At 71.5% G+C, this 56,780-nt stretch carries 52 protein-coding genes (2 of these 52 only partly in view); 26 read left to right on the top strand and 26 right to left on the bottom strand.

From position 1 onward, the window contains the following. A protein-coding gene (locus ICC28_RS14280; protein WP_188288905.1) for a tellurite resistance TerB family protein crosses the window boundary here: on the top strand, nt 1-218 show its final stretch. 238 nt of this gene lie to the left of the window's left edge; 218 of the gene's 456 nt are visible here — the last part of the coding sequence; its start codon lies off the left edge, out of view; it ends in the stop codon at nt 216-218. A 21-nt stretch (nt 219-239) separates the two neighbouring features. On the opposite strand, the gene ICC28_RS14275 is transcribed toward ICC28_RS14280, so the two are convergent. Further along, a complete protein-coding gene (locus ICC28_RS14275; protein WP_188288904.1) occupies nt 240-1,172 on the bottom strand; it encodes a M56 family metallopeptidase in 933 nt (310 codons plus the stop codon). Nucleotides 1,173-1,178: 6 nt separating this feature from the next. Next, nucleotides 1,179-1,601: a BlaI/MecI/CopY family transcriptional regulator gene (locus ICC28_RS14270; protein ID WP_188288903.1), complete on the bottom strand. Its 423-nt coding sequence runs from the start codon at nt 1,599-1,601 to the stop codon at nt 1,179-1,181. Between the two features lie 177 nt (nt 1,602-1,778). On the opposite strand from ICC28_RS14270, the gene ICC28_RS14265 reads away from it, so the two are divergent. Then, entirely contained in the window at nt 1,779-2,354 is a 576-nt protein-coding gene (locus ICC28_RS14265) for a TerD family protein (protein WP_188288902.1), read from the top strand. Between the two features lie 86 nt (nt 2,355-2,440). On the opposite strand, the gene ICC28_RS14260 is transcribed toward ICC28_RS14265, so the two are convergent. The 3 genes from ICC28_RS14260 to ICC28_RS14250 all read right to left on the bottom strand — a co-directional run bounded on the left by ICC28_RS14260 (nt 2,441) and on the right by ICC28_RS14250 (nt 6,693). Beyond that, on the bottom strand, nt 2,441-2,605 hold the full coding sequence (locus ICC28_RS14260; RefSeq protein ID WP_188288901.1) for a twin-arginine translocase TatA/TatE family subunit: 165 nt from the start codon (nt 2,603-2,605) through the stop codon (nt 2,441-2,443). 137 nt (nt 2,606-2,742) lie between these two features. Continuing rightward, nucleotides 2,743-3,726 carry an acetylxylan esterase gene (locus ICC28_RS14255; protein WP_188288900.1) on the bottom strand — a complete coding sequence of 328 codons (984 nt, stop codon included), beginning with the start codon at nt 3,724-3,726 and terminating at the stop codon, nt 2,743-2,745. A gap of 117 nt (nt 3,727-3,843) precedes the next feature. Continuing rightward, a complete protein-coding gene (locus tag ICC28_RS14250) occupies nt 3,844-6,693 on the bottom strand; it encodes a glycoside hydrolase family 3 C-terminal domain-containing protein (protein WP_317454014.1) in 2,850 nt (949 codons plus the stop codon). Between the two features lie 261 nt (nt 6,694-6,954). Here ICC28_RS14250 and ICC28_RS14245 point away from each other — a divergent pair, with 261 nt between their 5' ends. Both ICC28_RS14245 and ICC28_RS14240 read left to right on the top strand, forming a co-directional pair. Further along, nucleotides 6,955-9,081: a beta-galactosidase gene (locus ICC28_RS14245; protein WP_188288898.1), complete on the top strand. Its 2,127-nt coding sequence runs from the start codon at nt 6,955-6,957 to the stop codon at nt 9,079-9,081. Nucleotides 9,082-9,219: 138 nt separating this feature from the next. Beyond that, entirely contained in the window at nt 9,220-10,716 is a 1,497-nt protein-coding gene (locus ICC28_RS14240) for a glycoside hydrolase family 43 protein (RefSeq protein ID WP_188288897.1), read from the top strand. 21 nt (nt 10,717-10,737) lie between these two features. Here ICC28_RS14240 and ICC28_RS14235 read toward each other — a convergent pair whose 3' ends face one another. The 3 genes from ICC28_RS14235 to ICC28_RS14225 form a co-directional block, all read right to left on the bottom strand. Continuing rightward, nucleotides 10,738-11,718: a LacI family DNA-binding transcriptional regulator gene (locus ICC28_RS14235; protein ID WP_317454013.1), complete on the bottom strand. Its 981-nt coding sequence runs from the start codon at nt 11,716-11,718 to the stop codon at nt 10,738-10,740. 187 nt (nt 11,719-11,905) lie between these two features. After that, a complete protein-coding gene (locus ICC28_RS14230) occupies nt 11,906-12,181 on the bottom strand; it encodes a hypothetical protein (RefSeq protein ID WP_188288895.1) in 276 nt (91 codons plus the stop codon). After that, complete coding sequence (locus ICC28_RS14225; protein WP_188288894.1) at nt 12,178-12,996, bottom strand: phytanoyl-CoA dioxygenase family protein; 819 nt, start codon at nt 12,994-12,996, stop codon at nt 12,178-12,180. The genes ICC28_RS14230 and ICC28_RS14225 overlap by 4 nt, the downstream gene beginning before the upstream one ends. Nucleotides 12,997-13,069: 73 nt before the next feature. Between ICC28_RS14225 and ICC28_RS14220 the strand changes: the two genes are divergently transcribed. Further along, on the top strand, nt 13,070-13,864 hold the full coding sequence (locus tag ICC28_RS14220; protein ID WP_188288893.1) for a helix-turn-helix domain-containing protein: 795 nt from the start codon (nt 13,070-13,072) through the stop codon (nt 13,862-13,864). A gap of 317 nt (nt 13,865-14,181) precedes the next feature. Here ICC28_RS14220 and ICC28_RS14215 read toward each other — a convergent pair whose 3' ends face one another. The 4 genes from ICC28_RS14215 to ICC28_RS14200 form a co-directional block, all read right to left on the bottom strand. Beyond that, nucleotides 14,182-14,853: a class I SAM-dependent methyltransferase gene (locus ICC28_RS14215; RefSeq protein ID WP_188288892.1), complete on the bottom strand. Its 672-nt coding sequence runs from the start codon at nt 14,851-14,853 to the stop codon at nt 14,182-14,184. A 305-nt stretch (nt 14,854-15,158) separates the two neighbouring features. Then, a complete protein-coding gene (locus ICC28_RS14210) occupies nt 15,159-16,100 on the bottom strand; it encodes an ABC transporter permease (RefSeq protein ID WP_223188824.1) in 942 nt (313 codons plus the stop codon). A gap of 149 nt (nt 16,101-16,249) precedes the next feature. Continuing rightward, the gene (locus ICC28_RS14205; protein WP_188288989.1) at nt 16,250-17,182 is read right to left on the bottom strand and encodes an ABC transporter ATP-binding protein; all 933 of its coding nucleotides are present in this window, start codon (nt 17,180-17,182) and stop codon (nt 16,250-16,252) included. 4 nt (nt 17,183-17,186) lie between these two features. Continuing rightward, a complete protein-coding gene (locus ICC28_RS14200) occupies nt 17,187-17,624 on the bottom strand; it encodes a GntR family transcriptional regulator (protein WP_188288890.1) in 438 nt (145 codons plus the stop codon). 197 nt (nt 17,625-17,821) lie between these two features. Here ICC28_RS14200 and ICC28_RS14195 point away from each other — a divergent pair, with 197 nt between their 5' ends. The 3 genes from ICC28_RS14195 to ICC28_RS14185 all read left to right on the top strand — a co-directional run bounded on the left by ICC28_RS14195 (nt 17,822) and on the right by ICC28_RS14185 (nt 20,044). Further along, complete coding sequence (locus ICC28_RS14195; RefSeq protein WP_188288889.1) at nt 17,822-18,400, top strand: GNAT family N-acetyltransferase; 579 nt, start codon at nt 17,822-17,824, stop codon at nt 18,398-18,400. 219 nt (nt 18,401-18,619) lie between these two features. After that, nucleotides 18,620-18,847, top strand: coding sequence for a GNAT family N-acetyltransferase (locus ICC28_RS14190; RefSeq protein WP_223188823.1), 228 nt, complete (start codon nt 18,620-18,622; stop codon nt 18,845-18,847). 429 nt (nt 18,848-19,276) lie between these two features. Then, nucleotides 19,277-20,044 carry a hypothetical protein gene (locus ICC28_RS14185; RefSeq protein ID WP_188288888.1) on the top strand — a complete coding sequence of 256 codons (768 nt, stop codon included), beginning with the start codon at nt 19,277-19,279 and terminating at the stop codon, nt 20,042-20,044. 375 nt (nt 20,045-20,419) lie between these two features. On the opposite strand, the gene ICC28_RS14180 is transcribed toward ICC28_RS14185, so the two are convergent. Beyond that, nucleotides 20,420-21,811, bottom strand: a complete 1,392-nt coding sequence (locus tag ICC28_RS14180) for a glycoside hydrolase family 43 protein (RefSeq protein ID WP_188288887.1) — start codon at nt 21,809-21,811, stop codon at nt 20,420-20,422. A gap of 210 nt (nt 21,812-22,021) precedes the next feature. Between ICC28_RS14180 and ICC28_RS14175 the strand changes: the two genes are divergently transcribed. Continuing rightward, complete coding sequence (locus ICC28_RS14175; protein WP_188288886.1) at nt 22,022-23,464, top strand: amidase; 1,443 nt, start codon at nt 22,022-22,024, stop codon at nt 23,462-23,464. 194 nt (nt 23,465-23,658) lie between these two features. Further along, nucleotides 23,659-24,105, top strand: coding sequence for a type II toxin-antitoxin system PemK/MazF family toxin (locus ICC28_RS14170; RefSeq protein ID WP_188288885.1), 447 nt, complete (start codon nt 23,659-23,661; stop codon nt 24,103-24,105). Between the two features lie 61 nt (nt 24,106-24,166). On the opposite strand, the gene ICC28_RS14165 is transcribed toward ICC28_RS14170, so the two are convergent. The 4 genes from ICC28_RS14165 to ICC28_RS14150 form a co-directional block, all read right to left on the bottom strand. After that, complete coding sequence (locus ICC28_RS14165) at nt 24,167-25,180, bottom strand: PP2C family protein-serine/threonine phosphatase (protein WP_188288884.1); 1,014 nt, start codon at nt 25,178-25,180, stop codon at nt 24,167-24,169. A gap of 141 nt (nt 25,181-25,321) precedes the next feature. Beyond that, entirely contained in the window at nt 25,322-26,008 is a 687-nt protein-coding gene (locus ICC28_RS14160; protein ID WP_188288883.1) for a cation transporter, read from the bottom strand. Then, nucleotides 26,008-26,343 carry an ArsR/SmtB family transcription factor gene (locus ICC28_RS14155; protein WP_188288882.1) on the bottom strand — a complete coding sequence of 112 codons (336 nt, stop codon included), beginning with the start codon at nt 26,341-26,343 and terminating at the stop codon, nt 26,008-26,010. Before ICC28_RS14155 ends, ICC28_RS14160 begins: the two co-directional genes overlap by 1 nt. 76 nt (nt 26,344-26,419) lie before the next feature. Further along, a complete protein-coding gene (locus ICC28_RS14150) occupies nt 26,420-27,226 on the bottom strand; it encodes a TIGR02452 family protein (RefSeq protein WP_188288881.1) in 807 nt (268 codons plus the stop codon). A 292-nt stretch (nt 27,227-27,518) separates the two neighbouring features. Here ICC28_RS14150 and egtA point away from each other — a divergent pair, with 292 nt between their 5' ends. From egtA to ICC28_RS14125, 5 genes are all read left to right on the top strand, one after another. Next, complete coding sequence (egtA, locus tag ICC28_RS14145; RefSeq protein WP_188288880.1) at nt 27,519-28,820, top strand: ergothioneine biosynthesis glutamate--cysteine ligase EgtA; 1,302 nt, start codon at nt 27,519-27,521, stop codon at nt 28,818-28,820. Then, on the top strand, nt 28,817-30,121 hold the full coding sequence (gene egtB / locus ICC28_RS14140) for an ergothioneine biosynthesis protein EgtB (protein ID WP_188288879.1): 1,305 nt from the start codon (nt 28,817-28,819) through the stop codon (nt 30,119-30,121). Before egtA ends, egtB begins: the two co-directional genes overlap by 4 nt. Next, nucleotides 30,121-30,900, top strand: a complete 780-nt coding sequence (gene egtC, locus ICC28_RS14135) for an ergothioneine biosynthesis protein EgtC (protein ID WP_188288878.1) — start codon at nt 30,121-30,123, stop codon at nt 30,898-30,900. The genes egtB and egtC overlap by 1 nt, the downstream gene beginning before the upstream one ends. Further along, nucleotides 30,897-31,859, top strand: coding sequence for an L-histidine N(alpha)-methyltransferase (gene egtD, locus ICC28_RS14130; RefSeq protein WP_188288877.1), 963 nt, complete (start codon nt 30,897-30,899; stop codon nt 31,857-31,859). Before egtC ends, egtD begins: the two co-directional genes overlap by 4 nt. A 130-nt stretch (nt 31,860-31,989) precedes the next feature. Then, entirely contained in the window at nt 31,990-32,205 is a 216-nt protein-coding gene (locus ICC28_RS14125) for a dodecin (protein WP_188288876.1), read from the top strand. Nucleotides 32,206-32,380: 175 nt separating this feature from the next. On the opposite strand, the gene ICC28_RS14120 is transcribed toward ICC28_RS14125, so the two are convergent. Next, complete coding sequence (locus tag ICC28_RS14120; RefSeq protein ID WP_188288875.1) at nt 32,381-32,872, bottom strand: HAD family acid phosphatase; 492 nt, start codon at nt 32,870-32,872, stop codon at nt 32,381-32,383. Nucleotides 32,873-33,061: 189 nt separating this feature from the next. Here ICC28_RS14120 and ICC28_RS14115 point away from each other — a divergent pair, with 189 nt between their 5' ends. The 3 genes from ICC28_RS14115 to ICC28_RS14105 all read left to right on the top strand — a co-directional run bounded on the left by ICC28_RS14115 (nt 33,062) and on the right by ICC28_RS14105 (nt 34,894). Further along, nucleotides 33,062-33,472, top strand: coding sequence for a (2Fe-2S) ferredoxin domain-containing protein (locus tag ICC28_RS14115; protein ID WP_188288874.1), 411 nt, complete (start codon nt 33,062-33,064; stop codon nt 33,470-33,472). A gap of 77 nt (nt 33,473-33,549) precedes the next feature. Then, the gene (gene rpmF, locus ICC28_RS14110; protein ID WP_186283563.1) at nt 33,550-33,720 is read left to right on the top strand and encodes a 50S ribosomal protein L32; all 171 of its coding nucleotides are present in this window, start codon (nt 33,550-33,552) and stop codon (nt 33,718-33,720) included. Between the two features lie 4 nt (nt 33,721-33,724). Continuing rightward, on the top strand, nt 33,725-34,894 hold the full coding sequence (locus ICC28_RS14105; RefSeq protein ID WP_188288873.1) for a GTP-binding protein: 1,170 nt from the start codon (nt 33,725-33,727) through the stop codon (nt 34,892-34,894). Nucleotides 34,895-34,969: 75 nt separating this feature from the next. On the opposite strand, the gene ICC28_RS14100 is transcribed toward ICC28_RS14105, so the two are convergent. From ICC28_RS14100 to ICC28_RS14085, 4 genes are all read right to left on the bottom strand, one after another. Further along, nucleotides 34,970-35,407 carry a tetratricopeptide repeat protein gene (locus ICC28_RS14100; protein ID WP_188288988.1) on the bottom strand — a complete coding sequence of 146 codons (438 nt, stop codon included), beginning with the start codon at nt 35,405-35,407 and terminating at the stop codon, nt 34,970-34,972. An 81-nt stretch (nt 35,408-35,488) separates the two neighbouring features. Next, a complete protein-coding gene (locus ICC28_RS14095) occupies nt 35,489-35,953 on the bottom strand; it encodes a MarR family winged helix-turn-helix transcriptional regulator (protein WP_188288872.1) in 465 nt (154 codons plus the stop codon). 100 nt (nt 35,954-36,053) lie between these two features. Beyond that, nucleotides 36,054-37,259: a 4-hydroxyphenylpyruvate dioxygenase gene (gene hppD / locus ICC28_RS14090; protein ID WP_188288871.1), complete on the bottom strand. Its 1,206-nt coding sequence runs from the start codon at nt 37,257-37,259 to the stop codon at nt 36,054-36,056. 171 nt (nt 37,260-37,430) lie between these two features. Further along, nucleotides 37,431-38,102: an IclR family transcriptional regulator gene (locus ICC28_RS14085; RefSeq protein ID WP_188288870.1), complete on the bottom strand. Its 672-nt coding sequence runs from the start codon at nt 38,100-38,102 to the stop codon at nt 37,431-37,433. Nucleotides 38,103-38,280: 178 nt separating this feature from the next. Between ICC28_RS14085 and ICC28_RS14080 the strand changes: the two genes are divergently transcribed. The 8 genes from ICC28_RS14080 to ICC28_RS14045 all read left to right on the top strand — a co-directional run bounded on the left by ICC28_RS14080 (nt 38,281) and on the right by ICC28_RS14045 (nt 51,711). Beyond that, a complete protein-coding gene (locus tag ICC28_RS14080; protein ID WP_188288869.1) occupies nt 38,281-39,462 on the top strand; it encodes a homogentisate 1,2-dioxygenase in 1,182 nt (393 codons plus the stop codon). Next, nucleotides 39,459-40,337 carry a hypothetical protein gene (locus ICC28_RS14075; RefSeq protein ID WP_188288868.1) on the top strand — a complete coding sequence of 293 codons (879 nt, stop codon included), beginning with the start codon at nt 39,459-39,461 and terminating at the stop codon, nt 40,335-40,337. Before ICC28_RS14080 ends, ICC28_RS14075 begins: the two co-directional genes overlap by 4 nt. Continuing rightward, complete coding sequence (fahA, locus tag ICC28_RS14070) at nt 40,334-41,527, top strand: fumarylacetoacetase (protein ID WP_188288867.1); 1,194 nt, start codon at nt 40,334-40,336, stop codon at nt 41,525-41,527. The genes ICC28_RS14075 and fahA overlap by 4 nt, the downstream gene beginning before the upstream one ends. A gap of 381 nt (nt 41,528-41,908) precedes the next feature. Continuing rightward, complete coding sequence (locus ICC28_RS14065; protein WP_188288866.1) at nt 41,909-42,958, top strand: LLM class flavin-dependent oxidoreductase; 1,050 nt, start codon at nt 41,909-41,911, stop codon at nt 42,956-42,958. 43 nt (nt 42,959-43,001) lie between these two features. After that, nucleotides 43,002-45,338, top strand: a complete 2,337-nt coding sequence (locus ICC28_RS14060) for an ATP-binding cassette domain-containing protein (protein WP_188288865.1) — start codon at nt 43,002-43,004, stop codon at nt 45,336-45,338. Nucleotides 45,339-45,567: 229 nt separating this feature from the next. Beyond that, entirely contained in the window at nt 45,568-48,402 is a 2,835-nt protein-coding gene (locus ICC28_RS14055) for a glycoside hydrolase family 2 TIM barrel-domain containing protein (RefSeq protein ID WP_262928469.1), read from the top strand. 166 nt (nt 48,403-48,568) lie between these two features. Then, nucleotides 48,569-49,978 carry a non-reducing end alpha-L-arabinofuranosidase family hydrolase gene (locus tag ICC28_RS14050; RefSeq protein ID WP_188288864.1) on the top strand — a complete coding sequence of 470 codons (1,410 nt, stop codon included), beginning with the start codon at nt 48,569-48,571 and terminating at the stop codon, nt 49,976-49,978. Between the two features lie 86 nt (nt 49,979-50,064). Then, complete coding sequence (locus tag ICC28_RS14045) at nt 50,065-51,711, top strand: glycoside hydrolase family 27 protein (RefSeq protein ID WP_188288863.1); 1,647 nt, start codon at nt 50,065-50,067, stop codon at nt 51,709-51,711. 62 nt (nt 51,712-51,773) lie between these two features. On the opposite strand, the gene ICC28_RS14040 is transcribed toward ICC28_RS14045, so the two are convergent. From ICC28_RS14040 to ICC28_RS14025, 4 genes are all read right to left on the bottom strand, one after another. After that, a complete protein-coding gene (locus ICC28_RS14040; protein ID WP_188288862.1) occupies nt 51,774-54,107 on the bottom strand; it encodes a sialidase family protein in 2,334 nt (777 codons plus the stop codon). A gap of 87 nt (nt 54,108-54,194) precedes the next feature. After that, nucleotides 54,195-55,301 (bottom strand): ricin-type beta-trefoil lectin domain protein, encoded by a 1,107-nt coding sequence (locus ICC28_RS14035; protein ID WP_188288861.1) that lies wholly within the window; start codon nt 55,299-55,301, stop codon nt 54,195-54,197. Between the two features lie 56 nt (nt 55,302-55,357). After that, nucleotides 55,358-56,284: a carbohydrate ABC transporter permease gene (locus ICC28_RS14030; protein WP_188288860.1), complete on the bottom strand. Its 927-nt coding sequence runs from the start codon at nt 56,282-56,284 to the stop codon at nt 55,358-55,360. Further along, nucleotides 56,281-56,780 carry the 3' end of an ABC transporter permease gene (locus ICC28_RS14025; RefSeq protein ID WP_188288859.1) on the bottom strand. The gene runs 541 nt beyond the window's last position, so the window shows 500 of its 1,041 coding nt (coding positions 542-1,041); its start codon lies off the right edge, out of view — the gene reads right to left on this strand; the stop codon is at nt 56,281-56,283. The genes ICC28_RS14030 and ICC28_RS14025 overlap by 4 nt, the downstream gene beginning before the upstream one ends.

Below are 56,780 nucleotides of genomic sequence, written 5' to 3'. Positions count from 1 at the left end.
AAAACCTCGACAAGCTGACCACCGACTTCGCCTTCGGCAAGGTCAGCGTGCTCCAGGAGATCGCCAAGGCGAAGAAGAAGCCCGCCGAGGCGCGGGCGGTCATCCAGATCGGCATCGTCATCGGCGGCGCCGACGGCGACTTCGACAAGACCGAGCAGGCCGTCGTCCGCGAGGCGTGCTTCACCCTCGACCTGCCGCCGCACGAGTTCGACCTCTGAGCCGGTGCCCGGCGACGCCCTCTACAGGGGCGTCGCCGCGTGCAGCAGCACGGCCAGCGTCAGGGCGGAGTTCGCCGACGACATGGCCGAGACGGCCGTACCGGCGGCCGCCGTCCACGCGGCCATGCCCACGGCCGTGAACACCGACGGCCAGGAGCGCGCGGCGGGGGCCGGGGCGAGCAGGGCGGCCACCCGGCGCGGCACCGGGCCCGGCGCGGCCAGCCCCGCCAGGGTGGCCACCGGAGTGCCGCGGGAGACCAGGGCCGCCTTGCCGATCGCGCGGGCCACGGTGCGGCGGCTGCCGACCGCGGCGGCCGCCTCCTCGTCCGCCCAGCGCTCCGCCGTGTAGGCCACCGCCGTACGCAGTGGGTGGACGAACGGGTTGGCCTGGGCGGCCAGGCGCACGGCGAGCAGGTAGCGGTGGTGCCGGGCGGCGAGGTGCGCGCGTTCGTGGGCGAACAGGGCGCGGCGTTCGGCCGGTTCGAGGCAGGCCAGCAGGGCCGTGGTCACCACGACCCGGTCCCGCGCCCCGCCGGGCAGGGCGTACGCGTAGGGCTCCGCGTCGGCCACGACCGCCACCTCGGTCGGCGGCAGACCGGCCAGCGCCCGGTGGGCCCGTCGGCGCACCCGCCGGTGGCGCCAGAGAGTCCTTCCGCAGGCGGCGACCACGATGAGGAGCAGGGGCACGGCGGCGCGGCCGGCGATCTCGTCGTAGGGCACCGCCGCGCGCACCTCGGGGTCCGACCAGCCGTCGGGCAGCGGGTTGCCGGGCAGTTGGGCGGTGCCCACCACCATCAGCAGTCCCAGGGATACCGAGCTGCAGATCGCCATGGCCCCGGCGAGGCCCGTCAGCAGCCTGGTGGCCGTGCGCGGGTGCAGATGCTGTTCGGCCAGCCGGGCGACCGGCCATGCCGTCAGTGGAAGGACCAGCGGAAGAAAGATGAACACCCCCATGCGGCTTCAGTCTTCTCCTTCGGCCGTCGCCCGGCTCAGCAGTTCCCGCAGGAGCCGTTCGTCGCCCGGTCCGAGCGAGGTGACGAAGCTGGCGAGCACCGCCTCACGGTCGCTCTCGCCGTCCAGCAGCTTGCGCATCTTGTGCGCGGCGAGCCCCGCCTGGTCGGCCACCGGCGTCCACGCGAAGGACCGGCCCGCGCGTTCCCGGGTCACCGCCCCCTTGGCGAGCAGCCGCGTGAGAATCGTGATCACCGTGGTGTAGGCGAGATCACCGCCGAGCCGCTCCTGCACCCAGCCCGCGGTCGCCGGGCCGTCCGCCTCGCCCAGGACCGACAGGACCAGCCCCTCCAACTCGCCCTGCCCCCGGCGCCGGGGACGCTGCCGCTGGTTCGTCACACCTTCTCTCCCTTCCGCTGCACCGCAGTTCATGAGCGGTACATCGTAGAGATCCCCGGCACCGCTTCACCGCCGGCGAGCGGCACCCGCTTCTCTCCACGCTACTCGGAACCCCCCGACCAGCAATTTCTACACTGTTGTAGTGTTTCAGGGCGGGCTCGCTCCGGCGGATCCGCGTCCCGGCCGGTGTCCAACAAGAAGGAGAGCAGCGTGGGAGTTTCCCTGTCCAAAGGCGGCAACGTCTCGCTCAGCAAGGAGGCGCCGGGCCTGACCGCGGTGCTGGTCGGTCTCGGCTGGGACGTCCGCACCACCACGGGCACCGACTACGACCTCGACGCCTCCGCGCTGCTGCTGGACGCGTCGGGCAAGGTCCTGTCCGACCGGCACTTCGTCTTCTACAACAACCTGACCAGCCCGGACGGCTCGGTGGAGCACACCGGCGACAACCTCACCGGTGAGGGCGAGGGCGACGACGAGGCGATCAAGGTGAACCTCGCCGCCGTACCGGCCGAGGTCGACCGGATCACGTTCCCGGTCTCCATCCACGACGCCGAGAACCGCGGCCAGAGCTTCGGCCAGGTCCGCAACGCCTTCATCCGGATCGTGAACCAGGCGGGCGGTGCGGAGATAGCCCGCTACGACCTGTCCGAGGACGCCTCCACGGAGACGGCGATGGTCTTCGGCGAGTTGTACCGGCACGGCGAGGAGTGGAAGTTCCGCGCGGTCGGCCAGGGGTACGCCTCCGGCCTGGCCGGCATCGCCGCCGACTTCGGCGTGAACGTCTGAGGCCTCGTCCCCTCCGCCGGGCCCCGCGCCCCTGCCGTCCGCGCGATCACTCGATCCTCTGCGGACAGCAGGGGCGCGGGGCCCGTTCAGGAGCGCGCGGGCGGTTCGTCCTGCTCCTTCAGCGCCTTGGTCTCGCTCTTGAAGATCCGGGCCGCCTTGCCCGCCGACCGCGTCAGCTCGGGCAGTTTCTTGATGCCGAGGATCACCACGACGACGAGAAGGATCAGGGCCAGTTCACTCATGCCGAACATCAGGTCTGCTCTCTCGCGGTGGTGGACGGCCGCCGGTACGGCGTACCGACGGCGGGCGGCGAACTACAGTGCTGTAGAAGTCTCTCCTGAAAAGAGATCGCACAACAAGCCCGCCCGTCCTGCGAAGGACACGCCGCTCAGACCTCCGGTGCCAGGCCGCGCCGGTGCAGCCAGGCCAGTTGCGCGGGCGGGTTGGAGCCGCAGCCGCCGCCGTGGTCGGCGAACGGCCACACCGTCATGGTGCGGTCCTGGCCCGCGTAGTGGTTGAAGGCGGCGTAGACAGTGGAGGGCGGGCAGACCGGGTCCATCAGGCCGACGCTGAACAGGGCCGGAGCGGTGGCCCGTTGGGCGAAGTGGACGCCGTCGAAGTAGTCGAGGGTGGTGAAGGTCTCCGCCACCCGGTGGCGGCTGTGCCACCGCAGGTACTCGGCGATCTCCGGGTACGGGCCCTCGCCGCTGATCTGCACGGCCCGCCGGAAGTGGCACAGGAACGGGACGTCCGCCAGTACGGCGGCCACCCGGTCCCCGGTGAGGCCCGCGACGGCGAGTGCCAGGCCGCCTCCCTGGCTGCCGCCGGCCAGCACGATCCGCTGCGGGTCGAGTCCGGGCAACTGCGCCACGGCGTCCACGGCGCGCACGCAGTCGGTCATCAGGCGCCGGTAGTAGTAGTGGTCGGGCGACTCGATGCCGCGGGTCATGAAGCCCTTGACCCACTGGGTGCCGTCGCCCTCGCCCCGGTCCGGGGTGTCGTGCCCCTGGCCGCGGCTGTCGACGACGAGCTGGGCGTAGCCGGCGGCGGGCCAGAACAGGTGGTCGGTGGGCAGTGAGCGTCCGCCGCTGTAGCCGTTGTAGGTGATGACGACCGGCAGCGGTCCGGCAGCGTCGCGCGGACGCACCAGCCAGGCGGCCACCGGTTCACCGCGCCAGCCCGGGAAGCGTACGTCGTCGATGTCGACGGTGCGCAGCAGGTGCTGGGAGGTGACCCGCTCGGTCTTCGCCGTCTCGTCGTGCGACCGGGCCTCTGCGAGGGTGCGCTGCCAGAAGGCGTCGAAGTCCTTCGGGGCGGGCGACTCGGGCCGGTAGCGGGTGAGTTCGTCCAGACCGAAGTCCGTGAGCGGCATGGGGTTTCCTCCGGGTGAGGCGGTGTCGGGTGGTGGGGCGGTGCGGCGCCGGACGGGACGGGTGGCGGCCCGCCCGGGCTCGGGCGGGCCGCTGGTCGCGCGGTGGCGGGCGGGGGGTCAGTCGGACGGGGCGAAGGTGAAGGCGGTCAGCCGGAAGGCGCCGTGCAGCGTCAGCGTGAGGTCGTGGACGCCGTCGAGCGGGGCGGCGAACTCGGCCGCGGTGGTGGCCCAGGCGTACCGGTCGCCGGTGACCGGAATGTCGAGTGCGACCAACAACCGGTCCCCGGCCCGCAGTTCCAGCCGGGCCTGCCCCGACCCCGCGTCCTCGCGGGCGATTTCGGCCTCCACCTGGGCGGCACCGGTGAGGTCGACGCCGCGGAAGAGCAGCGTCGCGGGCCGGTCCGGGTGGGCCGTGGTGACGGCGTCACCGTCGGCGCGGGTGGCGTCGACGATCTCGATGTCCGTGTGATCGTCGAAGTCGACGGCGAGGGTGCGCCGTTGGAGGAGCGGGCGGGGCGCGGGGGCCGGTCCGGTCACGGTGAGCGGCGCGGTCAGGAACGGGTGCTCGGCGGAGCGGGCGACGGTGATCTCGTAGTCGCCGGGGTCGACGGTGAAGGCGCCGGTGCCGACGTCCCAGTGGGCGAGCCGTTCGGCCGGCAGCCGGAAGGACAACTCCCGGCTCTCGCCCGGCTCCAGGCGGATCTTGCGGAAGTCGGCGAGGCGCTGCCGGGGTGCCTCGTAGCGGGCGTCGAGGGCGCGGACGTAGAGCTGGACCAGTTCGCTGCCGGGCCGTGCGCCGGTGTTGGTCACCGTCACCGTGATCGCGGCCTCGCCGTCCTGGGCGATCGAGGAGTGGGACAGGCGCAGGTCGCTGTGGGCGAAGTCGGTGTAGGACAGGCCGTGGCCGAAGGGGTAGAGCGGTGCGGCCCGGTGGTACTGGTAGGTCCAGCCGGCCTTGATGATGTCGTAGTCCAGCGGTTCCGGCAGCGGGTCGTCGCCCCGATACCAGGTCTGCGGCAGGCGGCCGGCGGGTTCGGCGTCGCCGAGGAGTACGGCTGCCAGCGCGTGACCTGTTTCCTGCCCGCCGTGGGACGTCCACACCACGGCGGGCAGGTGTTCGTCGGCCCAGTCGACGGCGTACGGGTAGCTGCTCATCACCACGAGCGCCGTCTGCGGGCGGACCCCGAAGACCGTGCGCAGCAGCGCCTCCTGCCCCTCCGGCAGGGCGGTGTCGGCGCGGTCCTCGGTCTCGCGGCCGTTGATCAACGGGTGGTTGCCGAGGACGACGACGGCGGTGTCGGCCTGTTCGGCGGCGGCACGGGCCTCGGCGAAGCCGTCGCGCACCAGCTCGCGGCGCCAGCGTTCGGCGGTCTCGGGGCCGTCGGCGGTCATCGTCACCCGGCCGTCGGCGGGGTCGACGACGGCGTAGCGGCCGGTGTGGCGGTTGCGCAGGAGGACGGTGTCCGGCTCGCCGCCGGGCTCCAGCGCGAAGGTCTCGCGCACGAACCAGTTCTTGATGCGTTCCTGGTCCGCTACGAGCGTGTCGTCGTCCTTGAGGCTGAGGTAGCGGCCGGTGCCGGCGTCCCGGAGGGTGAGGGCGCCGCCGCCCCAGTCGACCACGTCGAAGGAAGTACCGCACAGCGGTTGGCCGTTGGTGAGCGAGCGCAGTTCGATGCGGTCGGCGCCCTCGACGCACACCGCTTCGCCGCCGTGCTCCGCCAGGGCGGCGCGCAGCCCGGCGGCGACGGTGACGCCGTAGGGGAGGGTGCCGCTGTACCAGTCCTCGCAGAGCAGGTCCGCGAGGGGGCCGATGACCGCGACGCGGGGTGTGTCGCGCGGCGCCAGGGGCAGCAGTCGGTCGTTCTTGAGCAACACCACCGACTCGGTCGCGGCGCGCCGGGCGAGGGCGCGGTGTTCGGGGCTGTCGACCACCTCGGGGCCGATGTGCGCGTACGGGTCGAGGTCGGGGTCGAACTCGCCGAGCCGGAAGCGCAGTTGGAGCTGGCGGCGGGCGGCGCGGTCGATGTCGACCTCGTCGATCAGTCCGCGGTCCACCGCCTCGCGCAGCCGGCCGGTCACCGTCGCGCTGTCCTCGTTCTGGTCGGTGAAGCTGTCGATGCCGGCCTTCAGGGCGGCGGCGTGTCCCGCGGGGTGGTCGTCGAAGTAGTGCTCCGGGTCGACCAGGTTGGAGGGTGCCTCGGCGTCGCTGACCACGAACAGCTCGTGGCCGGTCGCGAGCGCCCAGCGCCGCAGTTCCGTCTCGATCAGCGGACTGACGTGGCAGGGGCGGCCGTTGACGAGGTTGTACGCCGCCATCGCGCCGGTGGCCGAGCCGTCGGCGACGGCCGGGCGGAACGCCGCCAGGTCGTACTCGTGCAGCACGCGGGGCCGGACGCCGGAGGAGGTGACGCAGCGGTCGTCCTCGTTGTTGTAGGCGAGGAAGTGCTTGAGGACCGGTGCGGCGCGCAGGTAGTCCGGGTGGTCCCCGGCCAGGCCCCGGCAGTAGGCCGTGGCCAGTCGGCCGGTGTGCAGCGGGTCCTCGGAATAGCCCTCCTCGTTGCGGCCCCAGCGCGGATCGCGCAGCAGGTTCACCACGGGCGCCCATGCCTGGAGGCTGTGGGTGCCGGAGCCGGTCGCGGGGGTGCGGTGCCGGTGGAAGGCGCGCATTTCCACCGACACGGCCGTGGCGACCGCGTGCACGAGGTCCTCGTCCCAGGTGGCGCCGAGCCCCACCGCCTGCGGGAAGACGGTGGCCTCGCCGAGCCAGGACACGCCGTGCAGGGCCTCGGTTCCGGTGCGGAAGGGGGCGACGCCCAGGCGTTCGATCGGCGCCGCGTACTGGTGCAGCAACCCGATCCGCTCGTCGAGTGTGAGCCGTTGCAGCAGGTCGTCGACGCGTTTGTGCAACGGGAGCGCGGGATCGCGGAACGGCAACCGGTCGGCTTCGGACGGGAGGACAGGACCCACGGGAGCAACCCCTCGACGAGCGGCAGAGACATGAGCTGGTGACAGCGTTGGTGAAGCGCTTCGACGCTGCCATCGCCCTTGATCGGGTGTCAATGCCCTTCGATAAGAAAGTTTCCGTCGCTTGTCCCTCTTGTTTCGCCGGAGGCCTCTCATTACCTTGCATCGATAGGTGAAGCGCTTCGACGCTCTGTCGATTCCACCCTCCGGCCGGCCACCGCACCTCCCTGTCCTGGACCATCCGCCTCTCCTCAAGGACCCCGCATGACCCAGCTGCCGGCCCGCGTTCTGTTCGGCGCCGCCTACTACCACGAGTACCAGCCCTACGAGCGGCTCAAGACCGACCTCGATCTCATGGCGGCGGCGAAGTTCACCGTCATCCGGGTCGGCGAGTCGGTGTGGTCCACCTGGGAGCCGGAGAACGGCCGCTTCGCGCTCGACTGGCTGCAGCCCGTCCTCGACGGCGCCCACGAGCGCGGCATTTCGGTCGTGCTCGGCACGCCCACCTACGCGGTGCCGCCCTGGCTGGCCCGGCAGTACCCGGAGATCGCCGCCGAGGACGCCGCCGGTCGCCGCGCCGCGTGGGGCGCCCGGCAGGAGGTCGACATCACGCACCCGGCCTTCCGTTTCCACGCGGAGCGCGTCATCCGCGCGATCGTGGCCCGCTACGCCGGCCACCCCGCGGTGATCGGCTTCCAGGTCGACAACGAGCCGGGCCCGCGCCTGCCGCACAACCACGGCGTCTTCCAGCGGTTCGTCGACGACCTGCGGCAGCGCTACGGCGACGTCGAGACCCTCAACCGCGAGTGGGGGCTGGTGTACTGGTCGCACCGGCTGTCCACCTGGGCCGACCTGTGGCAGCCGGAGGGCAACGCGCAACCGCAGTACGACCTGGCCTGGCAGGTCTTCCAGGCGCGCCGGACCACCGAGTTCATCGCCTGGCAGGCCGACATCGTGCGCGAGTACGCCGGGCCCGGCCAGTTCGTCACCACCTGCCTCGCCTACGGCTCACCGGGCCTGGAGGACGACGAGCTCACCGACCACCTGGACGTCACCGCGGGCAACCCGTACTACGACATGCAGGACAGTCTCACCATGCCCGAGCCGCCGCGCGAGAAGCTGCCGCAGCAGTGGATGGCGTACGGGGCGTGGGCGCTGCACCAGAGCGCGGACCGGATCTACTCCTCCCGCCAGGAGCCGTTCCTGATCACGGAGACCAACGCCCAGGCCATCGGCGGCCCTTCGGACAACCGGCCCGCCTTCGACGGGCAGTGGCGGCAGGCCGCCTGGGCGCTGGTCGCGCGCGGGGCCCGCATGATCGAGTACTGGCACTGGCACACCCTGCACTTCGGCACCGAGACGTACTGGGGCGGCATCCTCCCGCACAGCGGACGACCGGGGCGCGTCTACGGCGAACTCGCCCGCCTGGGCGCCGAGTTCGAGCGGGCCGGTGATCTGGTCGCCGGGATCACCCCGGACGCGGACATCGCGATGGTGTACTCGGCGCCGAGCAAGTGGCTGATGCGCAAGCACCCGCCGCTCGCCGGTCCCGACGGCGGCCCGGACGCGGGCGCCTACGAGGGCTTCTTCGACCCGTTCTACCGGGGTGCGTTCGAGGCGGGGCGCCAGGTGCGCATCCTGCACGCCCGCCAGTTGCACGATCCGCACGGTGAACGCGAGGGCCTGGCCCCGGAGTCGGCGGCCGAGCTGCACCCCGTGCTCGTCGTGCCGGCGCTGTACGTGGCGGACGACGGGACGCTCGACTGGCTCGGCGCCTACGCGGCGGCGGGTGGCCACCTCGTCCTCGGCCCGCGCACCGGCTACGGCGACCACGAGGCTCGGGCGCGCCACGAGGCGGCACCGGCGCGGCTGGTCGAGGCCGCGGGCGTCCGGTACGACGAGTTCAGCAACCTCCATGCCGACCTGCCGCTGCGCACCGCACCGGACAGCCCGCTGGCCCTGCCGGACGATGCGGTGGCCACCCGCTGGGTGGAGGGCCTGGCCGTGGACGACGCCGACGTGCTGGCCGAGTACGACCACCCGCACTTCGGGCGCTGGCCCGCCGTCACCACCCGCCGCCATGGCGCGGGCCGCGTCACCTGCGTGGGCACCGTGCCCGGTCGTGCCCTGGCCCGCGCGCTCGCCGCCTGGCTCGCGCCCGCCCCGCGCAGCGGCTGGCGGGACCTGCCGGACTCGGTGACCGTCGCCACCGGCACCGCCCCCGACGGCCGGCGCGTCCACTTCGTCCACAACTGGAACTGGCAGCCGGCCACCGCCCACGCTCCGGTGGACCTGACCGACGCCCTGGACGGCAGCGCGGTCCCGGCGGGTGCGCCCGTACGGCTCGGCGCCTGGGACGTCCGCGTCCTGGCCGGACCGCGGGAGCCGTGAGGCCTGCCCATGCACAGGGCAGAGAAACTTTCTCTCCTTTTGCGGCCCTTGTTTCGCGCGAAACAAGTCCGCTAGCTTCCCGACCGGAGTTGGAGCGCTTCAACAGCAACTCCGGCCCCCGACGAAAGGACAACCAGGGTGCCCGCCCACGCCACCAACCCCGTGCTCCCCGGGTTCCATCCCGACCCGAGCATCTGCCGGGTCGGCGAGGACTACTACCTCGCCTGCTCCAGCTTCGAGTACTTTCCCGGCGTACCCCTGTTCCACAGCCGTGACCTGGTGCACTGGCGGCAGATCGGCAACGTACTGGACCGGCCGGAGCAGTTGCGCCTGCCGGAGTCCATGGCGTCCTCCGGCGGCATCTACGCCCCCACCCTGCGCCACCACGACGGCCGCTTCTGGCTGATCGTCACCAACTGCAGCGAGGGCGGCGGCAATCTGATCGTCACGGCCACCGACCCCGCCGGACCGTGGTCGGATCCCGTCTGGGCACCCGGTGTGCCCGGCATCGATCCCGATCTGGCCTGGGACGAGGACGGCACCTGCTGGTGCACGGTCGCCGGGGTGTCGCAGGTCCGCCTCGACCCCGCCACCGGACAGACCTACGGCACACCGCAGCCGGTCTGGTCCGGCGGCCCCGGCGCCAAGGCACCCGAGGCGCCGCACCTGTACCGGATCGGCGATCACTGGTACCTGCTCATCGCCGAGGGCGGCACCGAACGCGGCCACGGTGTGTCGATCGCCCGCGCGAGCACCCCCAACGGCCCGTTCGAACCGTGCCCGCGCAATCCGGTGCTCACCCACCGCGGCACCGACCACCCCGTGCAGAACACCGGCCACGCCGACCTCGTCCAGGGCCCCGACGGCAACTGGTGGATGGTCTTCCTCGGTGTACGGCCGCGCGGCGGCACCCCCGGCTGGCACGTGCTCGGCCGGGAGACCTTCCTGGCCCCCGTGACCTGGGAGGACGGTTGGCCGGTCGTCGGCGAGGTCGCCACGGACCTCTCCACGCTCCCCTGGCCGCTCGCCCCCGGCCCCGCCGAGGAGCCACGGGACGACTTCGCGCTCAGTGAACTCGGGCCGTCCTGGATCTCCGTGCGGGACCGGCGCGTTGAACTCTGCACCACCAAGGAGCGGCCCGGCTGGCTGACGCTCCGCGGGCGGGGCGCCTCCCTGGACGAGCCCGACGTGGTGTTCACCGGCCGCCGCCAGCAGCACCACGCCTGCCGGGCACGCACCCTGGTCGACCCCTCCGAAGGGCGCGGCGGCCTCGCCGTCCGGCTGGACGAGCGGCACCACTACGCGATCGAGGCGTCCGGGACGGACGTACGGGTGATCGCGCGCGTCGGCTCGCTGCGCACGGTCGTGGCCGAACTCCCCGTACCCGCCGGGCCGGTTGTCCTCGCCGTCCGGGCCACCGACACACCGCCGCCGCACGGACCGTGCACCGGCCCCGACACCGTCTCCCTCGGCATCGAGCAGTCCGACGGCACCTTCACCGAACTCGCCGCCCTCGACGGCCGCTACCTGTCGACCGAGGTCGCCGGCGGCTTCACCGGCCGCGTCCTCGGCATGTACGCCGCCGAAGGCACCGTCCACTTCGACTGGTTCGAGTACGAACCGCTCGTCCTCTGAGGAGCAGGGCCGCCGCCCTCCTCACTCCTCCTTCGGCGGGGCCGTGCTCTCCCGAAGGGTGAGGGTGGTCGCTATCTCCAGTCCCCTCTGCGGTACTTGCTCACCCCGGCCGAGCGCCAGAGCCAGTTCCGTGGCTGCCGTCGCCATCTCGGCGAGCGGCTGGTGGACGGTGGTCAGGGGCGGGTCCATCCAGGCCACGGCCGGTACGTCGTCGAAACCGACCACGCTGAGGTCGTGCGGGATGCGCAGGCCGAGTTCGCGCGCGGCCTGGTACACGCCGTGGGCCTGCATGTCGTTGGCGGTGAACACGGCGGTGGGACGCTCGGGGCGGGACAGCAGCTCCCGCGCCGCGGCGTACCCGTGCTCGCGCGTGAGCTGGGTCTTCACCACCGGGCAGGAGTCCAGCGGCAGTCCCGCCTCCGCCAGAGCGGACAGGTAGCCGGACAGCCGGGCGCGGCAGAAGGGATGGTCCGGGCCGCTGATCATGGCGATGTGCCGGTGCCCCAGCCCGAGCAGGTGCCGGGTCGCCGCCTGGCCTCCTCGCCAGTTGGTGGCGCCCACGAACGGCACGTCGTCGGGGAGTTCGTCGATGGGGTCGAAGACGACGAACGGGATGCCCTTCGCCGTCAGCTGTTCCCGCTCCGCCTCGGAGAGCTGCGCCACCGACAGCACACACTGAGGACGCCTCCCGACGGTGTCGTCGATGGTCATGCCCGTGGAGTCGTGCAGCCCGAACTCCGACACCAGCACGCCGATCCGGTTCCTGCGGGCCACCCGCTCGACACCGCGGATGATCTCCACGGCCCACATGCTCTCCAGCTCGCGGAAGACCAACTCCACGAGGTTGCTGCGGCTCTTGGGAGGCTTGCGGTAGCCGTACCGGTGGATCAGCTCCTCGACGCGGGCCCGGGTCTCGTCCGACACCCCCGAGCGGCCGTTGAGCACCTTCGACACCGTGGGCACCGAGACGCCCGCGGACTCGGCGATGTAGGCGATCGTCACCGACCCGGCTCCCCCGCCGCGTTCGCCGTGCTCTTCCGCCGAAGGTCTTCCCGATCGGTTGTCCGGCACGGTCGCCATCCCCATCCCCTCGCCTGCTGCCGCCCTCATTCTCGCAGCCGTCGGACCGAGCCGCGCGGCACGTGGCGCGGCGCGGCTGTCATCCGGGTCAGGCGATGGTCCCTCGAAGTCAAGGAGCGGGGCTGTCCTCCAGCTTCTCGAAGAAGAACTCGTGCTTGAGGAAGGAGACGTCGTACTCGTGTCCGGGCTGCGGCGGCATGAGTTGGGAGGCCTGGAAGAGCCGCCACCCGTCGTGCAGGGCGGCAAGACCAGTTGGGTAGGGCGGCTCGTCGCTGTCGCCGGTCGTGGGGTGGGTGCGGCCGGTGCCGTCGTAGCGGGACCAGCCCACCACGTGCGAGTCGAGCGCCGACGTGGAAAGGTAGAGCACCAGAACCTGCTGTCTCATGCGTGGCTCCTCTGGGCGGGCCGGTTGCTGACGCGGGTGACCCAGTACTCGACGTCGAAGGACGCGTCACCGGTCAGGGCCCGCCACAGCAGGGCCCGGTTGTAGATCTCCAGTCGGGCGGCGGCCTGCTCGTACCAGGGCAGGTACGCGTTCAGCTCCGCGGTCACGGCCGGATCGTCCAGGTCGCGGGTGTCCCACAGCCGCACCTGCGGCACGGTCGGGTTGAGACGGAGCTTGTACATGAAGCGGCGGCGCGCGGTGTCGTTGCGGCGGCCGCCGTGCCAGATGCCGTGGTGCACGAGCACGACCGTGCCCGCCGGGCAGACCAGCCGGGTCTGCCCGCGCAGGTTCTGCACCCGGCCGACGTCCGACTCGTTGATCCTGCGCAGATGACTGCCCGGCACGCTCAGCGTGCCGCCCATCTCGGCGGTCACCTCGTGCGGGTAGTACATGAGCTGCACGTCGAACGCGTCCGGCCGTACGTCGATGATGGCATCGGCGTGCAGCGGCTGCGCCTCCCCCTCGTGCGGCTCCCGCACGTGCACGGCATGGTGGTCGACCGTCGGCTCCGGCCCCACCAGGCTCTCGACGGCGCCCGCCACGTCCGGCACGGCGAGCAGCTCGTGGATGAAGGTGTCCGGCGCGAACGCCTTGCCCAACGGGGTGCCGTAGGCCACGTCCGGCAGGCCCTCGGTCAGGGTCGCCATGGCCCGTTCGTTGATCTCCTGGGGCACCACTCCGTCGAGGCGCAGGAAGCCCTGGGCGACGAAGCGCGCCACCTGAACAGATGTCAGGAGTTGCTTGCTGGTTGACATGCGACGAACGTACGCGGCCCGTCCCCCTGAGTCGTGGGCGGAAATCATCGACTACTGGTAACTTTCCGTCCTCGTGAAGCACGTGACACTTCCGCTCGGCGAGGCACCCACCGTCGTCAATGCCGGCATCGGGGTCCACGGCGTCTCCACCGACCACGACGTCTTCCGGCTGCCCGACCTGTGGCAGCTGCACCTCTACCACTACGACGGTGCCCTCTCCCTCGGGCCGTCGCTCCACCCCATCCGTCCCGGCCACGTCAGCCTGGTGCCGCCCAACACGGAGGTGCACTTCCACTACCGGGGCAGGTCGGAGCACTTCTACGTCCATCTGCGGCTGCACGACAGCGCAACCGCGCGGCTGGTGCCGGTGATGCAGGACGCGGCGGCGGAGAGCGCGCGCCTGGCCGACCTGCTCCGGCACGCCGTGGCAGCGATGCCGACCTTTCCCCCACGCGCCACGGCCGAGGTCTGGACCGCCCTGTGGCGCATCGCCGAACTCCCGGGGGACGAGGGGACCGGACGCCGCCACCCCTTCGTGACCGCCGCGCAGTCCTACATCGAGGAGCACCTGGCCGGCCCGCTGTCCGTACCGGACGTCGCCCGCGCCGTCGGCATCTCCCACACCCACCTCACGCGCGTGTTCCGCACCGAAACCGGCCGCACGGTCGTCTCCTACATCCGGCACAGACGCCTACAACGCGCCCGCCACCTCCTGCTCTCCTCCACCCTCTCCATCACCGCCATCGCCGCGGCCGTCGGCATCACCGACCTCCAGGCCTTCAACAAGTCCTGCCGCCGCGAACTCGGCGCGAGCCCGCGTGACATACGCGCGGGCTTGTCCACCGGGCCGGACCGCCCGGTACCGTAGTCAGCGCGGACGGCGCACGCGCTCGCCCGGTCCGGCCGCGGGCACGTCGTCCGAAGCGCTGCCGGTGTACCCCGGCCCGCCGACGACGGTTCCCGCCAAGTGGTCCGGTGGATCGGTCCGATGCCCGTGACCTCCGCACCGCCGCGCAGCTCGCGCGAGCCGTCGCCACCGACGACGAGGCCCGCGGAATCCTCCGGAACGCCGACGTGGAACAGGAGTTCGCCGGGATCGCACCGCGGGCATCGACGATGCGGCAGTCGCACGAGTGCGGCCGTCGCCCCCGCCGTCCCGTGAACGTGGGGAGGGTCTCAGTGGGCTTAAGAAGTCAAGCCGGTGTCCGTCGGCTTGTGGGCGAGAAAGCTGGCGATCTTCCACTTCCGGTCTTCGCCGGGCTCCTGCACCAGTTGCGCGTCGACGGTGAACCGGGCCTGGCGCAGGAGCTGGGCCAGCTGGTCCGGGGGCAGGCGGAAGGAGTCGAAGGACACGGGGTGGCCGCCGTAGGCCTGTGCCGGGCGGCGGTGCTCACCGGCACCCACGTGGCCGACGAGGAGAAGGTGTCCGCCCGGCGCCAGGGTGCGACGGAACTCGGCGAACACGGTCGGCAGCAGCTCCGGAGGCGTGTGGTGGGTGGAGTAGAAGGCCAGGATGCCGCCGAGCGTGTTGTCCTCGACCTCCAGCGCGGTCATGGAACCCACGGAGAAACGCAGGTCCGGGTAGGCGTTCCGAGCCAGTTCGATCATCTTCGGGGAGACATCGATGCCGAACGGGGACACTCCGAGTCCGGCCAGATGCGCGGTCACTCTGCCCGGTCCGCAGCCCACGTCCGCGACCGGGCCTCGGCCGGATGCCCGCACGAGTTCGGCGAACGCGGCCAGCATGGAGCGTGACAGCGGGTCCAGCTCCGACGGCGGTTTGACGAGTTTCGCGTAGTCGTAGGCCACGGTGTCGTAGGACTCCCGGACGGCGGCAAGGTAGGAAGGCTCGGTCACGCCGGCCTACCCTACGGAAGGGGCCAGACGCTGGTGTGCTTCCGTTCCGGTGGGGTCCGAAGTCGGTTCCGCCAGTCGCGTTGCTGTTCGGGGACTCCGACGACCATGCCGATGCGGCGGACGAGCTCCCGTCTACGCCGAACCGGCCAGTGGCCGGTGAACAGCCGCGTAGGCATGCGCCTCGGGCGGCACGTGATCACGGGGCAGCGGTCCCCGGCCGCTCGACCGGGGACCGCTCTCGCACATCGCCGCAGCCCGCACCAGCGTCGGCCTGGACGCCGGCGGAGAGGGGTACGAACGGTGACTCAGACGAGCCGCTTGCGGCCCCAGATGAAGAGGAAGGCCACGACGCCGGCCGTCAGGGCGAACAGGATCGACGCTCCGAACCACTGCATACTGCCCATCTGCGATATGGGGATGTAGTCCAGCCGCGCGCCGACGATGTCCGCCTTCTTCATGCAGGCCTCGATGCCCTGCTCGATCGGCGCATCCGCACAGGTGCTCACGTCGAGCAGCTTTCCGCTGCCGGTGACATACGAGGTGTCGGCCACGTACGCGGTGCGGGGAACCTCCGGGAATGTGATCACGGTGCCGGGGCTGACCGGCTTGCTGGTGGCCGTGACGATGTTGCCGAGCGACATCGCGAAGTGGCCCCAGACCGTCTGGAGGGCGACGGTGAAACCGAGGGTGACCACCATGGCCACCAGTGTGCGGCGCAGGATCACACCGATCGCCACTCCGCCGAACACCGAGAGGAGGGTGAGGGCGACCGGCGCCGGGCCTGTGGTGTTGAAGTAGTCACTGGTGGTCCAGTCGATGTCCGCGTAGTGGACCTTGATGGGGTTCCACCACCAGGCGAACGCCACCGACAGCGCGACCGTGGCCGCCACGACCACAAGACCGGTCAGCGCCAGCTTTGTGGCGAGCCAGCGGTTGCGGCTCACGGACTGGGCGGCGATCAGCTTGGCCGTGCCGTTCTCCAGGTCGCCCGCGAGCAGCGGGGCGCCGAGGAGGACGCCGAGGATCACGGGGATCGCCGTGAGGCCGGTGGTGACGGAGCCGAACGCGTCGGCGTACGGCTGGAACTCCCGTTCCACGTCGTCGAGGCTCCTGGCGGGGAAGCCGTAGCCGTCCAGGAACTCCATCATCTGGCCGCGCTGGAAGGCGATCCAGGCCACGTAGAGCACGGTGACGCCGATGACGGTCCAGAACGCGGCCCGGTGCTGGCGCCAGACCAGCCAGGTCATACCGCTGAGGCGGGGGCGCCGGGTGGCCTCCGAGGTGTTCGTGTTCCGGGCCCTGTGCCTGGATCCGTGCTTGGGTGCGCTGATTGTCCCGTTCATCGTCCGGTTCGCTGTTCCGTTCGTGCCGTCGGTCGAGGGGCTGGTGAAGGTGCTCATGCCGCCACCGTCCCGGTGGCGAACGCCTGGCCCCGGACCTGGGCGGTGGGGGTGATCAGCTGCGGCGCGTCGGCGGAGCGGAGATAGGCGAGGAGGAGTTCCTCCATGCTCGGGGCGGCAGCCTCCCAAGGGCCGGTCACCGGGCCCTCCGGGCGGATGAGCGCGGTGAACTGCCGTCCGCTGGTCCGGGCCTCGACGAGGGTGTGGTACCCGAGCAGGGCGGGCAGGTTCTCGCCCTCCTTGGCCCCGGTGACCACGGTGTGCGCGGTCAACAGCTCGTCCACGTCGCCGGCGAGCCGCACTCCGCCGCCGGAGACGACGACGAGGAAGTCACACACGTTCTCCAGTTCGGCGAGGACGTGGGTGGACATCACCACGGTGGTGCCGCGCTCGCCGGCCTCGGCGAGGAGGGTGCCCATGATCTCGTGGCGCACGACCGGATCGAGGTCCGCCATCGGCTCGTCGAGCAGGAGCAGGTCGGGGCGCTTGCCGAAGGCGAGGGCGATGGCGACGCGGGTGCGCTGGCCGCCGGAGAGGGAGCCGATCTTCGCGTCGAAGGGCACGTTGCCCGCGCGGACGATGTCCTCGGCGGCGCGCTGGTCCCAGCCGGGGTTGAGCTCCCGCCCCAGCCGCAGGGTCTCCGCCACGGTGAAGCGACGGAACAGCGGCTTTTCCTGCGCGAGGAAGGCCGTACGCCGACCGGACTCCGCCGAGCCCGGCGTCTCGCCGAACAGGCTGAGCGACCCCTGCGTCGGCTTGAGGACATGGGACGCGATGTTCAGCAGCGTGGTCTTGCCCGCCCCGTTGGGGCCAACCAGCCCGCAGATCCTGCCGGCCGGGAGCCGGAAGCTGCAGTCCCGCAGCGCCCAGCCCCGCCGGTAGCGCATCCCCAGTCCGTGCGCCTCAAGCGCCGTCTCCCCGGCGTGCATGACGTTACTCACCTGTGCTCCTCGCTCTCGTGACCCCCGCGACCGCCGTGGTCCCGGTGGCGTACTGCTTCTCCAGCGCCGACGCGACCAGCGCGGCCACGTCCTCGTGCTCCAGACCGGCCTCGGCCGCCTTCGCCATCCACGCCACCAGCTCCCCGTACAGCGGCGAGTCGGTGCCCGTCTCGGGGCGGCCCAGCGTGCGGCGTACGAAGGTGCCCTGGCCCGGTCGCGGTTCGACCAGGCCCTCGCGCTCCAGCTCGCGGTAAGCCTTGAGGGTGGTGTTCGGGTTGACCGCGCTCGTCTCCGAGACCTCCTTGGCGGTGGGCAGCCGGTCACCCGGCACCAGTACGCCCAGCCGCAGGGCCTGCTTGGTCTGCTGCACGATCTGCTGGAAGGCGGGGACCCCGCTCCGCCTGTCGATGCGGTACTCCACGGCCACCACTCCCTTCCATCATCATTCCACTACTCGATTAGTGGAATGATGATGGAAGGGAGTGACGGCAGTTGTCAATGTGGTTCGTGAAAGCTTCGGGGTTCACCGAGGGGCCCGCCCCGCGCTCTGCGACCGCGCGAGCGACGACAGGTCGGGATCGAATATTCGACTTTCTACCTGCACCGCGAGCACACAAGATGGTCCGCATGACTCTGACCACCCCCGCACTCCACACCGACCGCCTGCGGCTGCGCGCCTTCGCCGACACGGACGCGGACACCCTCTACGCGCTGCACAGCAACACCTACGTGATGCGCTACTGGGACTCCCCGCCGTGGACCGAACGGGCCCGCGCCGACCGCTTCCTCGCGATGTGCCGGAAGATGGCGGACGAAGGCACCGGAGCGCGGGTGGCCATCGACCGCGCTTCCGACGGGGCCTTCGTCGGCTGGTGCGGGCTGACCGGCTGGAACCCGGACTACCGCAGCGCGTCGTTGGGCTATGTCCTCGACGAGGGGATGTGGGGCCACGGCTACGCGACGGAGGCCGCGCACGCCTTGCTGCAGTGGGCGTTCGACACCCTCGACCTGAACCGGGTTCAGGCCGAGACCGATACGCGCAACGTGGCATCCGCCCGAGTACTGGAGAAGATCGGGTTCGTGCGCGAAGGCACGTTGCGGGAAGACTGCGTGGTGAACGGCGAGGTGTCCGACTCCTGGGTGTTCGGACTGCTCAGGCGAGAGTGGCAACCGTCCCCGCCCGGTCTCGGCCAGAAACGGAACTGACCCCGCACTTCGGCTGCGTCGGCGGCTGCGCGGGCACGCGGCCCGGGTACGACGCCGACCACCTGACGCGCGCTCAGGGGGTCGGCGATCCGGTCGTCGGCAAGCGACGCCGCTTGGAGGTCGACGGCTCAGACCCGGGCGAACGCGCCGAGCGCCCCCGGGGGATGCGCGCTGACGCCGAGCACCCGTGCGTTCGTCGGCTCGTACTGGCTCGGCGGCATGGTGATCGATGGCACCGAGCAGGGCAAGGGGGTCGGGCGGGCGGCGGTGCGGACCCTCATGGAGTGGCTGGCCCGACGCGAGGACTGCCGGGAGCTTCGCCTGTCGTACCACCCGGACAACACCGTGGCCGCGAGGCTGTACGCCTCAGTGGGCTTCCAGCCGACGGCGATCTCCTCCGGTGACGAGGTCGTTGCCAGTCTGCCCGTCCTCGACGGCACAACCTGAACTCCCCGTTGCCGTAAGGAGATGTTCCGCGCCCCGGCCGGGGTCGGCCAGTGAGGCTCATAGCCGCGCCCGCGGAGGCCTCCGGTGCGGGGCGGGGTGACGCGGCGGACGTCCGCGAGGGCGTTGGCCACTCGGTCGCGCTCCGGGCCGCGTCGAGGTCATTCGAAGCGATTCGACGATTGTGTCCGCCGGTGAAAGAAGTGTGTCTTCCTGCGCAGAGTATTGCTGTTCAATTGCCCCCTCATTACTGTCCGCTGACGCAAGCGCTTCGACAGTTCGCCACCTGCGACGGCAGGTCCGGCACTGGAACGTGAGAGGACCGAGCACGTCCCGCAGTTCTCGAGCGCGTCACCCACCATCGCGAGTCGGCGCCGGAGCCCGGCACAAGACCGGGTCCGGAACAACTCGTAGCCGTCCTTGGAGGGACACATGAGAGGGCAAGCCCGTATATCCGTCAGCAGCAGGTCGGCCGGGGTCGGCCGGCTGACCCTGATCGTCGCCATGATCGCCGGGTTCCTGAGCTTCGCGGCTCCGGCGCAGGCCCAGGTGTACTCCACCTGCGAGCGATGGGGTCAGTACACCCAGGGCAGCTGGACTGTCTACAACAACATCTGGGGCGACAACCACGGCACGCAGTGCCTGTCCGTCGACAGCGTCAAGTCCTGGTACGTCGACGCCAACCACTCCGGCGGCGGGATCAAGTCGTACCCGAACACCTCGGTCCGGCCCCAGACACCGTTGTCGCAGTTGAACTCGGCGGGCTTCTGGTACAACACGTCGTCGGCTCCCGTCGCCGGTAGTGACCACTGGAACTGGACGAGCGACATCTGGTCGACCGGCAACCAGGACGAGATCATGGTCTTCACCAGCTGGTCCGGAACGGCAGCCGGCGGCTGGGGACGGCAGATCGCTTCCAACGTGACCATCGGCGGCATCCGGTACGCGTCGGTCTGGCAGGCCGATCCCGGCTGGAACGTCCTGCAGTTCATCCCCGCCCAGCAGAGCAACACCGGCACCATCGACGCCTCGGCGGTCTGGCGCTGGGCCACGTCGCAGAACCTGCTGCGCAACACCACCTTCGACACCATGCAGTTCGGCCTGGAGATCACCTCGACCAGCGGCGTGCAGAAGCGGTACTCGCTGAACGCCTACAGCGCCTGGTGGAGCAATACCTCCGGCGGCGGATCGAGCATCTAGGTGTGCTGTCCCGGGACGTTGGTGACAGGGCAGGGCTCGACCGGGGGCGGGAAACGGGACGCTCCCGGTCGGGCCGACCGCGCCTGCGTCGAGGTGGTGGAGGGGTGGTCCGCAGGATGCGTTGCAGGCGCCGGTCCCGGTGCGTGGCCCGCGTCCGTGCGGCCGCCCGCTCGCCATGGCCCCGCCCCCGTCCGTCAGTCGCTTGCTTGCGGCTGCAGGACGGGGTCGGTCCGGAAGCGGTCGCCGCCGTCACTGTTCTCGCAGACCGGCCCGAGGCATACCACCGGGGTGGTCACCCGCTTCCTCACCCCGTGACACCCGGCGGAGTGACGTGAACCCGAGTCGACGCCGCACCCCAGGTCAGCAGCCCCCGGCTCAGCCCCAGGCCCCCACCGGCACGAACGAGCTGTCCTGCCGGAAGAGATCCGTCCCGTTCGACCGCTCCACCCGCAGTTGGTACCCGTAGTGCCGCAGGTAGTACCCGGGATAGTTGTACGACTCGAACCGCAGCGAGCCGCTGGTCGCCCCGGCGCGGGCGATGAAGGTCGCGTCGCGGGCGAACGTCGACGTACCGGAGTTGGCGTCGAAGCGGGCGCGGAAGTCGTAGTGGCGCAGGTAGTTGCCGGAGGTGTCGCGGAAGGAGTACGCGTTCGAGTCCGCGAGGCCGGGGACGACCGCGAAGGTGGCTGCCTGCTTTTCGGCGGTCGTGCTGGAGGCGGTCACGACCGGGAGGTTGAGCAGGGCGGACTGCTGCTGCCAGTAGCGGGTGGGGTAGTTGGCGGACTGGAAGGAGCGGGTGGTGTTCCGCGCCAGGGACGGTCCGCCGGCGACCGTCTCCTTCACCACCGTGAAGTGGCGTGCCGTGCCGGAGATCCCCGGGAGCGGGGTGGGGGCCGACCAGGTGGCGAAGGTGTCGTAGCTGTCGCTGTAGTAGTAGGAACCGTCGCCGTAGCCGTCGAAGAACATGCGCCAGGCGCCGTTGTCGAGTTGTACGAGGGCCTGGCCTTCTCGGTAGCTGCCCCAGCCGGCCCAGTTGCCGGTGCGGGAGACGGTGTAGGGGCCGGTGAGGTTCGGCGCCGTGGCGTACTCGATGTACTTGGTGGTCTCGTTCTTGGTGAAGGCGTGGTAGGTGGAGCCGGTCCTCACGAGGAACGTGTCGATGCGGTTGGCGCCGAGACCGGGCAGGGCGACCGGGGAAGTCCAGCCGGTGAGGGCGGAGTTGGCGGCCCGCAGCAGATACGGCGTGAAGATCCACTCGTCGTTCCTCGTGGAGCAGGACACGATGACGTTGACGCTGCCGTCACTGTCGACGAAGAACTCCGGCGCCCAGGCACGGGAGAGGTTGGCGATGGGGACCGGATAGTCGTAGAGGAAGGTCCAGTTGACGCGGTCGGCGCTGCGCGCGAAGCCGATGGTGGTGCTCGGGTCCTGCCAGGTGTGTGTCGTGTAGGTGATGTAGTAGTAGCCGTCGGTGTGTCTGATGATGCTGGCGTCGCGGATGCGGTTGCTGGGCGGGGTGTAGGCGGAGGACTTCAGCAGCCGGAAGTCGGTGGCGTCGTCGGACTGGTAGACGTTCACGGTGCCGTCGGTGCTGTTGAGGAAGGGCACGATGGTGTAGCGGGTGGCGGAGCCGCTCGGCGGCGCGGCGGCGAGGGCCGTGCCGAGCAGGCCGGGGGTTTCGGCCAGCACGAGCGCCGAGGCGGGCAGGGCGGCCAGGGCACGCAGCAGGGTGCGGCGCGCGGGCGTGGCGGGGGGTTGTGCGGTCATGGGCGGCTCTCCCTCTGACTCCGAGTTGTGCGACATGTCGAACAAGGTTCGGCAAGTCGGTCAGACCGTAGGGGTGAGTCAGGTACGCGTCAATGGTTTGCGCAGGAGGTGGGCGCGGGCGGTGGCACGCGGGCCAACTCCCCGGCTCTGGCCGGGCGTTCGCGCAGAGGTTACTGTTCAGTAGACAACGCCGTCCCGGAGGTGTCCCGTATGACGCTCGACCGTGCCGCAGGTCTTGCGGAGTCCGCCCGTGCGCTGGCCGCCGGGGAAGTGACCTCCCGGGCGCTCGTCGAGCAGGCGCTGGCCCGGATCGAGGCGACGCAGGGCACCCTCAACGCGTTTCGGATCGTGCGCGCCGAGGCGGCGCTCGCCGAGGCGGACGCGGCGGACCGGGAACTGGCGTCCGGGACCCGCACACCGCTGCTCGGCGTGCCTGTGGCCGTCAAGGACGACATGGACGTGGCGGGTGAGCCCACCGCGTTCGGCTGCCCCGGGGAGTTCCCGCCGGTCGCCGAGGACGGCGAGGCGGTACGACGGCTGCGGGCCGCCGGGGCCGTGATCGTCGGCAAGACCAACACCTGCGAACTCGGCCAGTGGCCCTTCACCGAAGGGCCCGCCTTCGGCTCGACGCGCAATCCGTGGAGCACCGAGCACACCCCGGGCGGCTCCTCCGGCGGTTCGGCCGCCGCCGTCGCCGCCGGTCTGGTGCCCGCCGCCCTCGGTTCGGACGGCGCCGGTTCGGTGCGGATCCCGGCCTCCTGGACCCATCTGGTCGGCATCAAGCCGCAGCGCGGCCGCGTCTCGACCTGGCCGCGCGGCGAGTCCTTCCAGGGCATCACGGTCAACGGCCCCCTGGCCCGTACGGTCGCCGACGCGGCGCTGCTGCTGGACGCGGCGAGCGGCAACCACGAGCGCGACCCGCACCGCCCGCCGGCCGTCGACGCCTCGGCGGCGGTGGGCCGCGACCCCGGCCGACTGCGGATCGCGCTCTCCCTGAAGCCGCCGTTCACCGCCGTGCCCGCCCGGCTCCGGCCGGAGGTTCGGGAGCGGGTCGTCCAACTGGCCGAGCAGCTCAGCGCGTTGGGCCATCACGTCGAGGAGGCCGATCCGCCGTACGGCCAGATCGGGCTCACCTTCGTGCCGCGCGCGACGGTCGGCGTCGCGGAGTGGGTCAGCGACGCCCCCTTCCCCGCGCTGCTCGACCGGCGCACCCTGGACGCCGCCCGGCTGGGCCGGCTGCTCGGCGGGGCACCGCTGCGTGCGGCGCGTCGGGCGGAGGCGGCCTTGCACCGCCGTATCGGCGCCATGTTCGAGTCGTACGACGTGGTCCTCGCGCCCACCACGGCCGCTCCCCCGCCGCGCATCGGCGCGATGCTCGGCCTCGGCGGGCTGGCCACCGACCGTGCGATGATCGCCGCCTGCCCCTTCGCCTGGCCGTGGAACGTGCTGGGCTGGCCCGGGGTCAACGTCCCCGCCGGCTTCGTTCACGGCGGACTGCCCGTCGGCGCCCAGCTGTTGGGCCCGGCCCACAGCGAGCCTCTTCTGATCTCGCTGGCCGCGCAGTTGGAGGCGGAGCTGCGCTGGCACGAGGCTTGGCCGCCGGTGCAGTACGCGGCGGCACAGGCCGACGACGCCACACCCGGCCTGCGTTGACCGGCCGACGACTTCACGCCCGACTGCCCCTCACCGGCCGACAACAGCACGCCCGGCTGCCATTCACCGGCTGACAACACCACACCCGGCTGCCACCGATCGGCCGAACAACACCACACCGACCGCCCCTCACCAGCCGAACAACACCCTGCCCGACCACCGCTCACCGGCGCGCACGCTCTACCGTGACCTTCGTGACTGCGTCTACCGAAGAGAACGTCCCCGGCCGCTTCGGCCCCACCGCCACCGCCGAGGCCGACCCGCGCAAGGTCGGCCGGGCGCGCACCGAGTACTCCCCCGCCCACGACGGCGACCCGGACCCGGGCGAGATCGTCTGGACGTGGGTGCCCTTCGAGGAGAACGACGGCCGCGGCAAGGACCGTCCCGTCCTGGTCGTGGCCCGCGAGGCAGCCGGCACCTTCCTCGCCGTACAGCTGTCCAGCAAGCGCCACGACAGCGACCGCGACTGGGTGCCGATCGGCAGCGGGCCGTGGGACCGGTCGGGGCGCGACTCCTGGGTGGATGTGGACCGCGTGCTGCGCCTGCACGAGCAGGGCATGCGGCGCGAGGCGTGCGCGCTGGACCGGATGCGGTTCAACTCCGTCGTGCACCGGCTGCGGTTGCGGTACGGCTGGACATGACGGCCGGAGCCGACGGGGGGCGGGGCACGTGCACACCGAGGCGCGGCCGGAACCGCCCCGCCTACGGGTCCGGCTGGCAGAGGATCATGGACACGTCGTCGCTGTGGCGGCCGCCCGTGTGGCTGTCCATCCGCTTGAAGAGGTCGTCGAGGACGCCGTCGAGCACCGGTGCGTGCGGAAGGGTCCGCAGCTCGTGCTCCAGATCGAGCATGGTGCCCTCGGCGTCGCGGGCCTCCGCCAGCCCGTCGGTGTAGAAGAGCATCCGCTCACCGGGGGCGAGCCGCACCTTCTCCTCCCGGTAGTCGCCGTGCAGCCCCAGCGGCAGCGCCGGTTCCACGTCGATCAGGCGGGCGCCCCTCTCACCCAGGACAGCCGGCGGATGGTGCCCGCAGTTCACGATCGTCACCTGGCCGTCGGGGGCGAACTCGGCGATCGTGGCGGTGACGAAGTCCTCCGCGCCCAGTTCCTCCGACACTGCGGCGGCGACCGCACCGGTGACCGACAGCAGGCTGCGCTGGGCGTAGGCCGCGTTGCGGAAGTGCCGCAGGGTCGCCGCGGCCGTGCCCATGGCGCTGAGCCCGCTGCCCCGCACATCGGCGATGAGCACGCGGACGCCGTACGCGCTGGAGACCGCGTCCAGCACATCGCCGCCGAGCACCAGATCGCGAGCCGCGCAACGGTAGCGGGTGGCGACCAGGAGATACCCCACCCGGGGAGGCAGCGGCGTCAGCAGGGCCTGCTGCGCGGTTCTCGCGACCGTGGCCAGCGTGCGCTCGCGAGCGGCGCGCATGTGCGCGATGCAGACGGCCATGCACACGCCGATGCCGAGCGTCAGCACCCGGACGGAGGTGTTGAACGTGCCCAACGTGCCCTGCACTTGGCTCATCGCGACGAACAGGAGGAGCGCGTACCCGCCCACGACCAGCGTGCAGCGCTTCTCCACATGGACGCAGGCGAGGACCGGCCCCAGAACCAGGAGCCCGGAGAGCACGACCCGCTCCCCCAGAGCCATGTCCACGGCAGCGATCCCGCTCGTCAGGAACAGCGAGGCCAGGCAGCGTCGGAGGGATGTCATCTCGGAACTTCCCGTCTGGTGCGGACGGGCCCACCATGCCAGGCGCACCGGACACGGAGTTCAGGAATCCGTCAGCCATGCGCAAAGCGCCAACTCCTGAGCGCCCGCCGACCGTTCCCGCCCACTCGGGGCGCGGGTACGTCAGCCGCAGCAGCCGCACGTATCGGGCTCGGCGCTCCGCACCGGAGCCGTGGCGCAGCAGCTCTCGCCCCGCCATGCGTCACGCCCCTCCTTCACCGCTACGGCCGCGATGACGAGGGCGGCGACCGGGTCCGCCCAGGACCAGCCGAGGCCGGCGTTGAGGAGCAGGCCGGCCAGCAGGACCGCGGACAAGTACGTGCACAGCAGGGTCTGTCGGGAGTCGGCGACCGCGCTCGCGGAGCCGAGTTCGCGGCCTGCCCTGCGCTGGGCGGCGGACAGGAACGGCATCACGGCCAGGGAGAGCGCGGCGAGGACGATGCCGGGGGCGGAGGGACGCGCCTCCGAGGTGCCGGTCAGGGCACGGGCGGCGTCGAAGCACACGTAGGCGGCGAGCGCGAAGAACGAGACGGCGATGATCCGCAGCGCGGTCCTCTCGCGGGCCTCGCGCACCCGGTGCTCGCGTGCGGAGAACTGCCAGGCGACCGCGGCGGCCGAGGAGACCTCGACGAGGGAGTCCAGGCCGAAGCCGACCAGGGCGGCGGAGGAGGCGAGGGTGCCGGCGGTGATCGCGACGGCCGCCTCGACGAGGTTGTAGGTGATGGTCGCGGCGACCAGCAGCCGTATCCGGCGGGCGAGCGCGTCACGGCGGGCCGGGCTCGGGCCGAGGCCGAGGGGCGTCACGGTCATCAGCAGCACCCCTGCTCGTCGGCCTCGGCACAGGTGCGGTCCGTCTCGACGGCCAGCACGGCGGCGCGCAGGTCGTCCAGCGCGTGGCCGAGGCGGGCGTCGGCGAGCTCGTAGCGGGTGCGGCGGCCGTCGGGCACGGTGACCACGAGTCCGCAGTCGCGCAGGCAGGCGAGGTGGTTCGAGAGCCGGGTGCGGGAGACGCCGAGGGCGTCGGCGAGGTCCGCGGGGTAGACGGGGGCTTCACGCAGAGCGAGCAGGATGCGGCAGCGGATCGGGTCGGCGAGCGCACGGCCGAAGCGGGCCAGCACTTCGATGTCGGGGGCGACTGTCAGCACACCGCGACAGTACAGGAAATCCTGAATTCAGGGAATCATGGATCGTGGATCGTGGATCGTGGATCGTGGGTCGGACTCAGGCGAAGGCCTCCTCGAAGGCCGCGCGGGTCGCCGCCCCCGGCGTACGGTCCAGGACGCCGAACACGACGTGCTCGAAGACCCCGGCGAACCGCCCCCCGTCCGCGAGCAGCTCCCGGAACGCCCCCGCCACCACCACCGGATCGTTCTGGAACACGCCGCATCCCCACGCGCCCAGCACCAGGCGCCGGTAGCGGTGCACCGCAGCCGTCTCCAGCACCCGCTCCGCGCGGGCCGCCAGCGCCCGCGGGATGTCCGCGGCGCGCTCGGGCGCCGTACGCCGGATCACGCCCGCGTTCGGGGCGGCGGCGGTCAGGAAGCCGGCCAGGCAGGGCTCGTCCAGCAGGCCGCCGCGGTCGTCACGGAAGACCGGCACGGCGGGCGAGTGGATGACCCGGTCGGTGTAGAACGGGTCGCGGTGCGCGCGGTGGTGCTCGTAGAACGCGCGGACCTCGATCAGGCAGGTGTAGAGCGCGGAGGCGCGGCACAGGGCCTCCTCCTGCGCCTGCGCGCCGTTGAGGTAGCCGCCGCCGGGATTGCGGGCGGAGGCGAAGTTCAGTACGGCCGTGCCGGCGCCGAGCCGGCGCGCGGCCTCCAGGCTGCTCTCGCCCGTGACCTCGAAGAACGTGTCCGTTCGGGGCACCGACGGCACCGGGACCGGGTCGGGTCCGTGCATCCGAGTGTCGCGCCGGGCGGCCTCGACCGCCGCGGCGATCGACACCTCGCGGCCGTCGGGGGCGCGGTATCCCCCGGCCGCCACGATCCGTTCCGTCTGCTGTGCGATCCCGCGCAGGCGCGCACTCATGGCGCCACCCCCGTGGGCGCCACGAACGCACGCCGGACGCGCTCCCCCGTCGTGCTCATGCGGGAATCCTCGGCGATGCCCGAGTCGGGGTGCAACAGAGTTTTTTCCGACCCCGGAAACGATCGGAAAAGTTCCAGGAAACGACCGGAAAGCAATGCTTACCGGTCCCGAACGTCCCGGTAGGCACCCTTGTGCCGAGCGTCGCAAGCGTCTTGGGTGGGACGAGTCATTGCCGGTTCGGACCCATCGGACCCGGACCGGTGGCATGGTGGAATCTCAGGAGGATCCCGACATGTCCGATACGGCAAGCGACTGTACGCGGTCGCGCACCGCCATCACCGAAGCCGAGGTGGAGGCGCTCGTCCGCGGCATCTGTTTCAAGACCGGACCGCCCCGCACCGTCGGGGTCGAAGTGGAATGGCTCGTCCACGAGCTGCGCCGTCCGCAGCTCCCCGTACCGCCCGAACGACTCGAAGCGGCCTACGCCGCACTGCGTACCGTGCCTCTGAGGTCGGCGCTCACCGTCGAACCCGGCGGTCAGCTGGAGCTCAGCTCCCCTCCCGCCGCCTCCCTGATGGAGTGCATCGGTACCGTCTCCGCCGACCTCGACGCCGTCCGCGCCCGCCTGCGCGAGCACGGTCTCGGCCTCGTCGGCATCGGCCACGACCCCTGGCACGAACCCCGCCGCTATCTGCGCCAGCCGCGGTACGACGCCATGGAGAGGTGCCTGGACCGCAGAGGTCCGGCCGGCCGCGCCATGATGTGCACCTCCGCCTCCGTCCAGGTGTGCCTGGACGCCGGCCAGGAGGAACCCGGCCCGCTGGGCCACGTCCGCCGCTGGTGGCTGGCCCACCAGCTCGGCGCGGTCCTCGTGGCGGCCTTCGCCAACTCCCCCCTCGCCGGGAACGAGCCCACCGGCTGGCTCTCCACCCGGCAGCTGCTGTGGACGGAGATCGGCGCGGACCGGGCGGGCGCGCCCCCGCTGGACGACGACCCGCGCGCCGCCTGGGCCCGGCACGTCCTGGACGCGCCGGTGATGTGCGTACGGCAGGACAGCGGCCCGTGGGAGGTCCCGGAGGGGCTCACCTTCCGCGAGTGGACCCGGTCGGCGATGCCGCGGCCCCCGACCCGGGAGGACCTCGACTACCACCTGACCACCCTGTTCCCGCCGGTCAGACCGCGCGGCCACCTCGAACTGCGCATGATCGACGCCCAGCCGGGCGAGGACGGGTGGCTGGTGCCGCTCGCCGTGACGACGGCGCTGTTCGACGACCCCGCGGCCGCCGAGACCGCCTACCGCGCCGTGAAACCGCTCGCCGAACGGGCGTTGCCGCGCCCGGCGCCGCACAACGCGCTGTGGATGGACGCGGCCCGGTACGGCCCGGCCGACCCCGAGCTGCACGAGGCGGCCGTCACCTGCTTCGCGGCGGCGCTGGAGGCGCTGCCCCGGCTCGGTGCCACCACCGAGGTCACGGACGCCGTCGCGGCCTACCGGGACCGCTATGTCACCCGGGGCCGCTGCCCCGCCGACGACCTGCTGGACGGGCTCCACGGCTCGGACCGCCGCCCGCACGGGAAGGACCTGCACGCATGACCGACACCGAGTCGCTCCGGAAACGGGCCCTGACCACCCTGATCACCGCCCGCGAGCGCACCACGCTGCTCACCAGCTGCGTGGAGGACCCCGACCTGACCGCGCAGCACTCCCCGCTGATGTCACCGCTGGTCTGGGACCTGGCGCACATCGGCAACCAGGAGGAGCAGTGGCTGCTGCGGGCCGTCGCCGGCCGGGAGGCGATGCGCCCCGAGATCGACAGCCTCTACGACGCCTTCGAGCATCCGCGCTCCGAACGGCCCACGCTGCCGCTGCTGCCGCCCGCCGAGGCACGGCAGTACGCCGCCGAGGTGCGCGGACGGGTCCTGGACCTGTTGGAGAGCACCGCCTTCCACGGGAGCCGGCTCACCGAGGCGGGCTTCGCCTTCGGGATGATCGCGCAGCACGAACAGCAGCACGACGAAACGATGCTGATCACCCATCAGCTCCGCAGGGGCCCGCAGGCCCTGACCGCCCCGGACCCGGAACCGGCGCCGCTGTTCACCGGCCCGTCCGAAGTCCTGGTCCCCGGCGGCCCGTTCACCATGGGCACCTCGGACGAGCCGTGGGCGCTGGACAACGAACGCCCGGCGCACCGGCGCGAGGTGGCCCCCTTCTTCATCGACACCACCCCGGTGTCGAACGGCGCCTACCAGGCGTTCATCGAGGACGGCGGCTACGAAGACGAGCGCTGGTGGGCCCCGGCGGGCTGGGGGCACATCCGGCAGCACTCCATCCACGCGCCGCTGTTCTGGCACCGGGACGGCAAGCAGTGGCTGCGCCGCCGCTTCGGCGTCACCGAGGTCGTCCCGCCCGAGGAGCCGGTGCTGCACGTGAGCTGGTACGAGGCCGATGCCTACGCCCGCTGGGCGGGGCGCCGGCTGCCCACCGAGGCGGAGTGGGAGAAGGCCGCCCGGCACGACCCGGCCGGCGACCGCTCGACGCGCTACCCGTGGGGCGACGCCGATCCGGAGGCCGAGCACGCCAACCTCGGCCAGCGGCATCTGCGCCCGGCCCCGGTCGGCAGCTACCCGGAGGGTGAATCACCGCTCGGGGTACGGCAGTTGATCGGCGATGTGTGGGAGTGGACGGCGAGCGACTTCCTGCCCTACCCCGGGTTCCGGGCGTTTCCGTACAAGGAGTACTCGGAGGTGTTCTTCGGCCCCGAGTACAAGGTGCTGCGCGGCGGTTCGTTCGCCGTGGACGCAGTGGCCTGCCGGGGCACGTTCCGCAACTGGGACTATCCGATCCGGCGGCAGATCTTCTCCGGGTTCCGCACGGCACGTTCGGGGGCCGTCTGATGTGCCGTCACCTCGCCCGCCTGGGCCCCGAGGAGCCGCTCGGCAGACACCTCGTGGAGCCCCCGCACAGCCTGTACCGCCAATCCTGGGCGCCGCGACGGCAGCGGTACGGGACCGTCAACGCCGACGGCTTCGGCGTCGGTTGGTACGCGCCCGGGGATCCGGTGCCGGCCCGCTACCGCCGGGCCGGGCCGATCTGGGCGGACCTGTCCTTCGCCGACCTGGCGCGGGTGGTGCGGTCGACCGCGCTGCTGGCCGCGGTGCGCGACGCCACCCTGTCCGGTGCGGACGCCGAGGCGGCCGCGGCGCCGTTCGCCGCGGGCCCGTGGCTGTTCAGCCACAACGGCGCCGTCAAGGGCTGGCCCGGCTCCTTGGCGCCGCTCACCGGGTCACTGCCCGCCGAGGACCTGCTGTCGATGGAGGCCCGCAACGACTCGGCGCTGGTGTGGGCCCTGGTCCTGGCCCGGCTGCGGGCCGGGGACGAGGAGGGGCAGGCGCTGGCCGACACGGTCGCGGACGTGGCCGCGGCGGCCCCGGGCTCGCGGCTCAACCTGCTCCTCACCAACGGCGACACCATCACCGCCACCGCCTGGGGCGACACCCTCTTCTACCTCTCGACCCCCGGCCGCGGCACGGTCGTCGCCTCGGAGCCGTACGACGACGATCCGCACTGGCAGGAGGTCCCCGACCGCACGCTCCTCGCGGCGAGCCGCACCGACGTGCTGCTCACGCCGCTCAAGGACCCGACGCCCGCACCTCTGAAGGAGCCCCGCACGTGAGTCCGTTCCTTCTCACCCGCACCCTGCCCGAGGACGCCACGGAGGCCGCCCTGCGCGCCGATGTCCTCAACGGCCTGACCCGCACCCCCAAGACGCTGCCGCCGAAGTGGTTCTACGACGCCCATGGCAGCGAACTGTTCGAGCAGATCACCGAGTTGCCCGAGTACTACCCGACCCGCGCCGAGCGGGAGATCCTCATCGCCCGCGCCGGCGAGATCGCCGCGGCGACGGGCGCCCGCACCCTGGTCGAACTGGGCTCCGGCTCCTCGGAGAAGACCCGGTACCTGATCGACGCCCTGACCGAGCTGCACACGTACGTGCCCGTCGACGTCAGCGAGAGCGCCCTGAGCCAGGCCGGGCACGCCCTCATCGCGTCGCGGCCCGGCCTGGACGTGCACGCGCTGATCGCCGACTTCACCGGCCCGCTCACCCTGCCGGACACGCCGGGCCCCCGGCTGGTGGCGTTCCTCGGCGGCACGATCGGCAACCTGCTGCCCGCGGAGCGGGCCGCCTTCCTCAGCGGGGTCCGCGCCCTGCTCGCCCCGGGTGACGCCCTGCTCCTCGGCACGGACCTGGTCAAGGACGAGAAGGTGCTGGTCAGGGCCTACGACGACGCGGCCGGGGTGACGGCGGCGTTCAACAAGAACGTCCTGACCGTCGTCAACCGTGAGCTCGGCGCCGACTTCGATCCGGCAGCCTTCGACCACGTCGCCCTGTGGGACGCCGACAACGAGTGGATCGAGATGCGGCTGCGGGCCCGCTCGGCCCAGACGGTGAAGGTGCCCGCACTGGACCTCGCGGTCGACTTCGCGGTGGGCGAGGAGCTGCACACCGAGATCTCGGCGAAGTTCCGCCAGGAGGGCGTGCGCGGCGAGCTGCACTCCGCCGGGCTTGAGTTGACGCACTGGTGGACGGACTCCGAGGGCCGGTTCGCGCTGTCGCTGAGCGTCGCGCGGTGACCGGACGCCCCCTGCCGTCTCGCGCTCCACCACGGAGTGGGGCACGGTGGATGCAGGCGCGATACGTCCGATACATCCGGCACATCCGAAACGTCTGGCACCGCCGTCACGGCGGAGAGGAGCACCCGCAATGTCGAACCACACCTACCGCGTAACGGAAATCGTCGGCACCTCCCCCGAGGGCGTCGACCAAGCCGTCCGCAACGGCATCGCCCGCGCCTCCCAAACCCTCCGCAATCTCGACTGGTTCGAGGTCACCCAGGTACGCGGCCAGATCGAGAACGGCCAGGTGGCCCACTGGCAGGTCGGTCTCAAGCTCGGCTTCCGCCTGGAGGAGGCGGAGTAGGGCGGGGGGCGCGGTCGAGCGCGGCCGGCGGTAACGGCGGCGCGTGGCGGCTTGCCCCTCGCGGCATGTGACGCTCACTCGCCGCCCGACCCCGGCTGGTGTTCACCGCAGTGCTCTACGACGGCAGCGGGGTGCCCGCATCCGTGGGGCGCTGGTTCACCTGAACTAGCGGGGCTCAGGTCCGCCCCTCCCGCTCCTGTGCCACCTTCAGCTCCGCGGAGGGGGCGGTCCAGCGTGCCCGTACGACCGGGAATCCCGCGCGTTCGGCGTCCTCGCAGACCAGTTCGTCGTCGTCGACGAGCACGCGGATCTCACGGGTGCGGGCGAGGCGGCGCAGGGTCTCCAGTTTGGTGCGGCGGGCGGGCCTGCGGTCGTCGTTGCGGCGCATGTGGACGTGGCCGTCGGGGAGTCCGTGCGCGGCGAGCCAGGCCAGGGTGTCGCGTCGGCAGCGCTCGGGGCGCCCGGTCAGATAGACCACTTCGCAGTCCTCGGCGCGCTCCAGCGCCAGGGCGACCCCTTCGGGGATCGGCGGGTCCGCGGGAGCCGCCGCGAAGAAGGCGTCCCAGTCTCGCGGCCGGGACTCCAGGAACCGCTGCCGGTGGGCGGTGTCGGCGAGGGTGTTGTCGAGGTCGAACACGGCGAGCGGGCGCTTGGTGCTGTCGGTCACACCGCCCACCCTAAGCGGATCCCGCACCCCGGCAACCTCCCGGCCGCGCGCGGCCACTTGCAGGTGACGGCGCAGGTGAACGCGGACGGGAGGCCCTCATGCGCAACACGGCGATCTGGAGCAGTCGAAGGCGGCGTCCGCCCCTCCCCCGCCCGTCGCGCCGATCACCGTAGGCCTCATGCTTCTGTCATGCCTTCGACGCCTCGCGCAACCCGCACCTCCCCGACCGGTTCCGCCTGTTCCCTCGTCGTGTGCCGGGGCTGCTGCTGCGGCAACTCCCGCAAGCACCCCGGAATCGACCACGAGGGGCAGTTGGAGGTGCTGCGCGCCGCCGCGGCCGAGCACGGCGTCCGGATCCGTACGACCGACTGCCTGGGCCCCTGCGACCAGGCCAACGTGATCGTCGTGGGCCCCTCGGCGGCGGGGCGGCGGGCCGGCGGGCGGCCCACCTGGATCGGGTTCGCCACGGACGACGCGAGCACCGAGGAGGTCGTGCGGTGGGTGGCCGCGGGCGGGCCCGGTCTGGCGGAACCACCGCTCGCGCTGGAGCTGCAGTTCATCGATCCGCCGAAGGACGCCCGGGTGCGCTCCCGCCGCTGAGGCCCCCGTACGTCAATTGTTAATGGGTTCCATTTTCATGTAGCGTCCTCGGTGTTCACCCACCGAGGAGGTACGCCATGGCCGTCCCCAAGCGGAAGATGTCCCGCAGCAACACCCGCCACCGCCGAGCGCAGTGGAAGGCCGCCACCCCCACCCTGGTCCCGGTCACCGTCGACGGCGTCCAGCACCTCGTCCCGCAGCGCCTGGTCAAGGCCTACGAGCGCGGGCTGCTGCGCCCCGAGGACTGAGCGGATGTCCGACGACCGCCGGCTGCCCGTCACCGTGCTCTCCGGATTCCTCGGGGCGGGCAAGACCACCCTGCTCAACCATGTCCTCGGCAACCGCGAGGGCCTGCGCGTGGCCGTGATCGTCAACGACATGAGCGAGGTCAACATCGACGCCACGCTCGTGCGCGGCGGCGAGGCGGCCCTGTCGCGGACCGAGGAACGCCTGGTCGAGATGACCAACGGCTGCATCTGCTGCACCCTGCGGGACGACCTGCTGGAGGAGGTCGACCGGCTGGCCCGCGAGGGCCGCTTCGACCACCTCCTCATCGAGTCCTCGGGCATCTCCGAGCCGATGCCGGTGGCCGCCACCTTCGCCTTCGCCCGCGACGACGGCGCCACCCTCGACGACCTGGCCCGCCTGGACACCATGGTCACGGTCGTGGACGCGGCCAACTTCCTGCCCGAGCTCCAGCGCGGCGACGAACTCGCCGAGCGCGGCCTCGCCCCGTACGAGGACGACGAGCGCACGGTCAGCGATCTGCTCGTCGACCAGATCGAGTTCGCCGACGTCATCGTGCTCAACAAGCTCGACCTGGTCGACGACGAGTCCGCGGCCCGGCTGCGGGCGGCTCTCGACCGCCTGAACCCCGCCGCGCGGATCGTCCCCGCCGTGCACGGCCGGGTGGACCTCCACCAGGTCCTGGACACCGGCCTGTTCGACCTGGAGCGGGCCCAGCAGGCACCCGGCTGGGTGCGGGAACTCAACGGCGACCACGTCCCCGAGACGGAGGAGTACGGCGTCTCCTCCACCGTCTTCCGCTCCGAACTCCCCTTCCACCCCGACCGGTTGTGGACGTTCGTGACCGAGGAACTCGACGGCGGGGGCCACGGCCGCATCCTGCGCTCCAAGGGCTTCTTCACCCTGGCCAGCCGCCCGCACGTGACGGGGCTGTGGTCCCAGGCCGGCACGGTCGCCCGATTCGAGCCGTCGACGGCCCGGGACGACGAGGCGCCGTTCGCGCAGGAACTGGTCTTCATCGGGACGCAGTTGAACGCCGACTCCCTCCAAGCGGCCCTGACCGACTGTCTCGTGCGCCCCGGGGAGGCGGTCCCGCGCATCGATTCCTTCCCCGCCTGGGATACCTACGGCATCGACGAGGCGTGCGACCATGAGCACGCCGTGGCCGGGGCCTGAGCGCCCCGGCCCCAGGACGGCGGGCACCGCTCGCACCGGATGCCCGCCGCCGTCGTACGCCCGACCCCGGAGCGCTCAGTCGCCGTCCGGGAACTCGCCCGAGAAGGCGGCGGCCAGGCGCAGCCAGGGTCCCGCCTCGTCGCGCCGGCCCTGGCGCTCCAGGGTGCGGCCCAGCATCAGGTGGGCGTAGTGCTCCACCGGGTCGCGCTCGATGACCTTGCGCAACTGCTCCTCGGCGCGGCGAAGTTGGGCGGAGTGGTAGTAGGCGCGGGCCAGCAGCAGCCGGGGGCCGTTCTGCTCCGGAGCCTCCTCGACGACGTCGGCCAGCAGCCGGGCGGCGCCGATGTAGTCCTTGGCGTCGAAGAGCAGCCGAGCCCGCTCCCAGCGCTCGACGGTGGTCTCCTCGCGCGGCACTCCCACGCCGTTGTCGAACAGGTGCAGCGCGCTGGCCCAGCGGTCGGGCGCCACCCCGTCGTACGCCGGGTACTCGTTGAGGTTCTCGCTCGACTGCATCGCCTTCAACCCTTCCATGAAGTTGACACATCAACCATGCCTCTGCAACGAGCCCCGGCCCCTCACTATTCCGGCTGCGGCTCAGGCGTCGCCGTCCAGCTTCGCGACCACCCGCTCGGAGATCTGCCCCAGCGTGCGCAGTTCCGCCGGGGTGACATGGTCGAGGAACAGCGCGCGCACGGCCTCGACATGGAGCGGGGCCGCCGCCTCGATGGCCGCGCGCCCCTGCTCCGTGATCACCACGAACGCGCCGCGTCCGTCCTCGGCGCACTCCTCCCGCACCACCAGCCCGCGTCCGGCCATCCGGGCGACGTGGTGGGACATGCGGCTCTTCTCCCACTCCAGGGCCCGCGCCAGGTCCTGATGGCGGCGCCGGCCCTCGGGCACGTCGGTCAGGTTCACCAGGACCGCGAAGTCGGCGGCCGACAGATGCGACTCCGTCTGCAGCAAGCGAGCCAGACGGCCGCCCAGCTTCTCCTGGAGGCGGACGAAGCTCCGCCACGCCTGCTGCTCCTCCGGCGTCAGCCACCGCACGCTTTCCTCCATGGCGAGAGTCTAGACGTGGTTGACACTTCACCCAGGAGGCAGCCGTGCGGGGCGGGACGCGGGGGCGCGGGGGCGCGGGGGCGCGGGGGCGCGGGGGCGCCTAGAAGTTGCCGCGCTTCTCCTGCTCGCGCTCGATCGCCTCGAACAGGGCCCGGAAGTTCCCCTTGCCGAAGCCCAGTGAGCCGTGGCGCTCGATGAACTCGAAGAACACCGTGGGCCGGTCGCCGATCGGCTTGGTGAAGATCTGCAGCAGGTAGCCGTCCTCGTCGCGGTCGACGAGGATGCCGCGCGAGGCCAGTTCCTCGATGGGCACGCGGACCTTGCCGATGCGGGCGCGCAGTTCGGGGTCGGTGTAGTAGCTCTCCGGCGTGGCGAGGAACTCGATGCCCTTGGACCGCAGGATGTCGACGGTCTGGATGATGTCGTTGGTGGCGAGGGCGAGGTGCTGGGCGCCGGGGCCGCGGTAGAAGTCGAGGTACTCGTCGATCTGCGAGCGCTTCTTCGCGATCGCCGGCTCGTTGAGCGGGAACTTCACCCGGTGGTTTCCGCTGGCGACGACCTTGCTCATCAGCGCCGAGTAGTCGGTGGCGATGTCGTCGCCGATGAACTCGGCCATGTTGGTGAAGCCCATGACGCGGTTGTAGAACTCGACCCACTCGTCCATGTGGCCGAGTTCGACGTTGCCCACGACGTGGTCGAGGGCCTGGAAGAGGCGCTTGGGCTCGCCCTCGGGCTTCACGTAGCCCGAGGTGCGGGCGACGTAGCCGGGCAGGTAGGGGCCGGAGTATCGGGACCGGTCCACCAGGGTGTGGCGGGTCTCTCCGTACGTGGCGATGGCCGCGGTCCGGACCGTGCCGTGCTCGTCGGTGACGTCCTGCGGCTCCTCCAGCACGGTCGCGCCCTGCGCGCGGGCGTGCTCGATGCACTTGTCGACGTCGGGCACCTCAAGGGCGATGTCGATCACGCCGTCGCCGTGGCGGCGGTGGTGGTCGAGCAGCGGGCTGTCCGGGTCGACGCCGCCCTTGATGACGAAGCGGATCGCTCCGGAGCGGAGCACGAACGCGTGGTGGTCGCGGTTGCCGGTCTCCGGTCCCGAGTAGGCGACCAGTTCCATGCCGAAGACCACCTGGAAGTACAGCGCTGCCTGCGTCGCGTTGCCCACCGACCAGACCACCGCGTCCCAGCCGGTCACCGGGAAGGGGTCACCGTCGGCGTCGTACTCGACGAGTCCGACCAGTTGCTTGAGCTGCTGCAGGTCGAGCTCCGCCAGCCGCTCCTGGCTCGTGAGGGTCTGCTCGATGCTCATGCGTCATCCCTTTCGGTGTGCCTGCTTCCGGCGCGTGGCGGTAGGACACACCTGGTGCCCACGGCTGCACAAGAGTCACCCTGCGGGCTGTTCAAGCTGCTCAGTTTGTCTCGCTCTCAGCGGTCTCCCATATACAATTTGCTCACTCCTCGAGGGCACGCCCGGAGCGGGTCAGGCCCTGCCCGCCGCCGCCAGTCGCGCAGCCGCCTCCTTCACCCGTGCGGCGACCGCCTCGATGTCGAACTCGTGCATGGCCACCACTCCGACCGAGGCGCCCACCGTGCCCGGCACCTCGAACCCCACCGCGATCCCGGTGGCGCCCTGCTGGAGCTGTCCCGAGGTAATGCTGTAGCCCAGCTCCCGGGCCCGCACGATCTCCTCGGGCTCGTCCGGCAGGGGCGGCTGCACCGCGAGGATGGCGACACCGTTCGCCCCTCTCTCCAGCGGATGCCGCACGCCGATGCGGTAGCCGACCTGGACGGGGCCGTGCTGGACGGCCGGCTGCGCACCCGCGACGGGGACGCACTCGCGCGCACCGTGCGCCACCGTCAGGAAGGCGGACGTACCGGTGGCGTCGGCGAGCTCCTGCAGCACCGGCTGGGCCGCCCGTACCAGCTGTCCCTGGAACCGCCCCGCCAGCAGGGCGGCGCCCGCCCCGAGCCGCACCCGCTTGTCCTGCCGGGAGACGAGCGCGTGCTCCTCCAGCGTCTGCACGATCCGGTACGCGACGGCCCGGTCGATCCCGAGCTGCGCCGCCAGGTCCGCCACCGTCAGGCCGTCGGCCGCCAGAGAGATCAAGTTCAGGGCCCGAAGCCCACGGTCCAGACCTTGCAGGGTGGCCATCAACACCTCCGAGAGAACCCGCGCAGCGCCTTCGGACGCCACGTTAGGCCACGTCAAACGCCTGAGCGGGGCCCGGGAGCCCGAGCGGTGCCTTGACTGGCCCGTCTCCCGCGACCTAACTTCGACGTGTTGCTTCTGCCGCACACAAATGTGCGCTGAGCGCACAAAGGAGAGGGCCTTGCCGTACTACCACCGGGCGGGCGCGGTTCCGCCGAAACGTCACACCCAGCACCGGGACCCGGACGGGAACCTCTACTACGAGGAGCTGATGGGCGAGGAGGGGTTCTCCTCGGACTCCTCGCTGCTGTACCACCGGTACATTCCCTCGGCGGTGCGGGAGTTCCGGGTGTGGGACCTCGGGGACCAGTCGCTGGTGCCCAACCACCCCCTGGTGCCGCGCCACCTCTCCACGCACAAGCTGTTCGCGGACGGCGGGTCCGGCGTCGACGCGGTGACCGGCCGCAGGCTGCTGCTGGGCAACGACGACGTACGGCTGGCGTACGTCGTGGCCGACGCGGTCAGCCCGTACTACCGCAACGCGATCGGCGACGAGTGCCTCTACGTCGAGGCCGGGCGCGCCCGCGTGGAGACGGTCTTCGGCGACCTGACGGTCGGTGACGGCGACTATGTGATCGTGCCGCGGGCCACCACGTACCGGATCGTCCCGGACGGGACGGTACGGATCTACACCGTCGAGGCCAACTCGCACATCGGGCCGGCGCGGCGCTACCTCTCCAAGAACGGCCAGCTTCTGGAGCACGCGCCGTACTGCGAGCGCGACCTGCGCCTGCCGGACGGGCCGACGGTCGTCGAGGGCGAGGACGTCGAGGTGTACCTCAAGCACCGCGGGGCGGGGGGTGTCGTGGGGACCGTCCACACCCTGCCGCACCACCCGTTCGACGTGGTCGGCTGGGACGGCTGCCTCTACCCGTACGCGTTCAACATCCGTGACTTCGAGCCGATCACGGGCCGGGTCCACCAGCCGCCGCCGGCCCATCAGGTCTTCGAGGGCCACAACTTCGTGATCTGCAACTTCGTGCCGCGCAAGGTGGACTACCACCCGCTGGCCGTCCCCGTGCCGTACTACCACTCCAACGTCGACTCCGACGAGGTGATGTTCTACTGCGGCGGCGACTACGAGGCCCGCAAGGGCTCCGGGATCGGGCAGGGCTCGATCTCCCTGCACCCGGGCGGCCACCCCCACGGCCCCCAGCCGGGCGCGATGGAGCGGTCGATCGGGGCGGAGTTCTTCGACGAGCTCGCGGTCATGGTCGACACGTTCCGTCCCCTCCAGCTCGGCGAGGCCGCTCGCGCGACGGACGACGGCACGTACGCCTACTCCTGGGAGCAGAACCGGTGAGCGCCCCGCCGACGCCGGAGATCCCCCCGGTGCTCGCCGGGCTGTTCGACGACGCGGCGGTCTTCCCGCCCGGCAACCTGCCGGTCGAGGAGGCCGTCCGGGCCCATGTGGCGCACACACGGGGCGCCCACGCCGGGCTGGTCGGCACGTTCGTCCTCGCCGCCAAGGACGTCGACCGGCTCGCCGAGCCGACCGCGGACCTCCCCGAGGGCTCCTTCGCCCTGTCGGTGACCGTCGATCTGCCCGGCCTCGCCGACGCACTCGCCGCGGCGCGCCGGATCCCGGCCGTGCGGCCGGCCGGTCTGGAGGTCGCCGTGCCCGACGGAGTCGCCGCCGAGGCGGTCGTACCCGCCCTGGACGAGGCGCTCGACGACGACAGCGGCCTCACCGTGTACGTGGAGGTGCCGCGCGACGACCGGCGCGCGGCGCTGCTGGCCGCACTCGCCGGGACGCCGTACCTGGCCAAGTTCCGGACCGGGGGCGTACGCGCCGACCTGTACCCCGACGAGCGCGAACTCGCAGCCGCCCTCCTGGCCGCGGTGCGGGCCGGGGTGGCGTTCAAGGCGACCGCCGGACTGCACCACGCGCTGCGCAACACCGACCCGGAGACCGGGTTCGAGCAGCACGGGTTCCTCAACCTGCTCGTGGCCGCCGACGCGGCCCTGCGGGGTGCCGAGGAGGCGGAGCTGGTCCGGCTGCTGGCCGACCGCGACGGCGACCGGGTCTCCGGGCGGGTGCGCGCCCTGTCGCCCCGAGTCCGTGACCTGTTCCGCTCCTTCGGCACCTGCTCCGTCGCCGAGCCCGCCGTCGAATCGGCCGCTCTCGGCCTGCTGCCCGCCGCGACCGTCGCCGATCTCACCGAGGTGTCCGCATGACCAGCACCGTCCGACTCACCGTCCCCGCCGACTCGTTGTTCGGCCTGACCAACCTGCCCTACGGCGTCTACTCGACGCCCGGCCGGACACCGCGCGTGGCGACCCGCTACGGCGACCATGTCATCGACCTGGCCGTGCTGCTGGACGAGGACGTCTTCGCCCGGCCGAGCCTGAACGCCTTCATGGCCGAGGGCCACTCCCGCTGGGTGGAGGTGCGGGCCGCGATCGCCGAGCGGCTGCGGGGTGAGGTGCCCGCCGAGGCGGTGCACGAGCTGGGCGCGGTGACCCTGCACCTGCCGTTCGAGGTCGCCGACTACGTCGACTTCTACGCCTCCGAGCACCACGCCTCGAACCTGGGCCGGCTCTTCCGGCCCGACAACCCCGAGCCGCTGCTGCCCAACTGGAAGCATCTGCCGGTCGGTTACCACGGCCGCGCGGCCTCCGTCGTGGTCTCGGGCACCGACATCGTCCGGCCCTGCGGACAGCGCAAGGGCCCCCAGGACCCGGCACCGGTCTTCGGCCCCTCCACCCGCCTCGACATCGAGGCCGAACTCGGCTTCGTCCTCGGCACCGGCAGCGCCATGGGCGACACGATCGGCGCCGAGGACGCGGAGCGGCACATCTTCGGGGTGGTCCTCTTCAACGACTGGTCCGCGCGCGACATCCAGGCCTGGGAGTACGTCCCGCTCGGCCCCAACCTGGGCAAGTCCTTCGCGTCGACGATCTCGCCGTGGGTGGTGCCGCTGCTCGCGCTGGACGCCGCACGCGTCCCGGTCCCGCCCCAGGAGCCGGCCGTACTGCCGTATCTGCGCATGGACCAGCCGTGGGGCCTGGACATCGACCTCACGGTCGCCTGGAACGGCCAGGTCGTCTCCCGGCCGCCGTACGCCGCGATGTACTGGTCCCCCGCCCAGATGCTGGCCCACCAGACCGTCAACGGCGCCCCCTCGCGCACCGGCGACCTCTTCGCCTCCGGCACGGTCTCCGGCCCGGAGAAGGAGCAGCGCGGCGCCTTCATCGAACTGACCTGGGGCGGCAAGGAGCCCGTCACGGTGGGCGGCCGGCCGCGCACCTTCCTGGAGGACGGCGACGAGGTCGTCCTGACCGCCACGGCACCGGGCGCCGACGGGACCAGGATCGGCTTCGGCGAGGCCCGGGGCCGCATCACGGCCGGCAAGCGGCAGGCGTGACGAGCGCGACGGCGGCCCCGGACAGCGGGCTCCCCGGGGCCCTGACGGACGGGACCTGACGCGTCGGAGCGGGAGAGCCACGCCACCGCCATCGCCGAGCGCGCCTGGCCGGACGAACCACGCCACCGCCATCGCCGAACGGGCCTGGCCGGACGCTCACCGCACCCCGCCGGTGAACCGCGGCCGACAGCCCGGCAGAGCACAGCGCGCCTGCGTCCGGGGACCCGTCGCACAGCGTCGCGCGCCGGAATCCAGGGCTCCAGGGCGTCGCACGGCACCGCGCCCCCACCGGCGGCGACGAGTTGCCGCCCGCTGCGTCCGTGCCGAGCATCCGCGCCGCGGGGCGGGGAATCCTCCCGCCCCGCACGTGTTGTACCTACCGTGAGCCCTGAGACCGCAGCCGTCCGCTTCTCCGTCCTCGACCGTTCCCGCACGCACGAGGGCGGCACGCATGCCGAGGCGCTGCGCGCCACCGTGGACCTGGCGCGTGAGGTGGAGGAGCTGGGTTTCCACCGGTTCTGGGTGTCGGAGCACCACGGGGTCCCCGGGGTGGCAGGCTCCGCGCCCACCGTGCTGGCGGCGGCGGTCGCCTCGGCCACCCGCACGATCCGGGTGGGCACCGGCGGCGTGATGCTGCCCAACCACCAGCCCCTGGTCGTGGCCGAGCAGTTCGGGGTGCTGGAGTCCCTCTTCCCGGGCCGGATCGACATGGGCCTCGGGCGGTCGGTCGGGTTCACCGACGGTGTGCGCAGGGCGCTGGGCCGGGACAAGGACGACGCCGACGACTTCGCCGCCCAGCTCGACGAGTTGCTCGGCTGGTTCCGCGGCACCTCCCCCACCGGCGTCCACGCCCGCCCCGCCGAGGGCCTGGCCGTGCCGCCGTTCGTGCTCGCCATGGGCGAGGGCGCCGCCGTCGCGGCCCGCGCGGGCCTGCCCATGGTCATCGGCGACCTCCGCAACCGCGAGAAGATGCAGCGCGGCATCGACCACTACCGCGCCCATTTCCGCCCCTCCCCCTGGGCGAGCGAGCCCTACGTCGTCATCTCCGGCACGATCGCCGTAGCCGCCACCCCCGAGCAGGCCCGCCGCCTGCTCGTCCCGGAGGCCTGGTCGATGGCGTACTCCCGCACCCACGGCACCTTCCCGCCCCTGCCGCCCGCCGAGCGCATCGAGACACTCACGATGACCGCCAAGGAGCGCGGCTTCTACGAGGCCGGACTCGCCGGACACATCGCGGGCACCGAGGAACAGGTCGCCCACGAGCTGGAGACGGTCCTCAAGGAGACGGGGGCGCAGGAGGTGCTGGTCACGACGAGTACGTACGATCGAGCGGCGCTGCTGGACTCGTACCGGCGGCTGGCGGGGATCGTGAACCGAGGCGGGGTCGCCGACGAGGTGGTCGTCCGGGCCCTGAGCGGCCCGGTCGCATAGAATTGCGGAGTTTTGTCCCGGCCAGGCACGGAGAGAGCGCCGCATGCACGACCCGCACGATCCCTACGTCCGTGTCCGCGGGGCCCGTGAGCACAATCTCAAGGGTGTGGACGTCGACATTCCGCGGGACGTGCTCGCCGTGTTCACCGGGGTGTCCGGCTCGGGGAAGTCCTCGCTGGCGTTCGGCACGATCTACGCGGAGGCGCAGCGGCGGTACTTCGAGTCGGTGGCGCCGTACGCGCGGCGGCTGATCCATCAGGTCGGGGCGCCGAAGGTGGGGGAGATCAGCGGGCTGCCGCCGGCGGTCTCGCTCCAGCAGCGCCGGTCGGCGCCGACGTCCCGTTCGTCGGTCGGCACGGTCACCCACCTCTCCAACTCGCTGCGGATGCTGTTCTCGCGGGCCGGGGACTATCCGCCGGGAGCCGAGCGGCTGGACTCCGACGTCTTCTCCCCCCATACGGCCGCGGGGGCGTGCCCCGGGTGTCACGGGCTCGGCCAAGTCCACCGTACGAGCGAGGAGTTGCTGGTCCCCGACCCCTCGCTGTCGATCCGGGACGGCGCGATCGCCGCCTGGCCGGGCGCCTGGCAGGGGAAGAACCTGCGGGACATCCTCGACGCGCTCGGGCACGACGTGGACCGGCCGTGGCGGGAGCTGCCCGCCGAGGAGCGGGAGTGGATCCTGTTCACCGACGAGCAGCCGGTGGTCACCGTGCATCCGGTGCGGGACGCGGACCGGATCCAACGGCCGTACCAGGGCACGTACATGAGTGCCCGGCGGTATGTGATGAAGACGTTCGCGGACTCCAAGAGCCCGACGCTGCGCGCCAGGGCGGAGCGCTTTCTGACGAGTGCGCCCTGTCCGGAGTGCGGCGGGAGCCGGCTGCGGCCGGAGGCGCTCGCGGTGACCTTCGCGGGGCGGACGATCGCCGAGCTGGCGGCGCTGCCGTTGACCGACCTCGCCGGTCTCCTGCACGGCACGTCCGAGACGGCCCGCGTCCTCACCGAGGATCTCAGGTCCCGGATCGGCCCGGTCGTCGAACTCGGCCTCGGCTACCTGAGCCTCGACCGCGCCACCCCCACCCTGTCCGCCGGCGAACTCCAACGCCTGCGCCTGGCCACGCAGTTGCGCGCCGGCCTGTTCGGGGTCGTCTACGTCCTCGATGAGCCGTCCGCCGGGCTGCACCCGGCGGACACCGAGGCCCTGCTGACCGTGCTGGCCCGCCTGAAGTCCGCCGGGAACTCGGTGTTCGTGGTGGAGCACCACCTCGACGTGGTCCGCGGCGCCGACTGGCTCGTGGACGTCGGCCCGCGCGCGGGCGAGCACGGCGGGCGGGTGCTGCACAGCGGCCCGGTGGCGGGGCTGGCCGAGGTCGCGGAGTCGGCCACGGCCCGCTTCCTGTTCGACCGCTCCCCCACTTCCGTACGTGAAGTGCGGGACCCGCGTGGCCGGTTGAAGGTCGGGCCGGTCACCCGGCACAACCTGCGCGGGGTGAGTGCCGAGTTCCCGCTGGGCGTGTTCACCGCGGTCACGGGTGTTTCCGGATCGGGCAAGTCCACGCTCATCGGCGAGATCACCGAGGAGTCGGCGGGCGTGGGCCGCCTGGTCTGCGTCGACCAGAAGCCGATCGGCCGCACCCCGCGCTCCAACCTCGCGACCTATACCGGCCTCTTCGACGTCGTACGCAAGGAGTTCGCGGCCACCGACGCGGCACGGGAGCGCGGGTACGGTGTCGGCCGGTTCTCCTTCAATGTCGCGGGAGGGCGCTGCGAGACCTGCCAGGGCGAGGGGTTCGTCAGCGTGGAGCTGCTGTTCCTGCCCAGTACGTACGCACCGTGCCCGGACTGCGCGGGCGCGCGCTACAACCCCGAGACGCTGGAAGTCACCTACCGGGGGCGGAACATCGCCCAGGTTCTCGACCTCACGGTGGAGGCGGCGGCCGCCTTCTTCGCCGACACCCCGGCGGTGGCGCGCAGCCTCGGCACGCTGCTCGACGTCGGCCTCGGCTATCTGCGCCTCGGCCAGCCCGCGACCGAGCTGTCCGGGGGCGAGGCCCAGCGCATCAAGCTGGCCAGTGAGCTCCAGCGCGGTCGTCGCGGCCACACGCTCTACCTGCTCGACGAGCCCACGACCGGTCTCCACCCGGCCGATGTCGAGGTCCTGATGCGGCAGTTGCACGGTCTGGTCGACGCCGGGCACACCGTTGTGGTGGTCGAGCACGACATGGCCGTGGTCGCGGGCGCGGACTGGGTGATCGACCTGGGTCCCGGCGGCGGAGACGCGGGCGGCCGGATCGTGGCGGCGGGCCCGCCGGCGGAGGTGGCCGGGGTGACGGGCAGCGCCACCGCGCCGTATCTGGCACGGGTGCTGCACGGTCGCTGACCGGCCCGTCCGGCACGATCCGTTTCCCAGCCGAGGCGGATCGGACGTCCGCAGCGGGCAGGGCCGTGGACACCCTCGGATCTTACCGCCCTCTTGTGTTCGATTCATTCGACTCCTATGGTCGTCTCGCTCCCACCAATGTGCCCTGATCTGCTGTGTTGTGCGCGGAAGCGCTTCGACAATCGGATGCCGGCAGTGCCCTGATGTTCCCTCAAGGCTGGAGATGTTCATGCAATTGTCACGTCGCGGCGTCCTGATCCTGGGCGCCGGCGCGGCCGTCGCCGGAGGCCTGCCCGCGGGCTCGGCACTGGCCGCCGAGCCGGCCGCCGTGCCCTCCGCCGCAGCGGACGCCTCCGCGCGCACCGAGCGCCTGTACCTGTCCGGCGAGGACGCCGACCGCCCGGTCGACTGGGATTTCCTGTGCACCAGCGGTCGGCGCAGCGGCAGTTGGGACACCATCCCGGTGCCGTCCAACTGGGAGTTCCACGGATACGGCACGTACAACTACGGGTGGAACCTGCGCCCGGAGGAGAAGGGCCGCTACCGGCACACCTTCACCCCGCCCGCCCACTGGCGCGACAGACGTGTCTTCCTCGTCTTCGAAGGGTCGATGACCGAGACCGAGGCGTGGATCAACGGCGAGTCGGTCGGCCCCGTCCACCGCGGTGGTTTCTACCGGTTCCGGCACGAGGTGACCGACCGGCTGCGCCCCGGCCAGGACAACCTCCTGGAGGTGACGGTCAGCAAGGAGTCCACCGACGACTCCGTCAACCGGGCCGAACGCCTCGGCGACTACTGGAACTTCGGCGGCATCTACCGCCCAGTCCACCTGGAGGCGTTCCCGCTCCAGCACATCGAGCGCATAGCCGTCGACGCCCGCGCCGACGGCACCCTGCGGGTCGACGCCCACCTGTCGGGCACCGGTTCAGCCGACCGTCTGGTCGCCCGGGTCACCGACCTGTCCGGGCGCCCGGTCGGCGCCCCGTTCACCGCGGCCGTCGCCCCCGGCGACACGAAGGTGACGCTCAGGACCACGGTGAAGTCCCCCCGGCAGTGGACGGCGGAGACCCCGCACCTCTACCGCGTCGAGGTCACGCTCCGGGCGGGCGAGCGCCGTACCGTCCACCGCGTCGACGAGCGGATCGGCTTCCGCACCGTCGAGGTGCGCCCCGGCGACGGCGTGTACGTCAACGGCGTCAAGGTCATCCTCAAGGGCGCCAACCGGCACACCATCTGGCCCACGTCCGGCCGGGCGACCAGCCCGCGCATCAGCCGCAAGGACATCCTGCTGATGCGGGAGATGAACATGAACGCGGTCCGGATGGCCCACTACCCGCCGGACACGCACTTCCTCGACCTCGCCGACGAACTCGGTCTGTACGTCCTCGACGAACTGGCCGGCTGGCAGAAGTTCTACGACGAGGAGGTGGGCAGACCCCTCGTCGCCTCCATGGTCACCCGGGACGTCAACCACCCGTCGATCGTGTTCTGGTGCAACGGCAACGAAGGCGGCTGGAACACCGCCCTCGACGACGACTACGCCCGCCTCGACCCCCAGAAGCGCACGGTGCTCCACCCCTGGGCGAACTTCGGCGGCATCAACACCGACCACTACGAGAACTACGAGAGCACCCGCCGCATCCTCCAGGAGCGGGGCGACATCTTCATGCCCACCGAGTTCCTCCACGCCCTCTACGACGGCGGCGCGGGCGCGGGGCTCGACGACTACTGGAAGCTGATGGGCCACGAACGGCTGTCCGCCGGCGGCTTCGTGTGGGCACTGGTCGACGAGGGCATCGTGCGCGACGACCTCGGCGGCGCCATCGACGTGGCCGGCAACGCCGCGCCCGACGGCATCCTCGGCCCCTTCCGCGAGAAGGAGGCCAGCTTCTACACCATCAAGGACATCTGGTCCCCCGTCCAGCTCGCCGAGCCGGACCGGTTCGCCTCCGGTCTGCCGAAGGACTTCGACGGGCGGGTCCGCCTCGCCAACCACTACGGCTTCACCAACACCCGTAGCTGCCGGTTCTCCTGGCAGCTCCTGGACTTCCGCACCCCGTCGCAGCGGCAGGACGGGCACACCGTACGCGCCCGGGGCACCGCCTCCGCCCCGGACATCGCACCGGGCACCCAGGGAGTGCTGCGTCTGCCCCTGCCGTACGGCTGGCGACGCGCCGACGCCCTGGCGCTGACCGTCAGCGACGCCGACGGCCGTGAGATCCGCCGCTGGACATGGACCGTCCCGGCCGCCGCCGACCAGGCCCGGCGACTGGTGCGGGTGGGCCCGGGCCCGGCCGTGCGCGGCTCCCTCACGGCCGCCGACACGCTGACCCTCGCCTCCCGCCACACCACGGTCACGCTCGACACGACAACGGGCCTGCTGTCCGGCGTCGCCCACCGCGGGAAGGACTTCGCGCTGTCCCGCGGCCCGCTGCCCACGACCGGAACGGCCGACCTCACCGACCTGACGCACGGTCCGGACGGCGACGCCTACGTGGTGGAGGCCGAGTACTCCGGCGTCCTGCGCCGTGTCCGGTGGTGCCTGCACCCCAGCGGCTGGCTGCAGTTGGACTACCGCTACCACCTCACCGGCGAGCACGACCTCTTCGGTGTCGGCTTCGATCTGCCCGAGTCGTCGGTGACCGGCATGACCTGGCTCGGCCAGGGACCCCACCGGGTGTGGAAGAACCGCCTGCGCGGCGTGGCGACGGACGTCTGGACGAAGCAGTACAACGACACCGCGACCGGTGCCGAGGGCTGGGAGTACCCGGAGTTCAAGGGCTACCACGCGGACGTGCGCTGGGCGTCCCTGCACACCACCGCCGGACGTCTGACCATGGTCTCCGAGGACGAGAACCTCTACCTGCGTCTCCTCACGCCCCGGTTCGGACCCGACCCCCGCTTCACCGCGCCGCCCTTCCCGGACGGTGACCTGTCGTTCCTCGACGCCATCCCGGCGATGGGCACCAAGTTCCACCCGCCGGCCGATCTCGGCCCCACCGGCGGCCCCACCACGGCAACGGGTGACTACGCCCGGACCCTGTACTTCTCCTTCTCCCGGTAACACCTCCGTCCCCTTCGGCGGCAGGCGGCACACCGTGGCGCACTGTCGCCGATGGTTCGACCAGTGTTCGAAATAACGAACGTGCGGGTCGGGCCGTAGCGCACCCCCACTCCGGACGGCCCCTCCCCGGGCCGTCCGGAACCGCTCAGTCAAGGAATGAGGTCCCATGTTCAGACGTGGATTCAGCCGCAGGCAGCTGCCTGTGGTGCTCGCCGCCCTGGTCGCCTCGGCGGCGGCGCTCGTCGCCAACCCGGCCCAGGCGGCCACCAGCGGCGCCCTGCGCGGCGTCGGTGCCGACCGGTGTCTCGACGTGGCGGGCGCCGGCCAGGCGGAGGGCACGAACGTGCAGATCTGGGACTGCCACGGCGGCGACAACCAGAAGTGGACGCTGACGGACCGCAACGAGCTGAGGGTGTACGGCGACAAGTGCCTCGACGTACCCGGCCACGCCACGACGGCGGGCACCCGGCCGGTGATCTGGGCCTGCAACGGCGGCGCGAACCAGCAGTGGCGGGTGAACGCCGACGGCACGATCGCCGCCGTGGGCTCCGGGCTGTGCCTGGACGTCAGTGGCGGCGCCACGGCCAACGGCTCGGCGGTACAGCTCTGGAACTGCCACGGCGGCGACAACCAGAAGTGGGCCGGCCTGTCCGCACCCCCGGGCAACACGTGCGCCCTGCCGTCGACGTACCGGTGGAGCTCGACCGGCCCGCTGGCGCAGCCGGCGAACGGCTGGGTCGCGCTGAAGGACTTCACCACCGTGCCCTACAACGGCAAGCAGCTCGTCTACGCGACCACCTCGGACGGATCGTCGTGGGGCACCACGACGTTCGACCCCTTCACGAACTGGTCGGACATGGCGTCGGCCCGCCAGAAGGGCATGAACGAGCTCGCCGTGGCGCCCAAGCTGTTCTACTTCGCCCCCAAGAACGTCTGGGTGCTGGTCTCGAACGGCTGGGGCACCGCCTGGCCCTTCACCTACCGCACGTCCAGCGACCCCACCGACCCCAACGGCTGGTCCGCGCCGCAGGCCCTGTTCACCGGCAGCCTCCCCGAAAGCGGTCCGATCGACCCGACCGTGATCGCCGACAACCGGAACATGTACCTGTTCTTCGCCGACGACAACGGCAAGATCTACAAGTCGACGATGCCGATCGGGAACTTCCCGGCGAGCTTCGGCTCCTCGTACACCACGGTCATGAGCGACACGAAGGAACGGCTCTTCGAGGCGCCGGAGGTGTACAAGGTCCAGGGCCAGAACCAGTACCTCATGATCGTCGAGGCGATGGGCGCGAACGGCCGCTACTTCCGTTCGTTCACCGCCACCGACCTGAACGGCACGTGGACCGAGCAGGCCGGCAGTGAGAGCGCTCCCTTCGCCGGCAAGGCAAACAGCGGTGCCCTCTGGACCGACGACATCAGCCATGGTGACCTGGTCCGCAGCAATCCTGACCAGACCATGACCATCGACCCGTGCAACCTGCAGTTCCTCTACCAGGGTCGGAGCCCCGCCTCGGACGGCACCCCGTACATCGAACTGCCCTACCGTCCGGGCCTGCTGACCCTCCAGCGCTGACCCGTCCGCACCCGCACACAGGCGCACGACCCGTCCATGAGGCCCGCACGGCGCAAGCCGCTGTGCGGGCCGGGAAGGAACCCCCCATGGCCCCCGTACAAAGACGACTGTTACGTCTCCTCGCAGCCGCCGCGCTGACGCTCACGACCTGCGTCACCGCCTCCGTCGACACGACCGCCGAGGCCGCGCCGGGCAGCCCCGCGCTCACCCCTCCGCTCGGCTGGAACAGCTGGAACAGCTTCGGCTGCGGCATCACCGAGGCGCAGGTCCGCCAGGCCGCCGACGCGATGGTGTCCTCGGGCATGAAGGACGCGGGCTACCAGTACGTCGTCGTCGACGACTGCTGGTTCGATCCGCAGCGCGACGCGCAGGGCAACCTGCGGGCCAATCCGACCAAGTTCCCCAGCGGCATGAAGGCGCTCGGGGACTACATCCACAGCAAGGGCCTGAAGTTCGGCATCTACCAGGCACCCAACGAGAAGACGTGCGCCCAGGGCGTGGGCACCTACCCCGGCTCCACGGGCAGCAAGGGCCACGAGGTCCGGGACGCCAACACGTTCGCCTCGTGGGGCGTCGACTACCTCAAGTACGACTGGTGCTCCGGCAGCGGCACCCTCAGCGAGCAGGTCGCGCAGTTCACCCTCATGCGCGACGCCCTGCGCGCCACCGGCCGCCCGATCGTCTACAGCATCAACCCCAACAGCTTCCACGCCCCCACCGGCGACAAGTACAACTGGAGCGAGGTCGCCGACCTGTGGCGGACGACCGAGGACCTGCTCGACATCTGGCAGAACGGCAACACCAACAGCTATCCCATGGGCGTCGGCAACGTCCTGGACGTCACCGCGCCCCTGGCCGCCCAGTCGGGCCCGGGGCACTGGAACGACCCCGACATGCTGGTCGTCGGCCGTCCCGGCCTGACGCTGACCGAGTCCCGCTCCCACTTCGCCCTGTGGGCGCTCATGGGTGCCCCGCTCATGGCCGGCAACGACATCCGCACCATGTCCGCCGACGTCAGCGCGATCCTGCGCAACCCGCGCCTGCTGGCGGTCAACCAGGACCCGCTGGGCGCGGGCGGACGCCGGGTGCGCGACGACGGCAACACCGAGGTGTTCGCCAAGGCCCTGGCCGACGGCTCGGTCGCGGTGGGTCTGCTCAACCGGGGCGGCAGCACCACGACCGTCACCACCACGGCCGCACAGGTCGGCCTCGGCGGAAGCTCGTTCACCCTCACCGACCTGTGGACCGGCGGTACGTCGAGCACGTCCGGACAGATCTCCGCGAGCGTTCCCGCCCACGGCGTCGCCGTGTTCAAGGTGACCGGCGGAACCCCGCTGGCCGCCACCACCGCACGCCTGCGCGGTACCGGGTCCGGCCGCTGCCTGGACGTGGAGCAGGGCGCCACCGCGGCCGGGACGAGGACGCTCGTCTGGGACTGCCACACCGCCGCCAACCAGCTCTGGACCAGCTGGGCCGGCGGGGAGATCCGCGTCTACGGCGACAAGTGTCTGGACGCCTCCGACCAGGGCACCTCCAACGGCACACCCGTCGTCATCTGGCCGTGCAACGGCCAGGACAACCAGAAGTGGACCAGGCAGTCCGACGGGTCGATCCGCAACGTCCACGCCGGACTGTGCCTCGACGTCAACGGGGCCGCCACCGCCAACGGGACACCGGTCATCCTGTGGACCTGCAACGGCCAGAGCAACCAGAAGTGGACCACAACTCCGTAAACCAGTGAGGGCAGTCCCCACAACGGCAGAACCGAGCCGCGGGGGCTGCCCTCCCTGCGACCCTACTTCGGGTCGCCGTACATCACTCCGCGCCCGTTGGTCGCGAAGTAGACACGGCCGTAGACCCGCGGGTCCCCGGTGATGCTGCTGCCGGTCCAGGCGTACTGGTGCCGGTCGTCGTTGATACGGACCCAGCGCCGGCCCGCGTCGTCGGAGCGGAAGATGCCGCGCACACCGTGGATCTTGGAACTGGTGTAGACGGCCGGGTACTTGGCGCCGGGCGCGGCCTTGCCGAATCCGACGACGTCGCCCTCGTCGACCGCCTTGAACCTGGTGAAGGACGCGCCGGAGTCGGTCGACCGCCACAGCCCGTACGGGGTCGGAGTGGCGGGCTTGTCGGTGCCGCCGGCGAACCAGATGTCGCCCTCATGGCCCGGCACCGCCTTGAAGCGGACGTTCCCCGCGGTGGGCAGACCGGTCGCCGCCGTGGCCGCGAAGCTCTTGCCGCCGTCCGTGCTGAGGTAGAAGACGCCGGAGTCGTAGGCGTAGAACTTCGCCGGGTTCACCCGGTCGGAGCGCACGGGGGCCCCGGACGGCAGCCCCTTCACCGCCGTCCACGTCGCTCCGTGGTCGTCGGACCAGCTGACCGGCGCACCGGCCGGTGACCAGACGACCCGCCTGCCGTCGGCGCTGACGGCGACGGCCTGGTCCTCGGTGCCGGGCCCGGTGAGGCCCGCCGGTTCGCTGCCCGACGGGGTCCACGTCTCGCCGCCGTCGGTGGAGATGCCGAAGTGCTGGGTCCAGCCGCTGGTGGGATGGCCGACGCGCACGATGATGTGCGGTGCCAGCTCCGCGTAGTCCAGGGCAGGGGTGCCACCGAAGGTCGGGCTGTCGTACATCTTCGGCGCCTTGCCGAAGTCCGTGTGCCGGAAGCCGCCGACGTCGCCCAGCCCGGAGAAGAGGTGCGAGCGGCCGGCGGGCGGGCTGATCAGACACATGACGGCCGTCTCCTCCAACCCCTGCGCCCGTACGGACAGATGCACCGTGCCGTCACGGTCCCAGTCGGTCAGGTTGTCGGCGCCGTAGATCGTCGCGCCCGTTCCGTACATGAAGTGATCGGAGTCGAACGGGTCGATCTGGACGGACTCCATCATCCAGCCCAGCTTGGGGGTCGACGAGCCGTTCCAGGTCAGCCAGGGTGCGGCGGACATGTCGATGTCGTAGCGCTGGGTGGCGCGCTCGCCGTTCTCGTCCGCGTCCCAGACGCGGGTCCAGCTCGCGCCGCCGTCGGTGGAGCGGAAGAGGATGCAGTCGGGATGCCACTTGATCTGGGTGGACACCATCAGGGTGTCCGGGTTCTGCCGGTCGATGGTCAGGCCGCTGTAGCCGAAGTGGTTCTCGTCGCTGGTGGACGGGACCGGGCTGATGCGGGTCCAGGTGTCGGTGGCGGTGTCCAGCTTCCACACGTCGCCCTTGGCGCCGTCGTAGGGGCCGGCGGTGTCGCTGGTCGCCAGGTACAGGTAGCCGCCGACGTGGTCGAAGACCGCGTGGTGCGGGATGAAGCCGGTGGGCTGGCCGGGGACGCGTTCCCAGCTCGCTCCCGCGTCGGTCGACCGGTACAGGATGTTGTCCTTGTCGGCGACGGTGACGTAGAGGGTCCGGGTGGCTCTGCCCGCTCTGCCGGTGCGCTTGTCGAAGACGACCTGCAGTACGCCCAGGTTGTCGCCGTTGTAGCCGTCGACGTCGGAGGGGTCGGGCACGAAGTTGCCCGGGTTGGGGAAGCTGGTCACCTTCGCGAACGACTTGCCGTGGTCGGTGCTGCGCCACAGGCCGTGGCCGCCGCGCACGCCCAGGTAGAGGATCCGGTTGCGGTTGGGGTCGATCACCAGGCGCTCGCCGATGCCCCGGCCGGGCATGTTGCCGCCCAGTCGGAACGGCAGCGGTGTGGTCTTCCAGGTGCGGCCGCGGTCGGTCGAGCGGAGGATCGCCGCCAGGCTCGGGTCCCATTCGGGCATGGTGTACGTGCCCGCCGCCAGGTAGAGACGGTCCGGGTCGGTCTCGTCGGTGGCGAGACTGATGATGCCGGTGTGGCCGTACTTGTCCCAGCCGATCCAGTCGGTGAGCGGTATCCACCGCCGGGACGCCGGGTCGAGGCGGTACGCGCCGCCGATGTCGGTACGGGCGTACACCAGGCCGGGCTCGCTCTGGTTGAAGACGATGCCGGTGACGAAACCGCCGCCGACCACCTCGGCGTTGCGGAAGGTGTAGGGCGTGCGCCGGACCTTGCCGTCCGCCGCGGCGGAGGCGGCGGACGGGGCGAGGACCGGAAGTGTGGCCGCGGCCGCACCGGCGGCCAGCAGTCCTCGGCGGGAGAGGTGGTGCGGGACAGGGGTCATGCGGGGATCCGTGCCTTTCGGGTACGCGGGTGCGGTGAGGCGGCGGACGCGTCAACTGCCCGCGCCCGCCCGGTAGTTGAGGGTCCGTCAGCCGGCGGCGAGAGTGGTCCACTTCTGGTTGGAGCCGCCGTGGCAGTCCCACAGCTGGAGCTGTGTGCCGTCGGCCGTGGAGGCGCCCGGAACGTCCAGGCAGCGGCCGGAGGCGGGGTTGCGGTAGCCGCCGTCGTAGGGCTGCCAGACCTGGTTGGCGCCGCCGTGGCAGGACCAGAGCTGCACCTTGGTGCCATTGGCCGTGCCCCAGCCGGCGGCGTCGAGGCACTTGCCCATGGAGCGCAGGGTGCCGTCGGTGTAGAGCGACCAGAGCTGGTTGGCGCCGCTGCCGCAGGCCCACGTCTGGACGGCGGTCCCGTCGGCGGTGCCCGCGCCGCTGACGTCGAGGCACTTGCCGGCGAGGCCGGAGCGCACGCTCGCGGCGGCGGGCGCGGGGTTCCGCAGCCAGCCGGCGCTGTCCGCGGTGCGGATGCCGCGGTGGAAGGCGTCGGCCATCTTCTGGTAGCCCGCGTCGTTGGGATGCAGGGCGTCGGCGAGATCGGCCGTGGTCAGGGCGCTCATGTCGACGTGGGCGACCTTCTTGCCCGCGGCCTGCGCGTCCCGCACGATCTGGGGAATGGCTTGGTTGTACGCGGCGCGGTACTGCTCCTCCGAGCCGCTGGTGGACACGACGAGGGAGGCCACCAGGACGGTCGCGTCGGGGGCGGCGGCGGTGATCTGGGTGACCAGGTTCCGCAGCCGGGTGGTGGCGGTGGACACCTGGTGGGACCGGTCGAGGTCGTTGGTGCCGATGTGCAGCGTCACGACGTTGGGCCGGTAGCGGGTCAGCGAGGCGTCGGCGAGTGCGGCGATCTGCTCGATGAGGTATCCGGAGTGGCCCTGGTTGTCGGGGTCGGACATCGAACCGCCCCGCAACGTGCCGACGAAGTCCAGCGGATGACCGTCCGCCGCGAGCCTGTCCCACAACGGCCCCCGGTAGCCGTTGCCGTTACTGCTCCCCACCCCCCAGGTGATCGAGTCACCCAACGGCATGACCCGCAAGGGCGTGTCGGAGGCGGCCGAGGCGGGAGCCGCCCCCGCCGTGGTCACGCCGAGCGCGGCGGCGACCAGCATGACCAGGGTCGAGATCCAGGTCTTTCTCATACGGGTGCCCTCATTTTTCTACGAGAGTGATGGCGGACTCAGTGGGGCCGGGGGACTCAGCCCTTGATGGCGCCGGTGAGCATGCCCTTCTTGAAGTGCCGCTGGACGAACGGGGAAGCGACAGCGACGGGGATCAGCGCGAGGACCATGACGGCCATCTGCAGGCCCAGCGCGGAGAGTTCGCCGGTGCGGACGGCCTGCTGGAGACCGGTCGGCGCCTCGGTGTTCTTCTGGACCAGCTGGATGAGCACGTTCTGCAGGGGCAGCATCTGCTGATCGGTCAGGTAGATGGAGGCGTTGAACCAGGCGCTCCAGTAACCGACCGCGTAGAACAGGGAGATGACGGCGAGCACCGCGCGGGACAGCGGCATGACGATGGTGAGCAGGATGCGCAGGTCGCCGGCCCCGTCGATGCGGGCGGACTCGGTGAGTTCGGGCGAGATCCCCATGAAGAAGGCGCGCAGCACCAGGATGTTGAAGACACTGACGGCGCTCGGCAGGATCAGCGACAGATAGGTGTCGGTGAGGCCCAGCGACTGCACCAGCAGGTACGTGGGGATGAGCCCGGCTCCGAAGAACATGGTCGCCATCATGGTCATCAGGAAGAACCGGTGGCCCAGAGTGCCCGGCCGGGACAGGCCGTAGGCGGCGAGCACCGACACCGCCATGGAGAACAGGGTGCCGCACAGGGTGACACCGACCGAGACCATGATCGCCCGGCTGACCTGGCCGCCGCTGAGCAGTTCGGTGTAGTTGACGAAGGTGATGCCCTCGGGGATCACGACGAGGCCGCCGACCCGGTCGATCACCGGCTTCGGGGAGAGGCTGGTGACGATCACGATCCACAGCGGGCCGAGCACGGCCAGGCAGCAGAGCGCGAGGAAGCCGCCCTTGAGGGTGAGTCCGGTCTTGCTCGGCGGCTCCTCCCACACCGGGCGGGCGGGAGCCTTGAGGCTGCGGATGAGCTGCGTGTTGAGGCTCATTTCTTGTACACCCCCTGCTCACCGAGCAGGTGCGCGACCTTGTTCGCCCCCAGGACGAGACACACTCCGATGACTCCCTTGACCAGGCCGACCGCGGCCGCGTAGCTGAAGTCGCCGTTCTGGATGCCCATGTTCCACACGTAGGTGTCGAGGACCTCACTGGCGCCCGCGCCGACGGCGTACCGCTGGAGCAGGAACTGCTCGAAGCCGACGCTCAGCGCGTCGCCGACGCGCAGTACCAGCAGCAGGGCGATCACGGGGCGCAGTGCGGGCAGCGTGACGTGCCACATGCGCCGCCAGCGGCCCGCGCCGTCCATGGCGGCGGCCTCGTACAGGTCGGTGCTGACGGCGGACAGGGCCGCGAGGAAGACGATGATCCCCCAGCCGGCGTCCTTCCACACGGCCTGTCCGACGACCAGGTACTTGAACAGGTCGGCGTCGGTCATCAGGTCGAAGCCGCTGTACCCGTGCTTCTCCAGGGTCTGCGCGATGATGC

The organism is Streptomyces sp. TRM68416, from assembly GCF_014596915.1.
Classification (GTDB): domain Bacteria; phylum Actinomycetota; class Actinomycetes; order Streptomycetales; family Streptomycetaceae; genus Streptomyces.
The sequence above is the reverse complement of the archived record's forward strand: the minus strand, read 5'-3'. Positions and strand labels throughout refer to the sequence as shown.

Excerpts from the sequence above, each read along its gene's own strand:
- ICC28_RS14085 (WP_188288870.1), bottom strand. The coding sequence starts at position 38,102 with ATGGCCACCCTGCAAGGTCTGGACCGTGGGCTTCGGGCCCTGAACTTG.
- ICC28_RS14045 (WP_188288863.1), top strand. The coding sequence starts at position 50,065 with ATGGCCCCCGTACAAAGACGACTGTTACGTCTCCTCGCAGCCGCCGCG.
- ICC28_RS14205 (WP_188288989.1), bottom strand. The coding sequence starts at position 17,182 with ATGCACGCCGGGGAGACGGCGCTTGAGGCGCACGGACTGGGGATGCGC.
- ICC28_RS14060 (WP_188288865.1), top strand. The coding sequence starts at position 43,002 with ATGCACGACCCGCACGATCCCTACGTCCGTGTCCGCGGGGCCCGTGAG.
- ICC28_RS14270 (WP_188288903.1), bottom strand. The coding sequence starts at position 1,601 with ATGAACTGCGGTGCAGCGGAAGGGAGAGAAGGTGTGACGAACCAGCGG.
- egtA (WP_188288880.1), top strand. The coding sequence starts at position 27,519 with ATGTCCGATACGGCAAGCGACTGTACGCGGTCGCGCACCGCCATCACC.
- ICC28_RS14195 (WP_188288889.1), top strand. The coding sequence starts at position 17,822 with ATGACTCTGACCACCCCCGCACTCCACACCGACCGCCTGCGGCTGCGC.
- ICC28_RS14125 (WP_188288876.1), top strand. The coding sequence starts at position 31,990 with ATGTCGAACCACACCTACCGCGTAACGGAAATCGTCGGCACCTCCCCC.
- hppD (WP_188288871.1), bottom strand. The coding sequence starts at position 37,259 with ATGAGCATCGAGCAGACCCTCACGAGCCAGGAGCGGCTGGCGGAGCTC.
- ICC28_RS14150 (WP_188288881.1), bottom strand. The coding sequence starts at position 27,226 with ATGAGTGCGCGCCTGCGCGGGATCGCACAGCAGACGGAACGGATCGTG.
- fahA (WP_188288867.1), top strand. The coding sequence starts at position 40,334 with ATGACCAGCACCGTCCGACTCACCGTCCCCGCCGACTCGTTGTTCGGC.
- egtC (WP_188288878.1), top strand. The coding sequence starts at position 30,121 with ATGTGCCGTCACCTCGCCCGCCTGGGCCCCGAGGAGCCGCTCGGCAGA.
- ICC28_RS14225 (WP_188288894.1), bottom strand. The coding sequence starts at position 12,996 with ATGTCAACCAGCAAGCAACTCCTGACATCTGTTCAGGTGGCGCGCTTC.
- ICC28_RS14030 (WP_188288860.1), bottom strand. The coding sequence starts at position 56,284 with ATGAGCCTCAACACGCAGCTCATCCGCAGCCTCAAGGCTCCCGCCCGC.
- ICC28_RS14100 (WP_188288988.1), bottom strand. The coding sequence starts at position 35,407 with ATGCAGTCGAGCGAGAACCTCAACGAGTACCCGGCGTACGACGGGGTG.
- ICC28_RS14095 (WP_188288872.1), bottom strand. The coding sequence starts at position 35,953 with ATGGAGGAAAGCGTGCGGTGGCTGACGCCGGAGGAGCAGCAGGCGTGG.
- ICC28_RS14245 (WP_188288898.1), top strand. The coding sequence starts at position 6,955 with ATGACCCAGCTGCCGGCCCGCGTTCTGTTCGGCGCCGCCTACTACCAC.
- ICC28_RS14255 (WP_188288900.1), bottom strand. The coding sequence starts at position 3,726 with ATGCCGCTCACGGACTTCGGTCTGGACGAACTCACCCGCTACCGGCCC.
- ICC28_RS14180 (WP_188288887.1), bottom strand. The coding sequence starts at position 21,811 with ATGACCGCACAACCCCCCGCCACGCCCGCGCGCCGCACCCTGCTGCGT.
- ICC28_RS14210 (WP_223188824.1), bottom strand. The coding sequence starts at position 16,100 with ATGACCTGGCTGGTCTGGCGCCAGCACCGGGCCGCGTTCTGGACCGTC.
- ICC28_RS14190 (WP_223188823.1), top strand. The coding sequence starts at position 18,620 with ATGGTGATCGATGGCACCGAGCAGGGCAAGGGGGTCGGGCGGGCGGCG.
- ICC28_RS14050 (WP_188288864.1), top strand. The coding sequence starts at position 48,569 with ATGTTCAGACGTGGATTCAGCCGCAGGCAGCTGCCTGTGGTGCTCGCC.
- ICC28_RS14260 (WP_188288901.1), bottom strand. The coding sequence starts at position 2,605 with ATGTTCGGCATGAGTGAACTGGCCCTGATCCTTCTCGTCGTCGTGGTG.
- ICC28_RS14275 (WP_188288904.1), bottom strand. The coding sequence starts at position 1,172 with ATGGGGGTGTTCATCTTTCTTCCGCTGGTCCTTCCACTGACGGCATGG.
- ICC28_RS14175 (WP_188288886.1), top strand. The coding sequence starts at position 22,022 with ATGACGCTCGACCGTGCCGCAGGTCTTGCGGAGTCCGCCCGTGCGCTG.
- ICC28_RS14105 (WP_188288873.1), top strand. The coding sequence starts at position 33,725 with ATGTCCGACGACCGCCGGCTGCCCGTCACCGTGCTCTCCGGATTCCTC.
- ICC28_RS14055 (WP_262928469.1), top strand. The coding sequence starts at position 45,568 with ATGCAATTGTCACGTCGCGGCGTCCTGATCCTGGGCGCCGGCGCGGCC.
- ICC28_RS14040 (WP_188288862.1), bottom strand. The coding sequence starts at position 54,107 with ATGACCCCTGTCCCGCACCACCTCTCCCGCCGAGGACTGCTGGCCGCC.
- rpmF (WP_186283563.1), top strand. The coding sequence starts at position 33,550 with ATGGCCGTCCCCAAGCGGAAGATGTCCCGCAGCAACACCCGCCACCGC.
- ICC28_RS14230 (WP_188288895.1), bottom strand. The coding sequence starts at position 12,181 with ATGAGACAGCAGGTTCTGGTGCTCTACCTTTCCACGTCGGCGCTCGAC.
- ICC28_RS14035 (WP_188288861.1), bottom strand. The coding sequence starts at position 55,301 with ATGAGAAAGACCTGGATCTCGACCCTGGTCATGCTGGTCGCCGCCGCG.
- ICC28_RS14165 (WP_188288884.1), bottom strand. The coding sequence starts at position 25,180 with ATGACATCCCTCCGACGCTGCCTGGCCTCGCTGTTCCTGACGAGCGGG.
- egtB (WP_188288879.1), top strand. The coding sequence starts at position 28,817 with ATGACCGACACCGAGTCGCTCCGGAAACGGGCCCTGACCACCCTGATC.
- ICC28_RS14160 (WP_188288883.1), bottom strand. The coding sequence starts at position 26,008 with ATGACCGTGACGCCCCTCGGCCTCGGCCCGAGCCCGGCCCGCCGTGAC.
- ICC28_RS14185 (WP_188288888.1), top strand. The coding sequence starts at position 19,277 with ATGAGAGGGCAAGCCCGTATATCCGTCAGCAGCAGGTCGGCCGGGGTC.
- ICC28_RS14115 (WP_188288874.1), top strand. The coding sequence starts at position 33,062 with ATGCCTTCGACGCCTCGCGCAACCCGCACCTCCCCGACCGGTTCCGCC.